The organism is Candidatus Saganbacteria bacterium (assembly GCA_016223245.1).
Lineage (GTDB): Bacteria > Margulisbacteria > WOR-1 > XYC2-FULL-46-14 > XYC2-FULL-37-10 > JACRPL01.
In genome coordinates, this window is the sequence record JACRPL010000005.1 from 1 (window position 1) to 57,671 (window position 57,671).

Sequence of the window (57,671 nt, forward strand, 5' to 3'; positions counted from 1 at the left end):
AGCTAAAAACCCAGAATTGAGCACGAAGAAGAAGGTGCGTACGCATTGATTTTTTGGACAAAAAACTCAAAAAGATATTTTTATTGTATTGTAAGACAGGCTGGCATGCTGTAAGAGGCGATAAAAATCGAGCTTGAGGTCGGGGGGCTTGACAAGTTATAATGGCATTAGCGAAGGAAGTTGGGAATTTCCCAAATTTAGGTCCGAGGGCACTGTTCCTAACTAGTCTCAACATGATATCTCTCTAATTACCATCAATTTGGCAATTATACTTGACATATTTAGTCTAATATGGTAACCTTATTATATGTTTAAAAGATATTACTCAGAAAAGCTCTTGGATTTGCTGGAACCAAACAAGGTGCTAGTCCTCTACGGCCCCAGAAGAGTTGGAAAAACAACTCTAATCGAGGAGTTTATCAAAGGATACAATGGCAAGGTTTTTTTAGGTTTTGGAGATGACGCCAAGACTAAAGATATTCTAAAAACCCAAGAGATCGAAAAGATCCGAAATTACTTTGGCGGCTATCATGTGATCATCATTGATGAAGCTCAAAAAATTCCCGACATTGGTCTGTCCCTCAAGCTGATTGTTGATCATCTCCCCAACATCAAAGTGATCGCCACCGGCTCTTCTTCTTTTGACCTGGCAAATAAAATTGGCGAGCCGTTAACAGGCCGACAAAGGATCATAAGATTGTTCCCCCTATCCTCGATGGAACTGAAAGAACAGTTTGGAGCAGTTGATGCAGAGAAACGCCTCGATGACCTATTGATCTATGGATCTTACCCAGAATTGCTGCTGAAGGCAAATTACAACAACAAAATGGAATATCTATCTTCATTGCGCGATTCGTATCTGTATAAGGATATTTTGGAATTGGAAAATCTTAGGAATTCCGACAAAATAGCCGATCTATTAAGATTGATCGGTTTTCAGATCGGCAACGAGGTATCGCTCAATGAATTGGGGAACGCGCTTGATCTAAGCAAGCAAACTGTCGAGAAATATCTCGATTTGCTGGAAAAAGCCTTTGTCATCATCAAGGTCAGGGGGTTTTCCCGGAATTTACGAAAAGAGATCTCGAAGACTGCCAGATATTATTTTTGGGACAATGGAGTGCGAAATTCCATCATCAATAATTTTAACAGCCTTGCCGCCCGCAATGATGTCGGACAGCTCTGGGAGAACTTTTTGTTCATTGAGCGGTTCAAGAAGAGAAGCTATCAAAACATTCTTTCCAATGTTTATTTTTGGCGGACCTACGACCAAAAAGAAGTCGATCTGGTTGAGGAACGGGAAGGAAAATTATTTGGCTATGAATTCAAGTGGGGCGATAAAAAGGCAAGGAAGCCAAAACTCTGGCTTCAAACCTATACAAACGCTACATATGAAGTGATAAACCGTGATAATTATTTGGGATTTATTGCTTAATAAATTAGGAGAAAACAATGTTTGACGGAAAACTTGGCGCGACGGTAATACATGACCCAAAAAATCCCCTATCGGGGATAGTTTCGGGCGCCGAACTTTTTTTAGACGGAACTCTAGGTGGATTGTCGCCCGATCAAAAGAAGATCATGGAAAATATCCAATTAAGCGCGAGATTTCTTGCCGACCAGTTGAGCGATCTTTCAAAAATAATAGAACTGAAAGAAGGGAATACAAAGATCGATAAGACGCAAAATACGGTGAGCGACTTGATGGCAAAACTTGCATGGCTTGACGGCTTCGCAGCCAAAGTCGGTTTCATTTTTGATTCGCCCACCAATGATGAATTGATATTTCTCTTTGGAAAGATTATCCAGATTCTTTTTGGAAAGCATCGCCGCATCGGCAATCACTGTTGGCTTGCTAAATCCATATTTTTTTTGTATGCCTTCCAGAACGGGCAAGAGAGTATGGCCCTCAAAAGTATTCCCTTCGAAAATATTGTAGCCAATGGGATAGCCATTCTGTCCAACCAGCAACCCCAGCATAATTTGAGGATTCTGGAATTTGCCGTCTTTAGAAAACCCTATTTTTCTTAAGTCGTCCTCATCTTCCGCCTCAAAATACAGAGTAGTCATATAAAGGCCACGCGCTCAACTGTTTCTTTGTTTTTATCACATAACTTATCCAGAAAACGATAAATCGCTTCTACTTGCACCTCGCTCGATGAAATATTAAGATCCGGCGGCAATTTTGAAACGGATATCGCGCATGATGGCGAAGAGGCCCTAAATAAGATCAAAAACAACCTCTACGACCTGGTACTCCTCGATATAGAAATGCCAAAACACGATGGGTACGAAATACTGAAAATTTCAAGGGAACTTTTCCCCCACCTCCCTGTTGTATTTGTTACAGGCAAAGGCAAACCAAACAAAATTTCCGAAAGCATAGCAAAGCACGGGCTTACGGCTGTCATTGAAAAGCCTTTTAAGCCAAAAGAGGTACTGGATATAGTTGCAAGATCGTTAAAACTAAAAAATTGATCCGTGTAAGCTGTGATTGTCAAATAATCGTACAAAAAATTAAAGGAGACGATGAGAACATGAACAACAAAAAATGCTTGCTGGCGATAGTGTTATTACTGCTTGGAGCCTGCCTTTCTTTTGCCTCTGTCCCCGCAAAAATGTCGTATGAAGGAAGGTTAACGGATAGCTCCGGCACTGCCGTTACAACCTCAAAAACGATCGATATCAGGATATACGACGCCTCAACTGCTGGAAATGTGGTTTGGGGGCCGGAAAGTTTCACTATAACACCGGACAGCCAAGGCGTATTCAGCTTAGTGCTTGGCAGCACCTCCCCTATTTCACCGGAAGTCTTCAGTAATTCTTCAAGATATCTTGATCTGACAGTCGCCGGAGAGAACATGTCCCCAAGGACGCAGATCGTATCGGCCGGTTATTCAAATATGTCGGCGGTAGCCCAAAGTGTTGAAGACGGTTCTATTTCTAACGCAAAAATAGCCAACAGCACAATTACAAACACAAAAGTTACCGCAAACCAATTCGTAAAAAATATCGTCGCCGGTTCCGGCGTCTCGGTTTCAGGCGATGAAGGATCGGGAACCGGGCAAGTAACATTAACAGTAACAAGCGTCAGCACAAGCGGCGGGACTGTAACACAAGTTAATTCAGGTGCTGGCTTAACTGGTGGATCAATAACGGTTTCCGGAACAATCTCGCTTGAAGTCCCGGTTTCAGCAATAAATGGCGGGACGGGCCAATCCACATATGCTACAGGAGATATCCTTTACGCTTCAGGCGCTAACACTTTATCCAAACTCCCTGCGGGATCGAACGGAAAAGTATTGAAATTGACGGCCGGTATCCCATCATGGGAATCTGCGGAAGGTACAGGAACTGTAACTCAAGTTGATACGGGAAATGGATTATCGGGCGGCACCGGCTGGAAGCGGGACCGTTACGTCGGTCCAAGCAGGGACAGGTCTTTCTGCAACGCCAAATCCGATCATTTCAACCGGAATAGTTTCAATAGATTCGACTGTAGTTGCTACTTTATCAGATATTCAGACTTTGACGAATAAGACATTAGGCGCAACAAACTCAATTACAGCCGAAGCGATCACTGGCGGAAAAATTGCCGCAGCAAGGCTTCCTGCCGGGACCATAATCTTGATCAATACCGATGAAACAGACACTAATGGAACAACAGCAACAAATCCAATAAAATCCTATGTCGTCGCGGCAAACAGCTATAGCAATATCTTGGTTGAAGCCGAGATCGGATTGGTACAAAGCGGCAATAACGATGGGAACTGGAATTTTATTATCGATTACGCTGGGACAGCAAAAGAAACCATCCCGATCAGAGGAAAAGGCAATAACGCAGGGGATTCCCATTCATTGTCAGGTTCCATAAAATACTCAGAAGCTTTAACGGGCGGCGGCACAGTTAAAATATATAACACTGCGACAACAGCTAACGGGACCTGGCATGTTAGGTCTTTTAGGGTGTATGGAATAATTTAATAAATAGTTTCATAAAAAATATAATGAACAATAAAGAATTAAATTTTATCTCACAGGAAGGTGAAGGGCTCAAAATTGAGTTCAAGGAAAATATTAATAATATCGACAAAGACATGGTTGCTTTCGCAAATACCGAAGGCGGCAGGCTTTTTGTCGGAATTAACGATAAAAAACATATAATAGGCATAAATACAACAAGAGGAATTAGCTAAAGCGATAGGCATTACTACGGATGGGATAAAATATAATTTGGCAATTCTTAGAAAAAAAGGCATTATAAAACGGATCGGCCCCGACAAGGGCGGTTATTGGGAAATTAAATGAAAAACCTTGGAATTATACTACTCATAATATTCATTCATTTGTCATTTGACATCTGTCATTTGACATTTGCTTCATCAAGCACAAGCTATAAGATAGCATCGGAAGTTATAGATTTTGAAAATGCGGCGTCAACTTCAACTTCATTTCGATTATTAGGAAAACTTCGCCACAATGAATTAACGGCACGCTCAAGTACAAGTTTCATACTAGGCGATGGATTTTTGAGAAGCGCATACACTCGAGCAATTCCAGCCCCTACTTTCGCTCCAATTGTCACTTCAATAATTCCGGCTACGGGCGTAAATAGCGGATCTGTCAGTATTACAAATTTAGCGGGCGCAAATTTCCAATCGGGAGCGACCGTAAAGCTTTTAAAAACAGGCCAAGCAGATATTGTTGCTGCAAGCGTCGTAGTTGTAAGCGGGACTCAGATCACATGTTCTTTCGATATTACCGGAAAAGCAGGCGGATTTTGGGATGTAACTGTTGCAAATACTGACGGCAAATCGGGAACTCTCCCATCGGCATTTACGATAACATATCCAGCCCCCACTGTCACATCAATTACACCGGCAAAAGGCGTGAACAACAGCACGGTAAGCATTACGGACCTTGCGGGAACAAACTTCAGGTCGGGTGCAAATGTTAAACTTTCAAAAGCAGGAGAAACTGATATAATTGCAACAAATATCGTGGTAGATTCAGCAACAAAGATCACTTGTCAACTTAATCTGTCCGGAAAAACTGTAGGGCCATGGGATGTAATTGTCACAAACGACGATAATTTATCAGCCACCCTAACGTCAGGATTTAAGATAGAAGCGCCAACGGTTTCGGTCGTAGGTCCGGTAATTAGTACGCAAAATCCATTCAATCCATCTGTCGGCGCAACATCGATCAATTACACATTGAGCAAAGATACCGATATTTATCTGACAATATTCAATATCCGAGGCGAAAAAGTTTGGGAAAGGTTCTACCCTGCGGGGACAACAGGCTCTACTGCCGGATCAAATTCGATCACTTGGGACGGAATGACAGACTTTAGATCGGTCGCAAGCTTCGGCGTGTATATTGTGATCGTTAACTCAAAAACCGGCGGCACTGTTACTCAACTCGCTCGTACAACGATCGCAATTACAAAATGAAGAAACTAATATCAATTATATATTTATTAATGCTCGCATTTACGGCAAACGCAGCCATTATAGGAAGCACGGACGACGCGATGACGGTCGGCGGTGGCGCGCGCCCTATCGGCATGGGGAAGGCTTTTGTCGCGGTGTCCGATGACGCCGACGCGCCATTTATCAATCCTGCGGGTTTAGCCAGCCTCAAGGGGCCGCAAGCCATGTCGATGTTCACAAACTTATTGAACGAAGTATATTACATGGAATATTCGGGAGCAGTGCCAACGCCTTATGGAACAATAGGCGCCGGATACATAACAACCGGCGTTAATAATATTCCTACAACGCCGCCGACCGACTATTATGATTCACTGTTCCTCGTAAGCTACAGTACTCCTCTCGGACGATTTTTCAGGTATGGAAAAAATATCTTTGTCGGCGCAAACCGGACGGCCTGTAACGCTTCATTTCGGGGCCGAATGGAAGCCTGTTGAAATGCTGGCATTCCGCGCAGGCCTTGACCAAAGCGTTAACCCCCTGACCGCGACCCAGACAAGCTGGAACCCGACATTCGGGACCTCATTTTCATATCTAGGATTTCGCGTTGACTATGCACTGCATCCTTATTATAATGACCCTAGCCTTGCGACAAGATACGTTTCATTTTCATATACGGCCGAACCCTGGTTCGCCTTAAGAGGAAGGACAGATTAATTGATAATAAATAAAAAATGGCTTTTTATAATAATAATATTTATTATTTGTTTTTTCCAGATATCTTTTGCCCAAACGCTGACAGTTTCCCGCGATGATGCTTCAAAAGAATACCTTCCGGGCGATTTTGTCCATATAGTTGTTGATGCCCCTGCGGATACCGCACAAATTACGGCGGTAACACCCGACGGCAGCATAATAAGCCTCGTCCAAGAAAGAAGATCGACTGTCTGGCGCGGCATTTGGCAGGTACCGATCAATTTTAGGAGCGGCAAATTTACCGCAAAACTTACAGCCGTCGATGTAGCTGGAAATATTTTTGAAGGGCAAACCGATTCGTTCTCTATAAAACAACTTGCCGTTATTTCGCTTGTAAGCAAGGGAACAAGGGAAGCAGCCGCGTACTTTAAAGTCGTCCTTTATCTCGCGCCCGACAACAAGGAAGCAAGCGCGTATCTCGCGGAAGCTTCGCACAATTTAGAACTTATGGAAAAAGCCGCAAGGCAGAGGAATTTAACGGCTCTTTCAGTTTTATTTGTATTTTTAATTATCATCTTTTTAATAGTTTATTTGTTTGTTCGCCTACTGTTAGGCCGTCGTCCAGCCTCTCCGATCGGGACCGCCTTAAAGATCATGCCGGAAATAAAGCTCACAGATAAAGAAAAGTCCGCAACATGGCATAAGAAGCTCAATTGGAGGACAAATCCTTTCGCCCAAGATGTCATCAAATCTTTATTTGCGAACAACAGCATATTGAATGCGGACGGCCTCAAATCCTTTTTACGGGTAAAAATACAATCGGTTGGCGGATCGGAACTCCTTCCGTTCACCGATTCGGCTATCGACGAAATATATGCCCTTTCAAAAGGCAAGCCAAAGAAAGCTATACAGATATGCGATTGGGCAATATCACAAGCCATCGACCAAAACCTGGATAAAATAAGCGCGGAATTGATCAAAGGCTACGAAAAGCTGTCGCTAATGAATATTTTGATCGCCGATGATGAGGAGATCGTCCGAACAAGCCTTGAGATGATCTTGCGGTGCGGCGGCGGCTACCAGACAGATTTCGCTCTCGACGGCGAAGAGGCATTAAAGAAAATAAAAGAAAATACTTATGGCGCGGTCTTGCTCGATATCGAAATGCCAAAGATCAACGGATATGAAGTCTTAAAGCAAGCACGGGCGCTCTACCCTTCGCTTCCGATAATTTTTGTAACCGGAAAAGGCCAGCCCGAAAAAACCATCGAAAGCTTGTCGAATTACGGATTGACAGGTTATATCGAAAAGCCATTCACTCCTGAAAAAGTTCTTGATGTGGTAGCTTCGGTATTAAAATCGGCGTAGCCCTCACTCATCATTTTCTTTTTGACATCTTATCCTAATTCACTCTCTCCCATGGGGAGAGAGATCAACGGCTTTAAACACCTAAAACAAACAATTACCAATCAATCCCTCTCCCTCTGGGAGAGGGTGAGCCAGATTATGTTTTCAATTATGATTTTGACGGGTGAGGGGTTTGGAAAATTCCTACCTCTTCGAATCGATCAATTCTTCAAGCTTTTTGGAATCCAATTCTTTCTTATATAACGGCGACACTGCATGGATAAAATGATTGCCGCCTTCACCGTAAGTATCGCCATCCCCGCTCTCGCAGATGACGGTAAAATCAGGGTTTGCGGCCTTAATTGCAGTTGCAGGAGGAATAGCCCTACCCGTTAAAGAAGTTGCACTTTAAATAATGAGGAATTTTTGCGGCTTGGCCTATACCCGACACCATGACCAAATTTTCAGGCTTGATCTCAAGCTCTTCCAAAGCTTGTTTTAAGATATTAAGTATCCCGAAATTACCGCATCCCGGGCACCAGGCTATATCTATTGGCCCCATATCGAATTTATTCGAGCTCATCGATCAACTCCTCGACAGAAAACGGCATTCCGTTGTATTTTAGTACCTCCTTATCAAATTCGTGCCCGGTTTCAAGTTTGATCAATTTTGCAAATTGCGCGGTAGCGTTATTTTCGACAATTATTGTCGTTTTTGCCTTCTTTAGATATTTTATTGCGTCTTTATGTAAGAGGAATACTTGTTTGAAATATAAGAAAGATATATTATTATTATTTATTTTCTCGAGTGCTTCAACTATCGCGCTATAAGTCGATCCCCATGCGACAATTAAAGTCTTGTAAGTTTTTTTTCCTGTCAATTCGGGGGGGGGTATTATCTCTTTTTTTATTTGTTCGAATTTTCTTAATCGTTTATCTGCCATCTTGGAACTTAAATCCGGATCTTCATTGATGTGCCCAAGCTCATCATGGTCGTCGCTATCGACTAATACAAGTCCGCGTAGCCAAACCCTGGAATGCCCCTCGGTGAAATTCCGCTCTTTGTGATCGCGTATCTTTTATAATCGGCATTTGTTTCGACTATGGCATGGTCGATCTTCAATTTGTCGAGTTTGAACGGAGAGATATTGTTGTATGAATCGGCCAAATTCTGGTCGGACATGATAAATACGGGCACTTGGAACTTGTCCGCCAAATTAAAAGCTTGTTGAGTTAAATAGAACGCGTCTTCCAAAGTCCCCGGAGCCAAAATTATCCTTGGGAACTCTCCATGGCCGGAATATAGCGCCATTTCAAGATCTCCCTGCGCTGTTCGCGTAGGAAGACCCGTTGAGGGCCCTGGTCTTTGCGCAAGATTTATCACAACAGGCGATTCTATCATTCCAGCAAGGCTTAACCCTTCGGTCATCAAGTCGAATCCTCCGCCTGAAGTATTGACTAACGCTCTCGCTCCCATATACCAAGCTCCAAGAGCCATGTTCATGACGGAGATTTCATCTTCCGCCTGTTCGGATATTATCCTAAATTCTTTTGCGTGTTGTGATAAAAAAGTAAACACTCCGGTCGATGGGGTCATAGGATAGGCTGAAATAAAATTGCATCCGCCCGCGATCGCCCCTAGAGCTATCGCTTCCGCGCCGCTTAGGATTATTTCATTTTTGATAGCCCTGCTTGGCTCGATATCAAAACTTATTTTGCGGCTATCGCAGATGCTTTTCCCGATCTCATATCCCACACGCGAGGCTTCAAGATTATTATTAACTATTTCATCGCCTTTAGAGGAAAAAGTAGTTTTGAGATAATTATTTATCGGTCCAATATCAATATTGAAGATCCCAAAGAGAATTGATCCGGCTATAATGTTTGAATAGATAGCCCCGCCTATCTTTTGCGAAAGAGTGTTTAAGGGAACATCAATAATATTGCGATCCGTCTTCAAAATTTCCATGTCGCCAATTATTATTGTCTTTTTTGAAATCCTATTACCAAGATAAAGTATCGCATCTTTATCTAGCGGCAGGAGAAAATCGATTTTTTCAACGTAAGCTGAAACTTTTTTTGATGAAACCCTAATTTCTGTGGAATTTGATCCGCCGCGGACTCGCGACATATATTCTTTTGTAGCATATACATTGAAATTGGCGGACTTGAGGACTTTAACAAGAAAAGATTCGACAGTTTGGATGCCCTGCCCGGCTTCGCCGCATATTACAATTGATATTTCGTCTTTCATAAAGATCTTTTATTGTCATTCCCGCGGAAGCGGGAATCCATTCCTAACGTAATTATATCATTTACTGTACAAATTCAAACTTCTTAATTATGACCTCGGATCCAAGGCTGTCGGATGGCGCAAGACCTTGATTAAGCCAATAATTCAGCCTGATATTCTCATTTCCATGCGGAGGGATATTTGCTCCAATGTAATTCCAGGAATCAATAAGGTTAGCGCTCGTTGCGCTTGAACCCTGATAGCTTTCAAATGAGATATCCGAAAGTTTCCAGTTAAATAGATGTACCGAATCAGCGCTTAAAAGAGCTGTATTATATTTATGGGTACTTTCTGCAGTCGAAGGCTGGACTGTATACTGCGCGTATGGATATGAAATGTCGCTCCACCTTGAAAACTCGATATCAATTTCCCGATTAGCGTAAGCATTGCTCGTGTCATCCCAAGTAAATAGCCCAAGCACGATATTTTTATCTATCTGGTCGACACGGCTCCCCAAAGTAAATTTATATGTACCATAGCCGAAACTATTTTCGGATGCGATCTCGGCGCAATACCACTTGCCGGAGCTGTTCGTGATCTTTAAGTGAAGATATCCATCAGCATCAACTGTCACATTGTTTGTGCTGTTTGAAAAATAATTCGGCCCGGGGCCAACAGTTGAAGCCGCAGAATCCTTGATATCCCAATAATATCCCGAGAAATAGACCATATGCCTTCTTGCTTCAACGCTTCCTATGCTATTCCCGTTCAACCCAGACGGCAAATTTTTCTCGCCACTCGCCTGCGGCAGAGTATATGAAGCTGGTACGAGGAAAGCCGCAATCCTTGTCGCATTTTTGTCGCTTACGGCAGTATTAATATCGCATTCCCAAGTCCCGTTACTGTAAATCGAAGTTGAGGAACTTCCCCAGGAAGGTTTGTTATACCAGCCCGAAACATAGATATAAATGGCTGCTTTATAATTGGATACGGTAATATTATTAACTTTTCCCTGAAGAGCTTCAACTCTACCATAATCCGGCACATGGGTAAATTGGATATAAGGAAGGGTTGTTGTTGTAGATGTAGATGTGGTGGTGGTGGTTGTTGTGGTGGTTGTGGTGGTGGTGGTTGTGGTGGTGGTGGTTGTTGTGGTGGTGATCGTTGTGGTCGAAGTTATACTTTGCCCGCATCCGGCTACAAGCAAGGCTATGCCTAGTATCATACTTCCCACACCATGCCTGCCGGCAGGCAGGTCTCGCATTACTTTCAATTCTTCTGCCATTTTGATATTATACCATTTATGAAAATAGATTTAATATTCTTCGACTTTGACGGGACGCTGGCGGATTCGATTCCCGCGGCCGTTGGCTCGATACAATATATGCTGAACAAATTGGGTCTGCCATATAGAACAGCCGAAGAGATAAATAGGCATGTTGGATTTGGAGAGGAACCACTCGTATCCGGCTCAATAGGCACAAAAGATCTTTCGATCATTAAAAAAGCTATGGATATATATTTTGAAAATTACGAAAAAGAGGGTTTCAACAAGGTCAGCTTATATCTTCATGTAAAAGAATGCTTGGAGGCTTTGAAAGGCAAGAAAATGATAATTGTTTCCAACAAAAAACATTCTTTTATCGGACATCTGCTTAAGAAATTCGGTCTGGAGGAATATTTTTCGGAATTTTTGGGCGGTGACACGGTCCCATGCCTCAAGCCCGACCCATGCGCGATAAACGATCTAATAAAAAAATACAATATCCCAAAAGACAGGGTTCTTTTTGTCGGAGATATGACGGTTGACGTTGAAACCGGTAAAAATGCGGGTATTCATACTTGCGCCGTGACTTACGGCTTTGACCCTGTAGAAAAATTAAAGTCCGCAAAGCCCGATTTCCTGATCGATGACATTCTTAAACTAAAAGATATCGTAGATTAACCTAGCAATTGCTCTTGTCGACCAAAAAAGTCGTGAATTGCCAAACATCCTCGTCTTTCGGGCGAGGCGAATCAAAAGAAGTGAATTTTGTGTTCAAATTCTTAAGAGGCGTCCAATCTACCGCTTTTGAATGGAATGGCTTGATATAAGGCATAGAAATTCCCAATATTTCTTCGTGATCAAGATCATCCGGAAGACAGAAGCCTCTCTTTGGGTTCTTTATCATCCAAATTGAAGCCGCGACAACAGATATCGCGACCTGAAGAGTTGTTGCTTGCTGCCCGGGAACCAGTTTTCTCGCGGTATGGATATCAAGCAGGCTGCCTGTCCACCACGAATTGAAGTCATGGCCCATCAGAAGCACACCAAGCTGATCTTCACCGTCAATTATCTCGTCGTTCATGATCCTCAATTTTTCCTGCATGTGATATTGGCGCATTTCAAGCTCATGAAGAGAATTTATAGCGGAATCCGTCGGACAATACGCGTAATGAACCGTCGGCCTGTAGACCGCTTTGTCATTTTCCCAAACTGTAAGCCTATCGGAAATACTGAAAGCCTCGCCGTGGCGAATGACCATGCCTGTAATCTCGCCACAAGGCACCCATGACCTTACCCAAGTCTTCATACCGATCGTTGCAAGGCATATCTGGTTTCTAGGCCCTATCTCATGGAAGAAAGCATTTTTTGGGACATATTTTTCGTGCGTTCCCCACCCTAGTTCCGCGGGAGCAACACCTTCCTCAAAAAACCCTTCAATACTCCATGTATTTACGAATTCGTTGACTTGTTTTGGCTTATTTGTGATCTGCGTATCGCGTTCGGATATATGGATGACCTTTACGCCTGTGAGCTGCGCTAATCTCGAAAAGTCCTTACCCTTGATATATGTTTTTAACTTTTCAACTCTTTTATCCTTTGGCTTCTCGTGGATTATTTTCTCCGCTATCTGTATAAGGGCATGCTTTGTAAAATGCGAGACAAGCCCGGGGTTTGCGCCATGGTCAACGACTGCGGTCGGGCCATTGTTTGCGCCCCACTTTCCTATTTCTTTCCTAAGGTCCATATGCCTAGCATATAATGTATATTTGGTCGGATCATTGCGTCTGCCGTCTTTATATGGGTCCCATTCCTCGACGGAAGTGTTCACATAAAGTATATTATTATCCCTGCAATAGTTAAGCATCGCTGCACATTCGATATTCCAAGCCAAGTCGATAATAAGGTCGCCGGAACCAACAAACTTAGAAAGAAGAGCTTTGTAATTTTCTTTTGTTACCCTGTTCTTTACATATTTTACGCCCTTTTTTATGCTATCTTTGACCCTTTTGCGGTTATCAACATAATCCATGATCGTTACATTTTTCGGGGGAACATTTATCAACTTAATAACAAGGGGGATAGCACACTGTGAGACAGATCCGCATCCGATGATCAAGATCTTTTCGTTGAACTTAATTTTTTTATTCATATATTTTATATTTTACCAGGGAAAATAATTATTTCAAAGTAGAATTTTCTCCTCAACACTCGACCTCCTCTGTCCCTCGACAGAGCTCGGGACATCTCCCCCTTGATAAGGGGGAGAAAGAGAGGGGGTGCGGAAAAGGAGAAAGGTGAGGTATGATATAATAAATATATGAGTAAGATATTGAACATTGCGATAATAGCCCACGTTGACCATGGAAAAACGACTTTAACGGACCATCTTTTAAGGCAAGGAGGGGCTTTTTCAGATAGGGAAGAAGTAACCGAACTTGTAATGGACTCAAATGACCTTGAAAAAGAGCGAGGGATCACGATATTTTCCAAAAATTGTTCTATCCACTATAAAGACACGAAGATAAATATCGTGGACACCCCTGGCCATGCCGATTTTGGATCGGAAGTCGAACGGGTGCTTAAAATGGTGGATAGCGTGCTCCTATTGGTTGACGCAAAAGAAGGGCCAATGCCCCAAACAAAGTTCGTTCTCTCAAAATCGCTAAAGCTAGGCCTTCGGCCTATAGTCATAATCAACAAGATCGATAAGACCGGACAGCGGGCCCATGCCGTCATCGATATGATCTTTGACCTATTTGTTAGGCTTGACGCAACTGATGCACAGCTTGATTTCCCGATCGTTTATACGATCTCAAGGGAAGGCGTCGCAAAATATAATCTTGAAGACGAAGGAAAAGACCTGACGCCGCTTTTTGAAACAATCCTTAAGCATGTAAAACCATACCCGGATAAGAGCTCGGACCCGCTTCAAGTGCAGGTCACAAATTTGGCATACGACGATTATGTCGGCCGCATAGCGATCGGACGGGTTTCATCTGGAAAGCTCGAAAAAAGCATGAATATTGCCGTAAGCAAACGTGATGGTTCTCTTGTCCCAGGAAAGATAGTTAAACTTTCAAATTTTGAGGGTTTAAAAAAAGTGGAGATTCAAGCCGCCGAATGCGGGGATATCGTATCGATCGCAGGTATCCCAGATATCACAATTGGTGAGACCATAACTACGGCAGAAAACCCCGCACCCCTGCCCTTGCTAGAAATAGATGAACCCACCCTTAATATGGAATTTTTGGTCAATGACTCTCCATTTGCCGGACGCGAAGGCAAATTTGTCACAAATAGGCATATAAGGGAAAGATTGGAACTCGAACTCCAAACAAATGTCGGATTGCGGGTAGAAGAGATCGGCGGCGCCGATGGTTTCAAAGTTTCAGGCCGCGGGGAACTCCACATCTCGATCCTGTTGGAAGAGATGCGGAGGGAAGGGTACGAAGTGCAGGTTTCACAGCCTAAAGTAATATTTAAGACCGTGAACAATGAGAAGATGGAGCCTATTGAACAAGCAATAATCCAGATCCCTGAAGAATTTGCAGGTACAGTCATCGAAAAGCTTGGAAAACGCCGTGGTGAAATGCAGGATATGAACAACAAGAACGGAACAACAACCCTTAACTACCTTATCCCGACGAGGGGTCTTTTGGGATTTCGTTCCGCATTCATAATGGATACAAAGGGCGAAGGATTGCTTAACCACGCATTTTTCAGGTATGAGAGATATAAAGGTGAGATATCAAAAAGGCAAAATGGCGTATTGATCTCCGGCACTAACGGCAAAACGGCCTCGTATGCCCTAAACAACATCCAGGAAAGAGGGACATTATTTGTGGAACCCGGTGTACAAGTATACGAAGGAATGATAGTCGGTGAGAACGCCCGCGACCAGGACATGACAGTTAACGCATGCAAAGAAAAAAAACAGACAAATATCCGCGCCTCAAGCGCTGACATTGCCGTAAAGCTTACGCCACCGATAAAGCTTACGCTCGAACAGGCTTTGGAATTCATTGATAACGACGAACTTGTAGAAATCACTCCCAAAAGCGTCAGGCTCCGCAAAAAATACCTGACCGAGAACGAAAGAGCCAGGAAGAAATAACTCACCCCCTACCTCACTTTGTTCGGGTTTCCCCCTCTCTTATTAAGAGAGGGGGATTAAGGGGGTGAGTTAGCAACTTTTATGAAATATATAGACGAAAAAAGGATCGGTACGCTTCTTAATGCCGCATCTTCTGCTGGAGCAGATAAGATCGATGGGATACTAAGTAAAAGTAAGTCGCTTCAAAGGCTAACGCTTTCCGAATCCGCGATCCTGCTGGCAGAAAAGAACTCATCGCAAATAAAAAAGATATTGGATGCTGCGCACTATGTCAAAGACAAGATATACGGCAAAAGGGTAGTAATTTTTGCCCCTCTATATATAAGCAATCTCTGCAAAAACAATTGCCTCTATTGTTCTTTCAGGTCGGATAATAGCAAAATTGACAGGAAGGCCCTAACAACGGATGAAATAAAAGAGCAAGTTGCCTATCTTTTAAGCCGTGGGCACAAAAGGATCCTTGCAGTCGCCGGCGAAGCCGCGCCAAAAGGCAAGTCAAATATAGATTTCTATGTCGAATCGATCGAAGCGATATATTCCGTTAAACAAAGCGGCAACAGCATTAGGCGCGTGAACATCAATTGCGCTCCGCTAAATATCGAAGAATTTAAAAAGCTGAAATCCGCAGGTATCGGGACCTTTCAGCTCTTCCAAGAGACCTATCACGAGGGAACATACAAGAAAGTCCATCCGAGCGGCCCTAAAAGCGATCCGGAAAACAGGTTGGACGCGATCGAACGCGCGATAAAAGCGGGGATCGACGATGTAGGTATCGGGGTTCTTTATGGATTATATGATCATAAGTTCGAGACGCTCGCGATACTTTGCCACATCGAAGCCCTTGAAAAAAAGTTCAATTTTGGCCCCCATACGATCTCTGTCCCAAGGATCGAGCCTGCGATAGGATCCGACTTTAGCGTTAATGTCCCATATAAAGTTTTAGACGACGATTTTAAAAAGATCGTGGCTGTTTTAAGATTGTCCGTCCCGTATACAGGCATAATATTGTCGACCAGAGAAACTGCTTCCTTGCGGGATGAACTATTTTCACTTGGCATATCGCAGATCAGCGCCGAGTCAAAGACATCTCCAGGCGGATATTCGGATAGCGAAGAAAAAAACACCCAATTTTCGACAAATGACAAAAGATGTTTGGATGAAGTCATGGGATCGCTATTGGAGAAAGGATTTATCCCAAGCTTCTGCGCGGCCTGCTACAGGAAGGAAAGGACCGGCAAGAAATTCATGAGCCTGGCAAAACCAGGCCTTATCGCCCATCAATGCAGTATCAACGCGCTTGTGACCCTCAAAGAATATCTTGATGATTTTGCGTCCGACAATGTCAGGCGCGAAGGATATAAGCTCATCGATAAACAAAAAGAAGGACTCGACGACAAAAGCTTAAAACAATTATCGGAGATCTTCTCGAGGATCGATTCGGGAAAGAGGGATGAATATATTTAACTCACCCCCTTAATCCCCCTCTCTTAATAAGAGAGGGGGAAACCCGAACAAAGTGAGGGAGGGGGTGAGTTAGCCCCTACTTCTTCATCGGCATCTTATCTTTCATCACCGGACAGCCTTTCATATCTTTACCCATCATTCCATCCATCTTCATTCCATCATGCTTCATCATTCCGCCCATTCCCATATCGCATTTATACCTCATCGCACCCTTATTCATTCCACCGTAAACAAGCAGAACTATGGCCAAGATGGCTATTATCGCGGCAAGGATAGTTCCGATCAATTTAATTGATCCGGATTCTTTGCTTGCAAATGTATATAGAATATAAGCAAAACCAAGTATTGAGATCAATATTAAAGTCGAACCTAAGCACATCATCATGTCATTTCACCTCCTTATTTAATTTTCCTTAAATAGGCGAAATATTCGCCGTCTTTTTCCGAAACGCCCAAAAATTCCTGACCGGTAACTTTACACCAAGCGGGCATGTCGGTTTTTAAGCCTTCATCGGTCGATGCGACCTCTAATATCTGCCCTATCCTGATTTCTTTGACCTTATTAGCCGTTTCAATTATAGGCATTGGGCATAAAAGCCCGAAACAATCCAATTTTACATCAGCTTCCATGATAAATCCTCCGTTAAATAAAGTAGCTTATCTTGCCTTCGATCGCATCCGAAAGATATGTCGCGGCCCCGGAAAACGAATCCAGCTCTTCGACAAAGTCATCTTTATCGAATCCCATGAAGCTGAAAGTCGTCGTACAGGCGACCATTTTAATGCCCATCTTTTTTGACATTTTTACGAATTCATCAATGCTAGGCACTTTAGATTGCTTCATCATGATCTTCATCATGGCAGGCCCCATCCCCATCATGTTGAATTTGGATAAAGGAAGCCTATCTGATCCACCCTTGTTCAAGAAATTCATCATTTTTTGGAGGATATTCTTGCCGCTGGTAAGTTTTTTCTTTCTTAATACGTTCAGTCCCCAGAAAGTGAAGAACATTTTAACTTCCATTCCCATAGAAGCTGCTGTTGTTGCTAAAATAAACGCAGCCAATACTTTGTCCATATCACCGGAGAATACTATGATATTAAATTTATTCTTTTCCATTATTTGCTCCCTTTTCTGTATAACGGAGACATTTCCCGCAACCTATTCACGATCGGAGGCAGCTTTTCCAATACATAATCAACGTCCTCGGGTATATTATCATTACCGAACGAAAAAACAAGCGACCCGTGGATATTTTCGGGATTGACCCCAATAGCTAACAATACATGAGAAGATTTTAGGGTTTTTGACATGCAGGCGGACCCCGTTGCTACCGCAATCCCATCCATATTAAGGAACATTGACATAGATTCTCCCTCGATAAATTTGACACACCCGCTCACATGCCCCGGCAGCCTATTGGTCCTATGTCCTGTAATAAAAAAGTCCTCGAGTTTTTCAAGCAATCCGGCAAAAAGCCTATCTCGCATCGGAATAAGCTTTTTTCCCCTATCCACCATTTCCAAAACAGCAAGCTCGCACGCTTTTCCCATGCCGATAATCCCAGGGATATTGTTAGTCCCCGAACGCTTTCCTTCTTCCTGCGTGCCGCCTCTAAGTTGAGGGACGATCCTTGTGCCTTTCCTCAAATATAGAGCCGCTATCCCTGTTGGCCCGTAAAATTGATTTGGTGAAATTGTTAATGCGTCAACTCCAAGTTCATTTACATTCACGGGAATCGTTCCCGCGGTCTGCACGGCATCGATATGAAATATAACACCCTGCCCCTTGACCCTGCTCGACTCCGCTCGCCGCAAGCTTGCCCCTATTTCTTTAATGGGCTCGATAGTCCCGATCTCATTGCTTGCATGCGTAAGCGTTATTAAAGTCGTTTGAGAAGTAATTGCTTTTGATACAGAGTCAGGATCTATCATCCCATCTTTATCCACAGGAAGATATGTGACGCTAAATCCTTCTTTCTCCAATTCCTGCAGGACGTATAGAACAGAAAAATGCTCTATTTGAGATGAAATGATATGCTTGCCTTTTTTTTCGTAAGCTTTTGCAATTCCTCTTACTGCAAGATTATTTGACTCTGTCCCGCATGAAGTGAAGATCATTTCTTTTGGGATCGCCCCGATCATGTTTGCGGCCTTTGAACGGGCTTCTTCTATCGCATCCGCGGTTTTCCCTCCAAAATCATGGACATTTAGAGGATTGCCGTATGTTTCCCTAAGATGCGGCATCATCGCGTCAACGACACGCGCATCCACAGGAGTATTGGCCATGTGATCTAGATAAATGGATCTCTTTGTATTCATCATTCTACGATCACCGTTCCGGTCATTGTCGTATGGATATTGCATCGATAGCTATATGTGCCGACAGTTGTGAATTTATGCGAGTATGTCCCGCCATTTGATATATTTCCAGAATCAAAACTTGCCGGTCCGTTTGTGCTGGTCGCCGTGTGGACAGCTGCATCGTTATTCGTCCAAATAACAGTTGTTTCAGCGGTTATTGTAAGCGAGCCTGGGCTGAATGCCGACCCCGCAATATTAATAGATGCTGTTGCGCCTGTCTGTAGTGTAGTAGTTGCCGCAGCAGCCGACGTGGTCGTAGTTGTTTCCGTGTTATATGCACTGGTGTTTTGGCATGAAATGACAATAAGAGAACAAAATACAAGAAGAACTGCAACAGTCAAAGCTATCCTCATTGAGCCCTCCGGATATTATGAGACTAGTTAGGAACCTGCGAGTGAACCCTGCCTGCCAGTAGGCACGGCTCGCGGCTCCTAAAATCTACGAGGAAACCGCGACGCTTGTCCCGATTCCCACATCGGGATTTAGTCGCTGGTTTTCGAGTTGCTAACCAGTCTCATTATATTTTGGAGCAAATAATAGGTGCAGTCAAGCCTTATTTATCTCCTCAACTCACCCCTAAATCCCCTCTCTTAAGAAGAGATGGGACTGCCCAAATTCTTCAGATATTAATTTTTATTTCTGAGAGGACTTTCTCAATATTTTTTCCAACCAGATCATTGGTAAAACGAATGACACTCAATCCTAAACTTTTCAAAACATCCTCTCTTGTTTCGTCATATTCTTTTTGCTTTTCATGTATTGACCCATCTATTTCGATAATAAGCCTTGCTTCGTGGCAATAAAAATCCGCTATCAAAAACCTATTTTTCCCATTATATTTAAAAATTATTGGGTGCTGGCGTAAAAACTTCTTACCGATTACTTTTCTATTCTTCAATAATTTCCAAAGCTTTGTCTCACACTCGGTTTGATTTCTTCTAAGCCTTCGAATCGTTTCTTTAATTAGATCATCTAATCTTCTGCGCATTATTATTCTCAATACCCCCTCTCTTTCTAAGAGAGGGGGAAGGGGGTGAGTTAATGGCTAACTTATATAATTCCATCACCCATAAAGGCATAGAGGATATCAATATAACCAAACCCCAATCATTAAGGCCTAAATATTCGGTCTTAAAGACCGATTGGAAAAAAGGCATATAGATTATCGAAACCTGAAGGGATAAAGAAACAATGAATGCATAGATCAAGTTCATATTTGAAAATATACCAAGCTTAAATACCGACAGCTTGTTGCTCCTACAATTGAAAGAATGGAATAATTGGCTGATCGCAAGCACCATAAATGCGCATGTCCTCGCGCGGCCAAGGCCTTCTTTTTCAATAAATAATACGAATGCGAACGCCGACAAACTGCATAATGCGATTATAGCGCCTTGTATCAACATCAATATTCCAAGCTCTTTTGTAATAACTCCTTCATCTCGTGGACGCGGAGGCTTTTGCATAACGTCCGGTAATAATGGATCAACACCCAAAGCAAGCGCCGGCAAGCCGTCCGTCACAATATTTACCCACAATATTTGGATCGGTATCAGAGGTATAGGCCAGCCTATAAGCGAAGCGCAAAACATTACCATTATCTCGCCAATGTTGCAGGACAATAGATAGTGTATAAATTTCTTGATATTATCGAAGATCCCTCTTCCCTCTTTTACGGCGGTTACTATAGAAGCAAAATTATCGTCGGTTATGACCATATCCGCGACTTCTTTTGTTACATCGGTGCTTGTGATCCCCATCGCTATTCCAATATCCGATTCTTTTAGGGCTGGGGCGTCATTTACACCATCCCCCGTCATTGCAACTATCTCTCCTCGTTTATGGAGATCGCGGATAATATTCAGCTTATCTTCAGGCGATACTCGGGCATAAACTTCGGTTATGCCAAGCTCGCGGCCAATGGCAACTGCTGTGTTCTTATGATCGCCGGTTATCATAATAGTGCTGATCCCGGCGGTTCTGCATTCTTTAATCGCGGCCTTAACTTCGGGACGCGGAGGATCTATCATCGCGATCAATCCCAGGAACTCAAGATCCCGCTCGACAATTTCGGCTTCGTTCATAGTCGGCAACACATCAAATGTTTTATAAGCTACACCCAAAACCCTCATAGCGTTGTTCGCAAAATCAATGTTCGCGTTTAGTATTTTTGCTTTGGCTTGTGCGTCCAATGCGCAAATATCGACAAGCATATCCGGTGCGCCTTTTACAAACGCAATATACTTGCCCCCTTCCCTGCGTATAATTGTCATCCTTTTTCTTACTGGATCAAAAGGGATCTCTGCAACAAATGGATATTCAAGTTCCAGCGCCCCTTTGCTTATCCCTTTTTTTTCGGCATAAACAAGGATCGCGCCCTCCGTCGGGTCTCCAACGATTTTTCCCGAAACCAATTGCGCGCCATTGCATAGGACGCCGCAATTTAGAGCTTTTATTTCGTCATCGGAATATACCTCCTGGACCGTCATTTCATTCTTTGTTAGCGTCCCCGTTTTATCAGAGCAGATAACCGTTGTCGATCCCAGCGTTTCAACAGACGGCAGCTTTCTTATAAGCACATGCCGTGAAACCAAGCGAGAAACCCCTAGGGCAAGAGAAATAGTAACAACCGCCGGAAGGCCTTCGGGGATAGCGGCCACGGCAAGGCTTACAGCCGTTAGAAATATCGGAAGTATCTCCCCTCCGCGCCAAAACTCCATAAGAAAGATTATTGCTACAAGTATAAAGCATGCATAGACGATAAATTTTCCGAAGCTCTCCAGTCTTTTTTGTAATGGGGTTAGTTCTTTTTTAATATTTTGGATCATTCCGGCTATTCGGCCGAGTTCTGTGTGCATTCCTGTCCTGCAAATAATAGCTCTGCCGCGCCCGGCCGCGACTGATGTCCCCATATAAACCATATTTGTCCGCTCTGCCAAAGGAACAGCTTCGCCTTTAAGATCGAGTATTGTCTTATCAACCGGCGTCGACTCGCCTGTAAGGCTCGCTTCGGAAGTTTTAAAATTAAGGCTTATATACGAAAGCCTTGCATCAGCCGGAATATTATCCCCGGCATCAAGCTCGATCAAGTCTCCCTGTACAAGGTCCGATGAGTTAATGGCCAAATGTTGGCCGCTGCGAATTACTTTCGAAGTTGGACTTGATAATTTTTTTAGCGCGGCAAGCGACTTTTCGGCTCGATATTCCTGGAAAAATCCCAAGAATGCGTTTAGAACGACTATTACAATAATTGCAATCGCGTCGACCCATTCATTCAAGATCCCGGAAACTGCCGCTGCTGCAACAAGAACCCATATGATAAAATCGCTGAATTGCCTTATAAAAATGGCAAAGGGATTTATTTGTTCTTTCTCTTCAAGTTCGTTCGGGCCAAATTCCAAGAGCCGCTTCTTTGCTTCAACATCCGCAAGACCTCTCTTAGAGCTTGTATGCAGTTTTTTTTCTATATCCGGGATAGCCAGATTGTGATATCTTGCCATACTTTAGTTATTATACACGAGGAAAAATGTATTTAGATAGATATCTTTACTGCCGCAAGCACTTTAGCGATATCTTGATCACTGTGCGCCAAAGATAAGAACCAAGCTTCATATTGCGACGGCGGTAAATATATCCCATTATTAAGCATTGACCAGAAGAATTTTTTAAATTTTCCCGCATCTGACTTTGACGCACTTTGATAATCGACGACCGGCTTTTCAGTAAAAAATAAAGTCAGAAGCGACCCTACCCTATTTATTGTGTACTTTTCCCCGGACTCGATCAGTATCTTCTTAAGGCCCGTTTCCAATTTTTGACCGGATCTTTCAAGTTTTTTATATATTTTTTTGTTTTTTAATTGCTTCAGCATTTCAATTCCAGCCGCCATTGCAATAGGATTACCCGATAATGTCCCGGCTTGATAAACTCCGCCAAGAGGCGCCAAATTTTCCATAATTTCTTTTTCCCCGCCAAAAGCGCCGACCGGGAATCCCCCGCCGATGATTTTTCCAAGACATGTAAGATCAGCTTTAATTCCATATAATTCCTGCGCACCGCCAAATGCCGCCCTAAAGCCTGTTATAACTTCATCAAAAATAAGAACGATCCCATACTTTGTAGTTAGATCCCTTAATCCTTGGAGATATCCTGCCCTTGGGAGCACAACGCCCATATTCCCCGGGATCGGCTCAATTATCAGAGCCGCGATATCATTTCCGATCTCTTTAAGAGCCTTTTCAACTGCTTCAAGATCGTTGAATGGCAAGACTATAGTATCCGCTGCCGTGCCTTTTGTGATCCCAAGACTATTTGGCTGGCCAAAGGTCGCAAGACCGGATCCGGCTTTAACAAGCATAGAGTCCGTGTGCCCGTGGTAACACCCTTCAAATTTGATGATCTTATCCCGCTTCGTATATCCTCTTGCCGATCGAATAGCGCTCATGACGGCTTCGGTCCCTGAATTTACCATGCGTACCAATTCAATTGACGGAAAGGCTTCTTTAATGAGTTTAGCCAACGATATTTCAGACTCACACGGGGCGCCAAAACTTGTGCCGTCGGACAAAACCTTTTTTACGACCGATAATATCTTAGGATGAGAGTGGCCTAAAATAAGCGGGCCCCATGACCCGACACAATCTATATATTTGTTGCCGTCCACATCAAATATCTTTGAGCCTTTTCCCTTTGTTATGAACAATGGCGAGCCGCCAACGGATTTGAACGCGCGGACGGGACTGTCCACTCCACCCGGCAAGTATCTCTCGGCTTCCTTAAATAATTCTTCCGATCTTTTTGTTCTCATGAAAATTTAGGACTCGATTTTTTATATTCTTTTATGCTCCAGAGTATATTAAACCCTGGAATCCCAATATTTTCCGATATTTTTTTGACAGAATCCATAAGTTCACCTTTGCTTTTGCCATGGGTCATCGCATACAGATTATAATTGAACCCCGGGAATCTTGGCCGCTCATAACAGTGTGAGACTTCTTTAAAGGATGAGAGCTTTTTACCAAGCTCATCCACTTTTTCGTCGGGCACATCAAAAACCACCATCGCATTGCTCGAAAATCCGGCCTTCTGATGCTTAAGTATAGCTCCAAATTTCCTGATAGTCCCGCAGTTTTTTAGATCTTTGATATTTGCCAATAGTTCGCTTTCTGGTATACCTGAAGCCTTTGCCATCGCCTTAAATGGTTTTGAAATTATAGGAAAGTCGTTCTGTAATATTTTTATCAGATTCACAGCTCAAACCTCGCGTTGATCTTGAATTTTTTTGTAGCGGGAAGCAGAAACACACAAATATCGCCATATTTCTTTTCGATTTGAGCTATTATCTCATCCATGCGTTCGACACTCTTGCAAGTTAATGTGAACCAAAGATTAAATTCGTGATCTCTTGAATAATCGTGGGTCACTTCTTCAAATCCCGCGACATATTGCCCTATCTCATCCAATTTATCTTCAGGCGCCTTGGCCGCAACAAGAGCATTCACATATCCAAGTTTGCTTCCTTCAAAAGTAGGACCGATTCTTCTTATAATATAATCTTTTTTTAGATCGGAAACTCTTGTGAGAACTTCATCTTCGGATATCCCGATGCGATCGGCTATTTCTTTAAAAGGTTTTTCCACGATGGGGAAATTAAACTGAAGCTCGTTTAAAATGTTTTTGTCTATTTGATCGATCATACTTTTAATTTGGGAATATATGTACAGAAAGGTTCTTCTTCCAAATAATCGCCGCAAGCGGCGTAAGCTCTCGCTCGGCACCCTTCGCATATCACTTTATATTCGCAATCGCCGCATTTGCCCTTGAGCAAATTCGGGTCGCGAAGGTCTGCAAACAATTTCGATCTGTCCCAAATATCTTTAAAGTTTTCTTTGAGAACATTGCCGGCTTTGACTGGTAAATACCCGCAAGGCTGAACGTCGCCTTTGTGCGACACAAAACAAACGGCGGATCCGGCAAGACAGCCGCGGCTTGGATGTAGAGTTTTTTCCGCAGCTTTTGCCTTTTGAAGCCTTATCCTGTAATAATGAGGAGCGCAGGTCGCTTTTAACTCGATCTTTCCTTCTTCTTCCCTCTCATAGAACCAATTTAGTATTTCTTCGTATTCGGTAGGTGATATCTCTTTTTCTTTTGCGATAGTGAGGCCGCATCCAACCGGGACCAAAAGAAACAGATGGAAAGCAACAGCGCCGAGCTTGAGAGCTAAATTGTAGATATCGGGGATTTCTGAAAGATTATGGTTTGTAACTGTGGTATTTATTTGCACCGGCACGCCAACTTTCTGTAAATTTTTCATACCCTGGATCGCGAGATCAAAAGCACCATCCTGCATCCTGAAGCTGTCATGTGTTCTTGCGTTCGATCCATCAAGGCTAATTGACACTCGAGTAACACCGGCATCTTTAATTTTTTGTGCAACAGATTTATCAACCATCGTACCATTCGTTGCAAGAGCTGCAATGCATCCCGATTTTACAGTATGGGAAATGATCTCATAAATATCCGGCCTATAAAGAGGTTCGCCGCCGGTTAAAACAAAAATTGGCTTGGCGAAAGCCGCCACATCATCGATGAATTTAAAAACTTGTTTTGTTGTCATTTCATCGGGCGATGCCGTTTTTAAAGCTGACGCCCTGCAATGGATACAAGATAAATTGCAGCGATTTGTCAATTCAAAGAATATTAATCTTGGAGTAAAATTATGCAATGCCGATCTCCTCATCAGTTAGATAACATCCTGGATCTTCCGCCCATGGATTGTGGTACACAAGGTCGGCCCTAACTCTCAGAGCTCCTCCGCAAGCTTCCTGCCATTTGCATTTACCACAACGGCCTTCAAGAAGTGGAAGCCTATCTTTAAGCCCTGCCATCAATGGATCGCTTGTATCCATCCAAATATCTGAAAATTTTCTCTTTTTAACGTTTCCAAAAGAATAGTGGGACCAAAATTGGTCTGCATGAACATCACCTTTAAAATCTATATCACCAATGCCAACTCCCGAGCTCCATCGGCCTCCCCCGTTCCATTTGAGGAGCTTCATGACTTTCTCTGCACGATATGGGTCATCTTCAAGAAGTTTAAGATATAGATAAATTCCGTCCGCATGGTTATCCACGGTCAATACATCCAAAGGAATTCCGCGCTGATAAAATTCTTTTGTCCTCTTCATTATAGTATCAAGCGCTTTTCTGGAATCTTTATGGCTTAGATCATCATCGGATATCCCGCGCCCTCGGCCCGAATATACCAAATGATAAAAACATACCCTGTCAATTTCTTCTTTCTTGATAAAATCAAAAATTCGATCAAGGTCCTTTGTATTATGTTTGGTCAGGGTCATTCGAAGGCCGACTTTTTGGCCAACTTCTTTTAAATTGCGGAAGCCTTGGAGGGAGCGGGCAAAGGCGCCTTTGACTCCCCTAAATTTATCGTTCACTTCTTCAAGCCCATCCAAAGAAATTCCAACATAGGTAAAGCCGGAATCTTTTATTTTCTTGGCCATTTCATTGTTTATTAAATTCCCGTTGGTCGAAAGTGTTGGACGAATGCCTTTGTCCCTGGCATATTGTGCAAGCTCTAAAACATCCGCACGGACAAGAGGTTCTCCGCCGGAAAAAAGCAAAGCTGGAATTTTAAATTCAGAAAGATCATCGATCATGGCCTTGGCTTCCGAGGTAGTGAGTTCATCAGAATATTTTTTATTCTCGGAATCCGTATAGCAGTGGATGCATCGAAGATTGCAAGACCTTGTCGAATTCCAAACAACAACAGGTCGTCGCTCCAAAGCGGTCTTTGTAGCACCTTTTCCCTCTCCATATCTTAGGGCGTCGTTCTCCGTTTCTCTGTCGCAGTATAATTTTGTGATATCTATCATGATATTGACCTAATTAACCCGTCTATCGTAAAAACTTTCGCCTGAACCCCCACTTTTAATCCCTTCGATCGTATGGTTTTTGAAGTAATTGGCCCGATCGATGCCAATTTGACCTTTTTTACTTTTCTTTTATCAATGATCTTAAAAAAATTATCGACAGTCGATGAACTTGTAAAAGTAATGATGTCGATCTTTTCATCTTTTAGCATTTGCTCTACCATAAATGGCGTCCAAGCTTTAGGTTTTGCGGAAACTGTCCTATAAACCGGAACAATATCGACTTTTGCTCCTTTTTTTTCCATCGAAACTTCGATAACATCGCGAGCAACTTGGGCTCTCGGTATCAACACATTTTTGTTTTTCAAAGATCCAGGAAATCCGGCGACAACGCCTTCTCCGACAAATACTTTCGGCACATAATCGGCCTTAATATTATATCGGCTCAATTGCTTAGAAGTTGCAGGTCCGATGGCGCCAATTTTTATATGGGCCAAAACTTTTGCATCTAGCTTTTTTTCAATTATTCTCTTGAAGAAATGGTCGACCCCGTTTGTAGAGGTAAAGATCAGCCAATCGTAAGATTTAAGATCACTGATCGCTTGATCAAGCTTTGATAGATCTTTAATAGGCTTGATATCAATTGTCGGGAATTCGACAACATAAGCACCAAGATTAAGTAATTTTGATGAAAGAGATCCGGCTTGTGCTGAAGTCCTTGTTACTAGGACCGTCTTGCCGAAAAGCGGTTTCTTTTCAAACCAATTCAATTCTTTTCGAAGATTTATTACGTTGCCCACGACGATCAATGCAGGTGCTTCGACTTTCGCCTTTTTGGCTTTGTTTACGATGTCTCTAATATCGCCAACGATCGTTCGCTGTTTACCGAATGTTACCCACTCGACAAGAGCGACTTTGGTATTTTTATCAATTCCATTTTCAACAAGCTTTGCAATTATCTTGGAAAGATTTTCAACTCCCATATAGAAAACCAAAGTGCCCATATAAGATAAATTCTTCCAATCGATCGATGTAATTTCCTTGGTTGGGTCTTCGTGCCCTGTTATAAGACTAACTGATGACGCATACTTTCTGTGCGTTAAAGGGAATCCAGCGTATGCGAGTCCCATTGCCGCGGTTATTCCCGGCACAATTTCGAATTGGATCTTATTTTTAACACAGAGCTCGGCTTCTTCCCCGCCCCGGCCAAAAACAAAAGGGTCTCCGCTCTTGAGCCGTGCGACATTCTTTCCTTGTTTAGCAAAACGAATTATAAGATCGTTAATAGTGTTTTGATTAATTATAAAACCGTCTTTTGTCCTGGTTCCTTTTTTATCCCCGCAGATCAATTCGGCATCATCTTTTACATATCTTAATAGAGATGGGTTGACAAGATAGTCGTATATCACGACATCACACTTACCAAGCGCTTCAATTCCTTTAACAGTAAACAATCCGGGATCACCGGGGCCTGCTCCTATAAGATAGACTTTGCCCTTCATCAACAATCTCCTTTTAGTCAAATCTGAGAATAAATTCTCGGTTTGGACTGAAAAACAGCAGAATTAATTCTGCTGTTTTTTTAATGGGAACCGCGAATTCATTCGCAGGTTCCCAAAATCTTATTAGCTCCCATTTTAATTAGCTTTGCAGCTAGTCTTGTCCCGATCTTTTCAGGATCATTCTTTGGTCCGGACAACTTAGCTCGAATAACTTTCTTACCATCTGTTTTTGCAACAACACCATCCAAGATTATTTTATTGCCTCGAACAACAGCGAATGCGCCAATTGGAACCTGGCATCCGCCGCCTAGTGCAAAAAGCAACGCGCGTTCTGCGCGAGTGGTTATTTCAGTTAACGGATGATTCAGTTTCTTAAGCAATCCGATCGTTTCCTCGTCATCGCTTCTGCACTCTATTGCAACGGCTCCCTGTCCAGAAGCAGGTAACATCCACGAAAACGGAATTTTCGCAATTCGAAACTTCCAACTTCCAACTTCCAATTTTAATCTTTTAATTCCAGCATACGCTACAACGATCGCATCAAGACCAAGCTCGTCCATCTTTCTTATTCTTGTATCAAGATTGCCTCTGATATCTACAACATCCAGATCCGGCCATTTGGCAAGCAGTTGCGCTTTTCTTCGCAAACTGCTTGTTCCGATTTTTTTGATCCTTGCCCCTTGCCCCGTGCCCCTCGAAATAATAACGTCCCTAGGATCCTCTCTCTTAGTCACCGCCGCGATCATAAGTTTTTTCGGCGTATCTGTTGGAAGATCTTTCAAACTATGAACTGCAAGATCGATCTTATGCTTCAATAAAGCCTGTTCGATCTCTTTCACGAATAATCCCTTTCCTCCGATCTTTGACAGAGGCACATTAAGGATCATATCCCCTTTAGTCTTAATAATCTTAAGCTCAAATTTGATATACTTGAATTTTTTGGATAGTTCATCAGCAACGATGCTCGATTGAGCTATTGCAAGACGGCTTCCGCGTGTTCCGATCGAGATCTTTTTTGCCATTTTATTACGTTCTCTTTTTCTTCTGAAATTATCATTTCGACTTTCGGTATCTCGGATTGGCGCGCCCTAAGGTTTTCGGCGGCGATAGAATTCAAATCATCAATATCATACAGATACACGGAAGACAACTCCCCTATTTGCGGATCTATATCTCGTGGTACCGCGATATCAATTAAAAACAAAGGATTGTTCCCTCTTTTATGCAATACATTTTGGATTCGCGTCCTGTTTATTATGTAATGGGATGAACCGGTTGAAGAAATGACGATATCGCATGTCTCCAAATATTTATCTAGTTCGTCGAATTTTACCGCATTGCCGCCGATCTTTTTTGCCAATTCTTCCGCCCTAGAATATGTCCTGTTGGCCACAAAAACGACTTTAGATTTCAGAAGCGATGCCGCTACCTCGCTCATCTTCCCTGCGCCGATAATCAGTACCTGTCTTAATTCCAAGTCTCCAAATATCTTGCGGGCAAGCTCAACCGCCGCGGACCCGACCGATACGGCGCCTCTTGTGATCTGTGTTTCTGTGCGGCTCCGTTTCCCTGAATTTATCGCGCGATTAAAGACGGTGCTTAAAAGAGAATTAGTAGTTTTTAGCTCCAATGCCGCTTGATACGAATCTTTCACTTGGCCCAAGACCTGGCCCTCGCCAACTATCATTGAATCAAGTCCCGATGCGACGCGCATTAAATGTTCTATCGCCTTTGGCCCCGAATATTTATAAATATATTTTTCGATCTCCGAAAACCATATCTTAAAATAATTTTCGATAAATACTATCAAAGCATCAAAATCATGCCCCACAGAGTAGAGCTCCGTCCTATTGCAGGTGGAAATTATGACAATTCCATTTCCTTTGACCTCGGCGGCATTTTGAAAATAAGTCATCGCTTCTTTCAAGCGGTTTGAAGGTATTGCGATTTTTTCGCGTACTTCTACGGGAGCTGTCTTGTGGTTCAAACCGACAACCCTAAGCTGCACGTTTTTTTCTCCTTAAATTCCCGAGTTCTTCTGTTAATTTAGCGAACTGTGGAGGGATAATATCCTCTAATTTAATTCTCAAAGCTTTCGCAAAAGCAGGTGCCTGCCCTGATGTGGAAATTGATACGACCAAAGACCCTCTCTTGACGATAGCGGGAGCAATAAATGAACAAAGCTTTGGGTTATCGACGATATTAACTAATATATGGGCTTTTGTTGCATCCTTGTAAATAGCACGATTCAATTTTCGGTTATTTGTCGCGGCAATTACAAGTATCGCGCCTTTTATGCCGCCCTTATTATATTTTTGTTTAATAAGTTTAATTTTTTTAGCTTTGGACAGAAGCATAAGGCCCGGCATGAATCTCGGAGAAATAACTGAAACTTTGCCTCCAAATTGAAGCAGGGTTTTGACTTTGCGTTCGGCGACATCGCCTCCCCCAATGACAACACACAACTTATTTTCAATATCCAAGTTGATGGGATAGTAGCTTTTAGGCATAAGAAGATGTAATTATACCATATTTTAGAGACTAATTATTTCTTCAGCGCGCCATTGCTTTATTGAGCAGCTCGATCCCCTTTTTTGCTTCCTCAACTGACTTGGTCAGCGAAGCTTTAGCTTGATCAGGATTGTGGAAGCCGTCAGAATTCTCGGCTGTCCACCATTCCCAAAGGATGTGGGCTTTCTGGTGCTGCTCCTGCGCTTTGGCGATCGTTTCAGCGTCGACATTTATCTTCTTTGCTTCAACAATCTTATCGATCAAATTTCCCAGCCAGAACTCGGCTTTACGCATTTTTCCTCTGACATGATTTTTGATCGAATCAATGGCATAGACTGCTTCCTGCGGCGTCCACTCCGAATGGCATTTCAAACAGGTTTCTTTAATGTAATTGCGCGGGCTGGTCTGCCAGTGTGAAGTGAATTCCTGGCCGTTTTTCCCTTTAACCCGCGGCATATGGCAATCATTACAATTGACACCGGCTTTGTCATGCCGGGAATTCCAGAAAACTTCCGTCTCCGGATGTTGCGCCTTGAACAAAAGCCCGCCGGTCAAAGTATGCATAAAATCACGGAACCCAAGTTTATTATAATGTTCGTAGATATTGAAGACATCCTTGAGCGGAAAATGGTTCGTACGGATATCTTCAAAACCGACTTTCCCACCGCTTTTAAGATCGATCCCGGGATTGCAGTTATATTCCACGTGGCACTGCCCGCATTGCAGTTTTGCGTCGTATTTATCCAGGATGGCTATCTTTCTGAAATCACGGAAATCGACGACTTTTATTCCCGTTTTCCCCTCATCTTTATGCCAGAGAGTATCCTTCTCTTTTCTGGTCAACGCCTGGATCAAGGCATCGCGGACGATCCGCGGCTTGGTCGCGTGGGGATCGTGGCACTGAATGCAGCCGACCACATTTTGCAGATCCTGCGCGTACTCAACAACATTCGACGTTCGATCCCATTTTGCCCGCGGGTCTTTCTCTCCCATATATTTCCATTTCAAAATGCTGTCCGAAGTTTTGCACTGCAAACAGGTTGGGTTGGCCGCAGGCGCTGTTTCCGGCAAGAAGGCTTTATTCTCGCTGGTGCCGGGATACTTATTTTCGAGCAGGTCCCAGGTCTTGACCGGCGTTTTGGCCGTCACATATTGAAAACCATCCTTTGGCTGGAACCGCCCTCCATAAGACCTGTCTACAACCAGGTGGTCTATCAGCATGTACGCATGGCTGCGCGGCGAATTATGCTCTTTGGTAAAGCCATGCCCCATCATCAATTTATCCCAAAATGGATTAGGCGCCCGCCCGGTCAGCTGAGACTTTTCATCACGCGCTGTTTTTTTTAGATTGACCTTAAAGAAACTCTCAAACTGGTTGGCATGGCAGCGGCCGCAATTGTTCGGATCAAGTTTTGTCTCCGGCTTGTTCCCGGACGCGACCAGATGCTTTTGTAAATTACCATGGCAGTCGGCACAGGGAAGCCCGGCAGTTTTATGTTTCCCTTGGCTCCATAGATTTTTGATTTCGCTGTGGCAGGTAAAACAACTTTTCTGATCGATCGCCTCCTGGCTCAACGCCGGAAAACAAAATGCCGCCAAAACGAGAATAACTACCGAGAATATTTTTCTCATTTCCTCCCCCATTAGAATTTCACTTGCAGATGAGCATTGACGCTTGTGCTGTTCCCCGCTCCGCTCTCTGTCCGATAGCGGTCAATATCAAAGAGTATCAGCGTCCCTTTGGCCAGCTCATAAGCCACCCCGGCAATGTAGCGGGTTCCGGCATCGCCGCCCGCTGATGTGTCCGGATCATATTGGTCAAGCCGGACGATCAGCGCGTAACCTTTTGGTAAATCGGAAAATAGCTCCGATTTTAAAGAGCCAAAGATCGAGTAGCCGATGCCGTTCTTGCCGGCGGCAGAAGATCCGGCAGCGATCAGGTAGTCTCCTGCCACACTGATATTTTGATCTCTATAAGCCAGCTGGGCAATATAGCGATCCCGCGGTTTGTCAGGGGAATCGCTCCAATAATCTTTGGAAACAAAACCCGAAACCATCACATTATTATCAGGCTTACCCGTCAGCCTGACCTCCAGGCGCTTCGACTCGTCTGTCTCCGCGCTCTTAAAGCCGGCGCCGTTTACAATTACCCCGTGATACTCGAGTTGCTCTCCGATCTTGCCGTCAAGGCTAAGCCCAAAATCGGCGGAGCTTAATGCCCCGATCCGGTCGATAAAGCTTGAACCCTGAACCCGATACCTCCAAACCCCGTCTTCAAAACCGATCCAGGGCGTGGGGACCAAGCCCATTCTTAGCCGCCCGCCTAAAAGGCCATCTGACATCTCCAAAAAAGCAAACTTTGCAAAAAAATCGAGCCGCCCGCCGGTTGTCGCCGTATCGCGGATTAGATCTGATGTGTATTGAAATTTAAGATCGTTATTTAATTTAGCGGCATAAGTAAGGTAGAGCCTGGTAATGTCAAAAGCGCTGGCGCCTGATGCCGGGATGTTCATATATTGCGCGAGCATGATACCATCAAATTTCCCATCCATAGCAAGAATGCGACTGGCAGCCAATGATACAAAAAGCAATATTGAGGCAAATATTTTGTATTTCATAAGTAAATAATATTATTTCAGCAAGTTTTATGCCACAGCTATTTACTCATAAAAGATCATTTAAACAACACAAATTTATACAATATTGTATAAGATTATACAATATTGTAATATTAATACATGTATTGGAATTCGGAAACGATCTTGGTAGTTGGCGCCGAGCCAATTGTTTGGGTTACAAGCCCTTCAAGCGCTATTCTTCCGGCTTTCATTGGTTCAACGGAAAGCCCCGCGGCAACCTGCCTGGTTTCATCGTTTGAAATATTGGTATTCCCATCCCAATTGTCAAACCTTCCGAATAAAGCCGCTTTTTCCGCAATAGCCAGATCGGCTTCAACATAATAGCCTAAATTGCTAATTGATGTCCCGCCAACGGGTGAATTTTGGCCGACAAGCGCTCCGCCGACAAAACTTACGATAGAATTTGTATAATTGCCGATCAACCCCAATTGGGTGAAATTTGTTTCAGATGTTGAAAGATATGTTGTTGCAATGCCAAGCGCCGCGGCATCTGTCGGATTTAGGGACCAAACGCCGTTATATCCATAAAGGCCTATGCTGCTTCCGTTATCATCAAAAGCCTTCTCAACTGTCAAATAAATATCCTTTGCACCATTCGTGTCTCCGGCGGGATTGATATTTTTATGGCCGGTACCATTTACGATCCCCAAAGCGCCAAACATATCTCCCCTGTTTGCTGCAAATTCAATTCCATACTGCCTGGCTCTTGGAGCATATGGATTATTTGCCGCAAAGCTTGCCGACTCTAAGACATATGGGCGGCTTATAGGAAGCCTTCCGCCTGTTCCGGCAAGGTGAAGCATTGATGGAGAAACTTGGCCTATCCTGAAAGTATTATAATCTTTATCGTCGCCAAAAGTTCCCATTAAGTACGCTTCCGCGAGCTTCTCCCTATCCGCTCCGCTCTTGTTATTTTCATGCAAATACTGCTCATAGAAGAAAGAGTAGGTTTTATCAAGCGGTCCGCCCGCATATAATGAAAGGGCTTCAACATAAAATCCAGGCCTGTTTGATGCAGTATTTTCGTATTGCGCGCGTATTTTTTGGGTTACAGAAACATAATCGCTTAAGTTTGCCCAAGCCCCGTCTTTTGTTTTAGAATCTTCGCCGGCAAGCCTATGTCCGCGCCTTAAGAAATCTTTACCGGTCGAATTAAGCTTATTCTGTTTCCAGTGGCACATCGAACAATCGGTGCCATACTTTCTAGACCAAGCGGAAATGGCGTTTACCTCGGACAACAAGACAAGCGAAAACACAAAAACAAAAAACAAGACCGCAATTTTTTTCATATAAGCCCCCTTCATAAAGCTTGCTTTAATATTAAACTAACAGAAAAATTTGTCAAGAGGAATTTTTCGTGTAAGCTAAATCAACCGAATTTATAAGCGATCCCGAAGCCGCCGCGAGGGTATTTCCACTCCAAATTTTCACTGCAAATAATGCGGCATGTCCCGCATTCGAGGCACCCTTCGTATGATACGGAAACTTTTCCTTCTTCAAGCTTATAAACCTGCGCGGGGCAAGTGTAGAGGCAAGCTTTCTTTTCGCACATCGTGCATTTTGAAGGATCCTTTATTTTCAAATGCGGATTTTTATCAACTACGTACCTGTCTAAGAATAATTTATCTTCGAGATTCATTCGTTCCTCCTTTAAACTATCTTCATCCGTACGATATTTTCGTACGCTTCATTAACGCTTCATTAACGCTTCAAACGATGATATGTCCATCTACCCGTTCGCCCGATCATCTCTACCAATCCTTTGTCCGCCGGGGCTGCTATATTCGATCCGACCCTTGAACATCTTGATGATTATCCTGCTGCCGGAAATAAAATAATCCCGATGCGCGACCGCATTGACTATTAGTTCGCGGATGGCGTAAAAAGGGTATTCGGGGATCTCTTCGCGAGGGATCTGCCCAGGGACAAGGTGGGAAGATATCTGAATATGTTCCTTGATATAGTCATCGGCTTTATCTATCAGATCGAATAAATTGCCGTAAAAGTCCTTGATATCGAGGTAACGATCTGAAACATTTTCCCCCGGGTATCTGACAATCGTAATCTGATTCTGGGAAATAAATTTATCGGGTTGTTTGCCGAATAATAACATTCCCCCGTTTAGCACTCGATTATTTTTAACGCAACCCAGACCCTCCAGCAGTTTTTGATCGGAGGATGAAACGGACTTCCCGGAAAAATTCTTATAAACGGATTTAAACCATTTAACCTTAAGCCAATCGATATCATTCAATTTAGCGCCGGCACACTCTTCCCTATCGTATTGAACATCGATCCGGCTCCTTTTGATCAATAACCGCTCATACTCATTGCGGCTCATCGGTTTGGCGTTCTTACCGAGGCGGATAAACGCCCGCCCCTGAAAGAGATGAGGCTTGTCATGGCTTTCATTGACTTTAATAGCAATGATATGCTTGGCTCCGATAACTATCGGGGTTACTTCGGGATATATTTTAGGGTCAGAGTTATCAACAATAACATCGACTGTCCGTTCAACGGTTTGCCTCCCCACATCAATCCCAACGATTTGCCTGTCATCAGAAACGCCGATTAAAATGACGCCCCCCTTGGAATTAGCGAAAGAACAAGCGATTTCCCCCAACCTATCAAGATTAGCTAAGGACGACTTGAATTCTACTCTTGAACTTTCACCGGACTTAATAATTGCCAATAATTCTTTCTTATGCATTTTAATTGGTTTTATCTCACAGAATTTTCTTCTTACCCAAAAGCCCTCCATGCGGAAAATGCGTCTTTCATCAAGCCAAGCAAGCTTCTCTTTTTCAGGGTCGAAGCGAATATTTTCTTCTGTTTTTTCCATTTCGATACGCCGTCGACAGTTAAAAATTCGGTCGCGGCATCATTTATGATCTCGGGATAAGTCGTTAAAAGCTGCCGGTTTCCTTCAAGATATGCGTAACTATTGCGATATTTTTTTAGATCGGCCATAACATAGCTATTATCCAAAGATCTTTTATAGGAAGAAAGCTGTCTCGCCGAAAAGTCGCCTTTTTTATGGGCTTCAATAATAGCCTTTGCAGCGAGACGCCCGGAAGTCATCGCCAAATTCGATCCTTCTTGGTGAAGGCCGTTAACCATCATACCGGCATCGCCAACAACAAGAAAGCCATCGCTATATAATGGAGGAATAGCGTTAAAACCGCCTTCCGGGATCAAATGCGCCAAGTATTCCCGAATCTGCCCTCCGGAAACCAGGGGTTTTACAACAGGATGGTGCTTCATCTCTTCGATCAAGTCATAAGGACTTATTTTGTAATTAACCCAGTCGGAAACTATACACCCGACACCTACCGAAATCGTATTTTTATTTGTGTAGATAAAACCAACACCAACCATTCCTTTGGTTATAGCTCCTGCGATCTCGATCGTAAGACCTTGATCGCCTTCAAGATCAAAAAGATCTTTAATGCGTGTTTCCGGCATTGCAATAATTTCTTTAACAGCCAAAGCCACATTTTCTGGCCCAATTTCGCGGTGGAATCCGGCCGCTTTTGACAAAAGTGAATTCACACCGTCAGCAGCGACTACGACTGGCGCAAAAAGATCTCCATCCGCCCTTCCGGTTTTCACACCAATTATCCTCTTCTTATCGTCTCTTATGGCATCTTCAACCAAAGTTTCAGGAATGTAAAAAACGCCTTTTCCGATCGCTTTCCCGACGAACCATTTGTCGAACTTGGCTCGCAATACAGTAAAACTATTGTAAGGCGCAACCCCGAACTTCGGATTTTTATGCGAGAACGATACTTTGGAATCTTTAGTCAAAAGCCAAATTCTTTTTTCGGTTATACATCGCTCTAACGGTGCATCTTTCCAGAATTCGGGGATAATTTCGTTGACCGTCCTGCTGTATATCTGCCCGCCCATAACATTTTTTGAACCCGGGAATTCCCCGCGCTCAATCAACGCGACCTTGAGCCCCGCGTCGGCCAATACTATCGCAGTAGACGTTCCCGCAGGCCCTGCCCCGACTATTATTGCGTCAAAATGATTAGTTTCCATATTTTTCCCAATAACTAACCAGCGAGTAAACCCTGCCTGCCGGTAGGCACGGCTCGCGGTTAGCATCCCCATAACCGCGACGTTTAGCCGCAGGTATTATATTCTTCACTTCAATCTCTCCTTGAACATTTTAGTGAACATCGGGACTACTTCGAACAAGTCGCCGACGATAGGATATGTCGCTATTTTATGGATCGGGGCGTCTTTGTCTTTATTTATCGAAACTATTACATCCGATGTCTGCATTCCGACAAGATGCTGAATAGCGCCCGATATGCCGCAAGCAAAATATATTTTAGGCCTTACAGTTTTACCGGTCTGCCCTACTTGCAAGCTCATTGGAACCCAGCCTGCATCCGCAGCTTTTCGAGATCCTGCAATTACTCCGCCTAATAGATCGGCTAATTCCTTAAGAACTGCGAAGTTTTTAGAGCCGCCAACTCCCGCTCCACCCGAGACTATTATTTCCGCATCTTCGATCGGAGCTTCTGTTTTTACTTGGCAGGCAAAACTTACAACCCTTGCCAAAATATTTTCTATATTAACTTTTTCGGTTATTACTTGGCCTTTACGATCTTGATCTTTTTCGATCGCTCTCATGACCCTGGGCCTTACTGTCGACATTTGCGGCCGATTGTTCCGGGTCAAGATTGTAGCCATAATATTCCCGCCAAATGCGGGGCGTGTTTGTTTTAGGTTTCGGGATCCTTCTTCAATATCCAGGGCAGTACAGTCGGCTGTGAGCCCCGTTTTTAAATGCGTGGCAACTGCTCCGCCAAGATCTCTTCCCATAGTGGTCGCGCCCAAAAGCAATATTTCAGGTTTATATTTTTGAACCAATTGGAGAACCCCTTGCGCATAAGCTCCCGTCAAATAATCTTTAAGTTTTGGATCATTGACAACATAAACAATATCGGCGCCATGCGCAATAATATCTGTGGCTAAATTTAATACCTGATCACCGAGTAAATATCCATAAAGAGGAACGCCTAATTTATCGGCAAGCTTTCGTCCTTCTCCAAGAAGTTCAAATGCAACTGAAGCGATCTTTCCTTGCGATTGCTCGATAAATACGGATACTCCGCGATATTGGTCCAAGTCAGACATTGCACTTTATCCCTTCCGATTTTAGTATTGGCGCCAGCTCGTTCACGATTTTTCCGATTTGCTGTTCGTTTGCTTCGATCACATTTACTGATTTTTTTAGAGGCGGCGAGAAGATCTTTGCTACCCAAGTAGGAGATCCTTTGAGCCCTAACATGTTTTCATCAAGCCCCAAAATATTTTTGTCCCATGTTGTAATTTCATGGCTAATTGCCTTCATTAGATTGGGAAGCGAGGCATATCGGATCTCGTTTGATTCTTTAAGTATCGTAAGTAATGCGGGAAAAGGCGCCGCAACAACTTCTATGCCCTCTTCCAATTTTCTCTCAACAATTATTTCTTTCTTTTGAAGGTCAATACTGTCAACATGTAATACATAGGTAAGCTGGGTCATATTCAAACGAGTCGCGATCCCAGGCCCTACTTGGGCGGTATCTCCATCAATGGCCTGTTTTCCACAAAATACGAGGTCCGGCTTTATTTTATCTATTGCGCCGGAAAGCGCGTAGCTCGTGGCTAATGTATCAGCGCCGGCAAATTTTCTGTCCGTTAATAAAATCGCGTCATCTGCGCCGAGTGATAATGCTTTTTGCAAGACATCTTTTGCTTGCGGAGGGCCCATACAGATAGCAATTACGGAAGCTCCATATTTATCTTTTAATAAAAGAGCTTCTTCAAGGGCGTGGACATCGTATGGGTTAGCTATTGATGGGACACCTTCCCGGACCAGGGTATTTGTGGCCGGATCGATCTTGACATCGGTTGTATCGGGGACTTGTTTTATACATACAACAATTTTCATGGCAGGAAAATTATTATATCATTTTTATGCAAAGCGGGAAAGCCAAATGCTCGCCTCATACAGTATTATTAGAGGAAAAGCCATGAGGGATTGAATAAAAATATCGGGAGTCGGAGTAATAATGGCCGCCGCAATAAAAATAAATAGGACCGCGTGACGCCTGTATCTCTTTAATAATTCAGCGTTAACTATCTTCAATTTTGAAAGAAAGAATAATACGAGAGGAAGCTCGAACGTTGCGCCAAAGCCTAAAAGCAATAAAGATACAAAAGAAATATATTCATTAATTGTTATCATAGGGGTTGACCAAGATGCGCCAAAGTCGATCAAGAACTTGACCGCGGCAGGGATCGCCAAAAAGAACCCAAAACTCGAGCCAAAAAGAAATAATATAAAAGACGCCGGCGCAAAAATAAATATGTTCTTTTTCTCTTTATCCGATAGGCCAAGCGCAACATACTTCCAAACATTATAAATAATAACGGGAAGTGAAAGAAAGAATCCTGCCCACATGCAGACTTTAAAATATGTTATAAATGCCTCTGTCGGGTGTAAAAAGACCAATTTTCCTACGGGGCGCGAAACGAAGCTAATAATTTGTGGAACAAATTGCCAAGAAATTGCTGACGTTATACAAAATGAGATCAAGCAGTAGATAAGCCTTCCGCGAAGCTCCACAAAATGTTCGATTAGAGTAAATTTGGGGTCGTCCATTCAAATTTATGATTTCTTTTCTTCGTCGCCTTTGGTGGCTTTTTTGAATTCTTGAATAGCTTTTCCAAGGCTTCTTCCGGCTTCAGGAAGTTTTTCCGTACCGAACAGAAGAATAAAAATTATTACGATAAGTATCAATTCCGGCATTCCTAGTCCAAACATTGTTCCACCTCCAACGTGATAATTATATCACAACTCACCCCCTCCGACTTCGTCGGTTTCCCCCTCTCTTAATAAGAGAGGGGGATTAAGGGGGTGAGTTAATTATTAGCTTTTAACTTTGGCTTTCAGCTTTCTGCTTTCACATGGCACTTTGCGCAATTTGCGGCTACGGCAAATGCTTTCCCTTTTTCCTTATGGCATATTCCACAAAATTTGCCCTTACTTATGTCGGCCATTTTAATCTTGTTCGCGCCTGATTTCATCTTTGCAATGATCGCAGGATGGCAGGTTTTACAAGTCATCTTTGCGACAGCAAGGTGCTTTGCATGCGAGAATGTTACAGGAGACTGTGTCTTACCCGGAAAACTTACATCTTTTGGCGCAGCTATTGCAACCAATTGCAATGCGAAAATCGCTAATAGGACCAATGCGGATTTCTTCAATTCAACTCACCTCCTGCTTAATAAATTTTCTTAGCTCGCGTAACTGTGGAGCCCCGACAACAAAAGATTGACCCCAAGATAAGTAAATATTACCACAACAAATCCGATCAATGCAAACCAAATCGCGACTTTGCCCTTCCATCCCAAAATCAATCTGGCGTGAAGATATCCCAAGTAAACAAGCCATGTTATGAGAGACCAGGTTTCTTTGGGATCCCAGCTCCAATACGTTCCCCAAGATTGCTCCGCCCACACGGCACCGGTTATAATTACCAATGTCAGGAATGGGAATGCAAAAGCGATCAATTTGTAAGTCAGGTCATCAAGCATCTCTTTTTTAGGAAGCCATTTGAAATTGAAATATTCTTTTAACAAATAAAGACACGCGGTTGAAAAAGAAATAGCCAAAACTCCATAGGAGACGATCGCAACGCTTACATGCGCCAAAAGCCAATTGCTTTGAAGCGCGGGCATCAAGGTTTCGATCGATTTATTAAGTGTTGAAGCGTAAAGAGCCGCCAAAAAACCTATCGGCACGGCTATTATCCCTATAATTTTTAGTTTATACATAAATTCGATAACGAGATAGATCAAAATTATCCCCCAAGCAAAACTTGTCATGGATTCGTAAAGATTGGAGAATGGCAGGCGCCCTGATGAGATCGTCCTCGCAATTATCGAGACTGTGTGAAGGATAAAACCTAGAGATAAAATAAGCGTCGCGAACGATCCGACATTTTCTTTTTTAAAAGAAACATAAATGAAATATGAAACCATTGAGATCAAATACGATAAAATCGCATAAGATAAAAAATTCGATTCAACGCTTAACATATATCATAATCCCCACTCCTATTGTCAAAAATAGAAATCCTATAAAAACCGCGGGTATCCCCGGATCCATTTTCACCTGAAGCCCGGTAAATTCCGTGGCTCCGATCAATTTAAATGTATACCCTTGAACGGATATCGGTTTGTTTTTAACAAGCCAGCCAATTCCCGGAATAAAAGCGGCGGGAGTTGTCGCTTCGTAAGTATCAATAGCCGTCCCGTGAAGCAAATGCAAGTCAGGCATAATATCTTCGACTTGGAACATTTGATTTGTGGCTTTGTAAGTTGAAATGCTTCCTTTGTATATAGGTATGTTTTCCACAACTCCCCCGGGGCCCTTAACTTCAACAACACCTTTTAACCCGAAACTGGATTGATAGAATTTGACGCCCTTATATGCCAGAGGGTTATTGACAAAGATCGTTTTGCGCAGCACTTCTTTGCTCCCGTCAATAACGGAAAGATCGGAAGTAAAAGAGGTTGGCCTTCCGCTTGCGTCGAACTTGGCATTAAAATCATTAAGCTTAACGGAAAAATTCTTATGAGGCTCAAAATAGGAAGACCCCTTTTCAATATTGATGTTATCGGAAAATCCCGCTATTGCTCCGTAGATAGCTCCAAGATATATAATAAGAACGCTCACATGCGCAAAAAAAGAACCCCATTTGTAAATGCTCAATTGCCCGCGCAACGCGCTCGTTAGCCTCTTTAAGCTGCAGACAAAGATCGAACATCCAAGCAATATCAAGACTAGGTTGAAAACAAAAGAATAATAAAAATTTGTTAATCCCAAAAATACAAAGAGCCCGGCAAAGGCTTCGCCATAGAGTTTTAGATACAATTCGTAGGCTTCTCGTTGAGGGATGACGGTCCCGATAATCGAGATTAACACCAAAATAATTATCAGTATGACTGCAAAAACGTTTGAAGCGAAGAGATCCCATGCCTGCCGGCAGGCAGGCCAAATTCTTGACAAAAAATCTTTCACTAGCTATAATCCTCCAGTCTGCTTAAAATTTTATCACAAAGGGATATTGATGTCTAATTTCAAAAATTACGAGCACATTTTAAGGTTAGTCATCGCATTAGTTGTTTTAGTTGTCGTTTTCTTGGTCGTCAGGTCACAATTCATCCCGAAAGATTTTTGGAAATACGGACATTATAGAGGCGGCTCGGTAAAAGAGAACATGGACCGTCCGCGAAATTATGCCGGAAGCACAACCTGCAAAGATTGCCACGAAGACAAGGTCAATCTTTGGTCAAAAAATGCCCATAAAACTGTTATGTGCGAAAATTGCCATGGAGCGCTTCTCAAACATACAGAGGACCCAACTTCTCTAAAGCCTTCGATCCCCAAAAAAAGATCGCACTGCCTCCTTTGCCATTCGAGAAACATCTCAAAGCCAAAGTCCTTCCCGCAAATAGACAATAATGCGCATAATCCGGGCCAGAAATGCTTCGAGTGCCATAACCCGCACGATCCAATGGAAGGATTAAAATAATGAAATTATCAAGACGTGAATTTTTGGAGCTTTCCGGAAAATCAGTACTAGCGATGCTAGCCTTGAGCCTTCCAAAAAAATTACTAGCGATGCCCGAAGAAATGGCGAAATTCGATTGGGAAGATTATTATTGGGGATACGGGATCGACATTGAAAAATGCATTGGCTGCGGCAAATGCGTAAAAGCCTGCAAAGTTGAAAACAATGTACCGGATGAGCCCTTCTTCTTTAGGACTTGGATCGAGCGCTATGTCGAGAGAAAAGACGATAAGATCGAAGTTGATTCTCCAAACGGAGGCAAGGACGGGTTCCCCGAATTAAAAAACAAAAAAGACATTAAAAAATCGTTTTTTGTGCCAAAGATCTGCAACCATTGCGAGCATCCCCCATGCGTCCAGGTTTGTCCTGTCGGCGCTACATATAAGACAAAAGACGGGGTCGTGCTTGTTGATCCGGATTATTGTATTGGCTGCAGGTATTGCATCCAAGCCTGCCCTTACGGAGCGCGCTTCCTCCATCCCGAAAAAAGGGTCGCCGAAAAATGCACGCTTTGCTATCACAGGATAACAAAGGGATTGAGGCCAATGTGCGTCGAGGCCTGCCCTACCGGGACGAGGATCTTTGGGAATCTGAAAGACAATAACAGCATAATAAACAAATTCTTAAAAACAAAAAAGATAAATGTTCTAAAACAGCATCTGGGGACTAAGCCCAAAGCATATTACGCCGGAATGGACAAAGAGGTCAGATAATGAGCGAAATTTCACTAATGCTTTCAAAGATAATGCCCTTCATCCAGGGATTTATCTATCCAAACGACATCGAACTCCATTGGGGGATCTTGATCGTTCTTTATCCTTATATTACGGGCCTTGTTGCCGGCGCTTTTATTTTAGCCTCTCTCGCGCGCGTATTTAATGTTTCCGAAGTAAAAGCAACTTATAGGCTTTCACTCCTTACGGCTTTCGCATTTCTATCGACCGCGACACTGCCCCTCCTTGGGCATTTAGGACACCCCGAACGCGCACTCGAAATACTATTCACGCCAAAGCTTGAATCGGCAATGGCAATGTTCGGGTTTGTTTATGCCTGGTACCTCATGGCTGTTTTATGCCTTGAGATATGGTTCGATTATAGGAAAGATATCGTTCTGCGGTCAGCAAATGAAAAAGGCCTTAAAAAAATATTTTATACTGTATTGACCTTGGGTTCAAAGAATATATCAAGCGAAGCGCTTGCTTTGGACGAAAAGATCGGAAGGGTCATCACAATAATCGGCATCCCATCGGCTTTCATGCTGCATGGTTATGTCGGCTTTATCTTTGGGTCTGTTAAGGCCAATCCTTGGTGGAATACCACCTTAATGCCTATAATATTCTTGATGTCCGCCATGGTCTCGGGCATCGCCATGGTCATGCTTGTTTATATGGTTACGCAATGGTTAAGGAAAAAAGCCGTCGATATGCCTTGCGTTGATACGATCAGGCTCTATTTGTTCAATATTTTCCTGGTCGACTTTGCTCTTGAAATGCTTGATCTGATACATAGGATCTACGCGGCGGAAGAATCCTTCGATGTCTTGTCCATATTGATGAAGGGGAACCTCTTTTGGACGCAGTTCGTAGGCCAGATACTTGTCGGAACGATAGTTCCATTGGCGCTCCTCGCTCTCACCTTTCTATTTAAAACGAGCCCTTCTATCCGAAAATCATTCTATTTCGTATCGGCCATCCTCACTTTGGCGGGTATATTCTTCATGAGATGGAACGTCGTGATCGGCGGACAGCTTTTTTCAAAAAGTTTTTTGGGATTTACCACATATAAATTAAATCTTATAGGCATCGAAGCATATGCTGCCATAGCTATTGCTATCCTCCCATTCGTGATCCTTTCGGCCCTTATATACATATTGCCTCCCTGGGAAAAAGAATAAATGAAAGAAAAGCTCGATCGGCTGTTTCGCTCCCGCCTAGGAAAGATAGCCTTGATCCTTTTTGGATTATTTATTTTAGCCATACTTTCATTCGCACATTACAGCGAAAGCCCCTCCTTCTGCAACTCATGCCATATAATGAAACCCTATTATCAAGCGTGGAAAACATCCAAGCACAATTTCGTCAAATGCGTCGACTGCCATTACCCGGCTGACGCCTCCCCAAAACAATTCGCATGGAAAAAATTCCAATCGATGTCCCAGGTCGCGAAATATGTGACGCGCACTTATGGGACCAGGCCTTACGCAGAGATCGACGATTCGAGCTGCCTTCGCGGAGGTTGCCACGCGAAAAGGCTCCTGGAAGGCAAGGTTACATACAAAGAACATGTGGTTTTCGACCATGGCCCCCACCTGCTTAACCTTAGGCAAGGGAAGCAGCTGCGATGTACATCCTGCCATTCACAGATCGTTCAGGGGAGGCATATTGAAGTAACGGATTCAACTTGTTTTATCTGCCACTTCAAAAAAGACAAAAATGGAAAACGCCCATCGATCTCGAAATGTTCCACTTGCCACAAAATGCCCGAAAGACTGATCAAGCATGGAGGGTTCAGTTTCAGCCACAAGGACTTTGCCGGCGGAAAACAGCTTAACTGCGAAAAATGCCATTCTGATTCGATAATCGGAGAAGGGACAACATCAAAAGATAAATGCTTAGATTGCCACAACCAGCCCGACAGGATAGCCAAATACAATGACACGACATTTATCCACAAAAATCATGTTGCCGACCATAAGATCGAGTGCATTAGGTGCCATTCCGAGATAAAACATCAGCTTGGCCGTGTTATTTACCTTCTAGAAAGCCAATGTACGGTTTGCCATACAAAAAAACACGGCGGCGTACGGGAGATGTATATGGGAATAGGCGGCAAGGGCGTTTCTGATCAACCAAGCCCGATGTTCACCCACCAAGTGGACTGTGCCGGATGCCATATAACGCCGACTATTGCACCCGATGACGTATTATTTAAAGGGCAGACCTACAAGACCACGCAAAAAAGCTGCAGCGGATGCCATGCCGAAGCTTATGAGTCGGTACTTGACAGCTGGAAAGAACAAATGGACAAATCATTAAATGAGATAGAGTCAAAGCTTGCAAAAGCAAAGGACATTCTTGCCGCTTACGAAGAAAAACAAGATAAAAAGTACATAAAAAGCTTGACCCTATATAACGAAGCCAAATACAATTATTACTTCGTCAAAGATGCCAAAGGCGTCCATAATATTGATTATGCCGAAGCTCTGCTTAAAAAAGCAGGCGAGGATCTGGACTCTATTTTTTCTTATACCCTTCCATAACGTTCTTCAAGCCGTTCAATACCGATTCCGCGACCGATGGATGAAGTGCGACCTGAAATCCCACTGTATTATCTGGAATTACGGTTGTGCCACTTACAGATTTAACCATCTTAAAGTCAAAAATAACCTCGGTATTCGAAGATTTTAGCTCGACGAAATTTGAATAGAATATCTTATCTTTTGCCATTTATTTGCCTCCTTAACCGCGACGCTTGTCCCGATTCCCACATCGGGATTTAGCCGCTGGTCGCAAGCAAACCTGCGAGTGAACCCTGCCTGCCGGCAGGCACGGCTCGCGGTTTGTTAAATCGATTTTACCATAGAAAACATTCTAAAAACAGTGAAATTTTCCCCTGAATTTTAAGATATATATACGGCTCATAAAGGAAGCAATACATGGCTGATATGGATGCGGGAGCTGTAAGCTCAAAACCAATAACATTCTACTTTGAAGCTGGGACTTCTGTCGTAAAAGACGAAGTTTTGACCCCTGATTTTAAAGAAAAGACTTTAAACAGCGGAAAGACTGTTGAAAGCACGACATCGTTCAGGCTCCGCGGGACCTACGATAAATGGCAACTTAATATTAATGCCGATTATGCAAAGCACGTTTCAGGCGCTGTAAACCCATTTTATCCAGAAGGCTTTCGTCCTTATGAACTAAGTTTTGGCGCGCAGGACTTATCTGACGGCCATTTTGATTTTAAAGTTGGAAGATTCCCCGTGCTTGTCGGAAGAACTTATGGCATTGTCGATGGCGGACAAGCTACTGTCCACTCCCAATCGGGAGATCTATCGTTGACAGGATTTGGCGGATTTAAACCGGAAAAAACGACTTTGAAGATCGGCAAAAAATTGGCTTTTGGCGCGATAGCAACGGCAGATATCGGAAACACATTCTTGAACTTGAATTACCATGAAGTATTAGATGGCGACCGCGAACCTGAACGAAAGCGGCTTGGCTTCCAAGCAATGAATGAGAGCTTTGATTCACTTGAGATCAGGACTTCCAATGAATATGATCCGTTAAATAATACAGTTGTAAGACTACAGCTTGGGTCGGATTATCAATTAACCAAAGGTCTAAGGCTTGGGACAGAAGGCACAAAAGTTGATCCAACATTTGAACCCGGATCATTTTTTAACACTTTCCCGCACTTTCCCTACTACAAAATACTGGCCAGGGCACAATATAGGGCGGATAAACTTAAACTAGCTTTGAATTTCGGGCAGACAAGATTCGAATCCGATACCGTAAATACCGTAAGCGGCGACATAACTTTTCATGGTGCAAATATAGGCTCGATAGTTTCTCGCGGAAGCAGCGTTCCATACCTGAATTATACCGAAGCCCATGCAGGATATGACTTTAATATCAAAGATCGGTTAACAATAAGCGTGAACGGAAGCGCATATTTTTATGATGACGCGCAATTTAATGGTAACCGCGCCTATTATGCGGGCGGATCGGTTAGATGGGAATTCGCTTCTAATTTCGTCCTTAACGCCTCCGGAGCATTCAGGAAGAATGTTGACGGCGTTATTGACCCGTTGCTTCAAGCAGGGTTAACTTTTTATTACGCAAATATATTTTCGAAGGAGAAAAAATAATGGGCGACGGGCAGATATTCGAAATCTTCAATAAAATAGACCGTGCGCTCGCAATACAAAGATTCCCAAAACATAAAGGATACCTTAATGATGAAGACAAATGTTCCGCTTGCCACAAAACAACAAAGCCTCCTGAAAAAGGCCAGCCGCCGCTCGAACTATGGGTCCCTTTTTTCCCCCATGAAAAGCACGACACTTGTTCAGATTGCCATCCATCAAAAGACGGAAAAGAATTCTTGCCGAATAAGCAAAACTGCTTAGGCTGCCATGACGACGATATCCACCCTGAAACAGGGACCAGATGCACAAACTGCCACGCCCTGCCAGATGACCCAAAAACAGGGCACAAAGGCCAATTTCCGAAACATAATCCAAATGGAACCACTTGCGTTGAGTGTCACGAAATAAAAGATAAAAAAATGGCAAGAAGGCCACATCCAGAAAATTGGCCTCAAGACCACGGTAAGCCCGGTCCAATAAAGAAAGAACAATGCGGACAATGCCATGATTCAAGCCCAAAAGTTAAAGCATGTGCAACATGCCATGCAAAGCCAAGTTTGGCGCCTGAATCCCATTTAAAAACCGGAAGGCCCGATCCAAACTATAGATTATTTCTTCATATGCTCGATGCAAGGAAAAAAATGATCGACTGCACTTCTTGCCATGATACAAGGACATTTTGCGCAAGCTGCCATGCGAGTTATAAAAGAATGCCGAATGAGCACTTTGCGCCAAATTTTATGAGGGCTCACGGTCCGCAGGCAAAACAGGATCCCGAATATTGCTCGGCATGTCATGGAATAGGACAAAGATGCTTCCAGTGCCATCCCGGAGGAATAAATAAAAAATGATCATTGCCCAAAGAATTGGAAGAACGGGACTTAAGCTGGCATTAGCCGCATTAATGCACTTACCTGCAATAGGCTTTGTTTCGTGCGGTCCGCAAGGAGCAACATCGGTCAGCTTAACAAAAGTCCACAGCCAGATCGGATGGGCGGATCCAAAATCGCCTAACTTCCACGGAGAATATTTAAAAACAACGGATTTCAATCTCTTGTCCTGCGCGTCATGCCATGGCGCAGACCTGCGGGGGAAGAAAGACGTCGTTTCATGTTTTTCGTGCCACGATTTCCCGCATGCTAAAGATTTTGAAAAACTGCACAAAGTTGAGATATTAAAAAACAATGGGGTTGCTCAATGCATAAAATGCCATGAAGATTTAAAAGAAGTTAAAGATGGAAAACCTGGATGCAGATCATGCCATGATGGCGGGACATTTGGTTTTACGGACCACTCATCAATTGAAGAGGTGATCGGATCGCACGGCGATCAGGCAAAAACACGCGGCACCAAGCCTTGCCAAACATGCCATGCATTAGGCGATACGGAAAAGCCGCAAACAGTATTTTTTGACGCTGACGGAAAAGAAAGAAATCCTAATCTTTGCACCGAATGCCATACCGCCCCGATCCAAGTGGGAACGCTGATGCACTGGGGCATAGCAAATTGGAAGCTGACATCGAAAACAGATAGCGGATCTCATCCAGACTATCTTTTTACAAATAAATGCACACCTTGCCATGGAAAATATCCGGCGCTCGCAGGTAAAACACAAGGAGATGTTCAAGTTATAAAAGGATGTTCGTCCTGCCATGCTGGATTTTATGGAAAATTTGAACATAAAGATCCATTAGAAAAACATAAGGCTCACCTAACCGATGGAGCGAGTGAGCTTGGGGTTTCAAGATTGGATGTTGCAGGGAAAAGATGCGTAAAATGCCATGGATTTTCAAATGATAAAGATGTTCTGGACCAATATACCGGAAAACAAAAAACCATTCCTTCTTGCACAAAATGCCATAGCAATAGCCATTTACAGGACGATTGGACAAATGCGGACAATGGCGGGAAGCATAGGCTTGATGTTGGCCAGAACGGATTTAATGCCTGTAAACAATGCCATGGAGATAGCTTTGACGGAACGGCAATAATTCCCGGATGCGCGACATGCCACGCCGAAGGAAACAATTTCGGCAAAGTGCCCCACAACGGAAACGGATGGGCAGAAGACTCCGGTCACGGACTATATGTTAAAGCTAATGGAACGCCACGATGCGAAACTTGCCACAGCATCGGCGACAGCAATAAAAAGAAAACAAACTGGCCCGATGGGACCGAATTGCCCACATGTTTCAAGTGCCACGACGGCCCTACCGGAAAACCTGCCTCTCATGTGCCGGCATGGGCCGCATATTCTCCGATAAATCCGATAATGCATTCCGGTTTCTTACTAACAAAATATTATAATCCAGAAACTTGGGTCATGAAATTGGGTGCCGACGGCGGGAATTGCGAAAGCTGCCATTTTGACAAATCAAAAGCATGGACAACTTGTACCTCATGCCATGCCCCATACCCTGTACAGCATATTACATATAACCCAAAATGGTTATCACCGGGAGATAAAAATTTCCATGGAATATTACATAAAGATGATTTTAGCTCGTCATGCGCAACTTTTTGCCATGGAACAGATCTGAAGGGCGGATCATCACAAGTAGATTGCACAATATGCCACGACATCAAACCTAAGCCTTAGTTAAAGCCCTCCGGCTGTAATTGGATTTCCATGATGATGGCATGATGTGCAGCTGCTAAAACTATTTATATGAGCAACGCCTCCAGGGCCGCTTGTTTTTGAATGGCAGGCGGAGCATAGGCTGTTCAAATTATTGGCATCGCCTGCCGTATTTATCTTATTTGGATTGATCCTGACATTTTTTGAAACACCTATCGATTGGGTCGGCGCAATATAGGGCCAATTGTACGGCGGTCCCGACTGGGCTCCGTTGTCAGCATATTTTGTCCCATCAACGATATCAATAATGCTATACAAATTGCTGTCCCAGGTTTGGTCGTTATAATGTGATCCGTGCGGATTATGGCAATCGGTACATGCCATAGCCAAGACTGCAGTGGATGGATTATTTGCCGAAGGCCTCGCGGAACCATTCCCATGCCTGTCAGTCTGGTAGGACGTTCCAATATTTATCATTTGGCTTGAAGGAGCGATTGATTGGTTCGGATTTGAAACAGAATTTGGGAATGTGCCGCTATGGCACGACAGGCAAAAGTTTATTATCGATCCCCTATAGTCTGTTGCCCCGGCACCTGACCAAACGGTTGCGCGATCTTTAGGGTCGATCAAAGTCTCTATCATCCCGGCAGTGTTGGTCCTTTGTTTTGCCGCGTGCGAATTATGGCAGTTCCCGCATGCTAATTTCGAACCGCTGTAAGATTGGTCGGATGAAGATAGATCATGATGCGAGTTTACCGTCGTATAGCTTCCGGCGGACCCTGCCCCGATAAAGGTTGATGTCCCAAGCAATAGGGATTTGATATCGACAGGCCCAGGACCGCTTGAACTATGGCATGTATAACACAAATTAGTCTGGTTATTTTTTAACAAGGGCACAGCCGATGCCGCGTGCGGAGTATGGCAGCTGCTGCACCCGTTTGCGGCCATTGCGGGCGATGTCTTATGTATCGTCGAGTTCCACCCCGTTTTATCGTGGCATGTCATGCACAATGCGCCCGCAGAGTTTTGTTTCACCAGGAATTTGCCATTGGTATTATCGTGCGGATCATGGCAAGTGATGCATTGGAGTTTATAGTTTTTGTCCAGTTTTACTTGGCCTGTTAGATTTGAAGGATTTACAAGTTCCCCATTTAGGACGGCAAGATTATTATCGTATACAAATGAGACTGGATGGCTGCCCGAAAGATTTGTCCCGATATTTGCGGATCCTTGAATGTTTGCGGCTAACCCGGAAATAATGCCCATAGAGGTTGTTGAACCAACAGCAACGGTTCCATCGTGGCATCCAAGGCAAAGTTTTGAAGCGCCATCGGGCTGTCCGGGATTTGATTTGAGCGTTAAACTGACCGATTGGTTATACGGCGTAAAAGATTGGACAGTGGAGGCATGGTTCCACAGAGGATCCGCCGCGCTTGATCCGTGCGGGACATGGCAAAAAACGCAAATTTGTGTTTCGGCTGCCGCTTTGTATGTCCCGATACCCGACGCCGACAGGTCATGTTTTGTTCCTTTTATTTCTGCCATAACAGAACATGAGGAAAACACCAAGATTATAATTATTAATTCAACATTTTTTTTCATTTGATAAACCTAAATACCTGTACTCGATTGTTATATGAATCCGCGACATAGATATGATCTCTCTCGTCTATCGAAATTGCAGCTGGGACCCAAAATTCCCCTTCTTTATTGCCGGATTCGCCAAAGAACAGAAGCAGTCCGCCTTTTCCGTTAAAGATCTGCACATTATCGAAAGATGAATCGGTTACATAGATATTTTTATTGGAATCGATAGCTATCCCCTTAGGCAGTGAAAAAGATCCGGGAGCCCTCCCCATTTTTCCGAATTCGCTTTTCTTTTTCCCTTCCGGTGAGTATACTTGGACGCGAAAATTAAGCGAATCGACTACATAAATATTAGACTTTTGGTCAAGCACTATATACGTCGGATGATTAAGGCCTTCTTTTGTACTCGGAAAACTTGCCACAAAATCGTGGTCGCTGTTGAAGACATCGACAAGCCCCGAAATGGCATCTACGACATAAATTCGCTTCAGAACGCTGTCGATCGCTATACCGCATGGCCTGGAAAATATGCCGCGGCCTATTTCGCTTTTATAGTTCCCCGCGCCATCAAAGAGCAAAACCTTGTTCAATCCGGAATCGGCGACATAAATGTTCCCATTATCGTCCGACGCGGCGGAAACAGGGAGCTTAAGCTCGGTATTTCCGAATTTCTTGATCTTAAAATATTCTTTCTTCGACAGGTCGAATACATGGACAGCCCCAAGGCCGGTATCGGTAACATATATAATATTATTCTTGGCATATATCCCCTGCGGCCGGACGATATTATCGTTTTGCCCGCGCCCTAGCCCAAAAATAAAGTCAAACAATTTATCTTTGGATTTCTTTTCGATCTTTAAGTCTTCGGGCTTAGAGAAACTATAAAGATACTCGATCTTTGGCGTTTCGGGGGCGCGAGGCCAGACCAAGCCCGACAAGAAAAAAGACGCTGCAATAAAAAGTGCGAGCAGAAAGGCTTTATTAGAAATTCCTTTCAAAGGATGAGTACATTCTAGTATATGCACTTGAGTTTTGGTCCCTCCTTTCTGAATTAATGCTGAATTTGATCGTTGAATCGCCCAACCTATAGTTTACATCAGTTAAATTCCTAATTCCATATTGATCCGTGATCGCTGTATCGGTTGTCGTTTTACTGCGCACAAGCGATAATTGTTCGTTCAAGGTAAACCCATTTCTCGATAGATTGGCTTTGAACGAATCGATTGTATAATTCACGGTTTGCGTAATTTCATTGCCAAATTTCTCTTCATGGCGCAATTCAAGAACATTTTGCGGAACTGGAGCATAGCTTACAGCCGCGGCTACGCCCCTGTAATTGTAAGTATTGACCGTCGTGACAGATACGTCGCCTTCAATATACCAATTGTTAGCCAAATTGATGCCAACTATCCAATCATTCAAATCCTGGTTCTTGGCGCTGCTTGACGCAAGGGTAAAAACTTCTCCGCTAAACCTGTTCAGAGTCCTTTTGTATGTAAGCTTAATTCCTTCTTCTATAAGGTAACTCAAATACCCGTCAAGATACAAAGCTTTCCCGTTTGCGTTAGCGCCCGAATAGGTTTCGTCCCTGTAATCAGCGTTCAAATAAAGTTTTTTTGCAAAGTTAAAACTGACAGACGACCGCCTAGATACCAACCCCTGCGACCTATCGCTTGATTGGTCGGCCATGTTAACGCTGCCTGTACCGTAATTAAAAATAAATTCCAAGTAATTCACAGGCTGGATGCTTATTGACGCCCCTATTTTTTTTGACCTCTGGTAGTTCTTCTGCCCTGCGGGCATGTCATAATCGACCAAATTAACAGTATCCAAATATTCGGGGTTGATGTTAATATTAGGCGTCAGCTTAATAGTCGACGTTGCCGATAAATGCTCAAGTTTTTGGTTATAGATGGAGGAGCTTCCTACTTGGTTATATATCTGCTGGTTTGAATAGCTTCCGGTATAAGCGATCCGATCCCCTACCGCCCCTGATTGGTTGAAAGTCAAAAGATTGTCGCGATTTACAAGATTTGCTCCGGTCGAAAAGTATGTATCATCGTAAAGACTGCTCCGCACATATCGGGCGCTGAAGTTTTGCGAAAAGATAGAATAGCTTATGCCAAGCTCTCCTTTTTTATCGTTCTTGTTTATCCCTTCGCTTGTTGCAGCTCTTGCGCTTCCGATCTCAAAGCCTCCGGTCAATACGGGCAAGTTCGGCAAGTAATATGAGGCGAAAATCGATGTGCGGTTATCAGCTATCGGATTGTTGTCGTAGAGCAAATTGGCATAATCTTTCCTGTAAAATGAAGTTGATAAGCGCAGCGCGTCGCGAAAATTGAGCGAATTCGTAAACGTGAAGTTCTTTAATTCCGCGGCGCCGCGCTGATATTGGAACGAAAGCCCGTACGAGCCGATCCTGTCCTCAATGACATATCCCCTTAAATTTGCAAGATAATCCTGCGCAAATATCTGCTGGGTCAGGCTGGAATCAAGATAATTTGTTTCGTAGGAATATTTTACCTGCCCAGAAAGCCCTGCCTGCGATGCTGACTGCCAAATAAGCCATATCGCGGCGCAAATTACATAGAGGGATTTTGGCGCATATTGTGCCATTTCATTTTTGGTGGCAGGTTAAGCAAAGGTTGCTGTTCGTATTTTCGATGCGCAAAAACCCTCCGCTTGTGCCTTTTTCGTGCGGGTTATGGCAGGTAGCGCATTCGAGCCTGTCTTTGGCCGATCCTTCAAGCGGAAGAGAGCCGTAAGAGCCCGTGATCTTTCCGCCGACAGACGAATTGTATCCTTGTTTTGTAGGATAAGTGACGGAGAATGGATGGCTGTGGGAATAGTCTGTCGAATTTGACCCGACCGACGGCGCAAGCACCCCGTCATGACAGCTTAAGCAAATGGCCGACGAATTCGTCGGTTGGCCAACAGATCCGCCGTAAGTTGTGATATTCCCACCGGCGTAAACTTTGCCCGATGGGGCGAGATAAGTTGATGTAGCGCTTTGGTGCGGGACGTGGCAAACTTTGCAGGTTTCTTGGAGATTACCGAATGCGGCTTTCCCCTTAAGATCATGAACGGAGCCAATGATCCCGCCGAAAGATATTCCGGATAAGAAGAAAATGGCAATGAATAAAACAAGAACCAGCTTACGCATTAACTTATCTCCTCCATATATTTATCGAAACTTATAATGAAAAATTTCAGTTTATTCAAAAATTTATTTTAAACCCGACAAGCCGCTTGTTCTGCGAATCTGCAACAATAACTACACCCTTTGAATTAACAGCGATCCCCATTGGAGAATAGAGCGAAGTTTTCAAATTTGATTCCTTTCCAAGCAGCATCATTGCCTTATTATCTTTATCAAAAACAGAAACCACATTGAATATTGCATCCGCAACATAAATTCGGCCTCCTTTATCTATCGCAATGCCCTTTGGCCTCCCAAAAAATCCAAGCGCATCGCCATGGTCGCCGAACTTCGAAAGAAATTTTAATCTTTGGTCGAATATCTGGACCCTGCTGTTGATCGTATCGACAACATATGTCCGCCCATTAGGATCTTTCGCCAAAAATGTCGGATATTTGAATTCGGAATTCCCGCCGCCTTCATGCCCCAAAAAAGAAACAAATTCGCCGTTCGCGTCGAATATTTGGAGCCGATGGTTCCCGGTATCGGATACGATTATTCTTCCAGCTTTTTCGTCGACCAATATTCCCGACGGCCTTTGGAATTTGCCCGACTCTGTGCCAGATCCAGCAATAGATTTCACAAGATTGCCTTCAGGATCGAAAATGAATAATTCATTTAACATCGAATCGGTCACATATATCTTCTTTGAGCTATCAACCGCAATTCCGATCGGGTCTTTCAATATATTGCGCCCGATATCATTCGGTTTTGCGATCCTTTTTTCATTTAATACAACGATCCTGCCCTTTTCGGAATCGGCTAAATATATATTGTCGTCTTGATCGACCGCGACGCCTGTGACAGTTGAAAATCCGTCTTCGACGCCTTTTGATCCGAACAAGAAAAGCCCTACTTTTTCGAAGAACCCCTTGTCTTGTGAAAGCTGTTTTTTTCCGATCTCAAAAACTGCGCTGCTTTGGTCGGCGGCATATGCCGCACCTGAAAACAATATAAGAATCGTGAGCAAGACAATGCTGTAACCTACGAATGAATTCGCGGTTACAATATTTCTTCTAATTTTGCGAGGAACCGAGACTTCAGTCTCAGGTTCCGAGCACAAAAGACAATTCCATTTTTTTTTCAATAATAATCTTTGTGGCACTGGATGCATAGATCCTCCTTTTTGAATTTCAGGTAATATTCTTCGTTCGAATTGTGCATATGGCAGTTAGTGCAGCCAAGCTTTAGCATTTTGATTGTAGCCTTTGCCGAGAGAAAATGGTGAGGTTCCAGTTTGTGGCAAGCTTGGCAGAAATGTTCGCCTTCGGAATCTTTTTTCAGCAGCTTATCATAGATCGAGCCGTGCGGAGCGTGGCAATCCGAACATTGGACATTATTTTTTCCATGCGCTCGTTTTTCGTATACTTTCTTTCTATCATCATGGCATTGGTAGCAAACTTCTTTTGGGGCGGATTTTACAAGAAGTTTGGGGTTTTCGGCCTTATGGGGATCATGGCAATTAAGGCAGCTGAAACCCGATTGCGCATGGATCGATTTTCCCCATACCGACTGGTCTAGTTTTCCGCCTTTTGAAAAGTGGCATGCGCCGCAAAGCTTAATGACAGCGTCCGAATCCAAGTTGGCTGGATTTATTATTTTTGTTTTGTCCATTGTTTCTTGATGGGCGCCGCCGGGGCCATGGCATGCTTCGCAAGCGGATTTATTGGTTTTATTATTGTGCGGATTTTTAAGCCAAAGATCTTTCTTTTCATCGTGGCAGTCAAAGCACTTGTCCTGCCCTATAAAAGCCGCGGGCTCGGCAAAAGACCTCTCCGCCCAATAAGGCATCATTAAAAATATCGGGACTAACAATAGCGGGGAAAACAATTTCATAGTAGACCCCTTGATGTTAATAAATTCATCTCAAAGCCCCTAAATGAACCGTACTCGCGGATTTCCCGCACACGACTCTGCAATACACGATTTTCACCAAGTATTATATACAGCATAGATTAATTTCGGTTGCGGCAAAGGATGCCTGCCCACGTATTCCCAGAATGATGTCCAATTCCATGTCCGCTCTTGTCTTGTCCTCCGCCGTCTCCAGTCCAAACTTTCCCAGCCGTCCCTTCAAATCTCCCATAACTTTTTGGGCTTCTTCTTTGTGCTGCAGGCAAATGACAAAATCATCCGCATAGCGTATCAGATAATTTTTCCCCTTTCAGCCCCTTTCGCTCCGCCTTCTCATACCACAAATCCAATACATAATGCAGGTAGATATTCGCCAGCACCGGACTGATAATCCCGCCCTGTGGCGTCCCGGCCTCACTCGCTAGGTAGCGCCCGCCTTCCATAATGCCTGCCTTCAGCATTCTCTCTATCAGCTTCTTAA

General features: G+C 43.5%; 61 protein-coding genes and 2 pseudogenes (1 of these 63 running past the window's edge). 20 read left to right on the forward strand and 43 right to left on the reverse strand.

Going from position 1 to position 57,671, the window contains the following annotated elements:
• Positions 1-307: 307 nt before the first annotated feature.
• A complete protein-coding gene (locus HZC34_01295) occupies positions 308-1,435 on the forward strand; it encodes an ATP-binding protein (GenBank protein ID MBI5700465.1) in 1,128 nt (375 codons plus the stop codon).
• Between the two features lie 200 nt (positions 1,436-1,635).
• Here HZC34_01295 and HZC34_01300 read toward each other — a convergent pair whose 3' ends face one another.
• Complete coding sequence (locus tag HZC34_01300; GenBank protein ID MBI5700466.1) at positions 1,636-1,980, reverse strand: transposase; 345 nt, start codon at positions 1,978-1,980, stop codon at positions 1,636-1,638.
• 153 nt (positions 1,981-2,133) lie between these two features.
• On the opposite strand from HZC34_01300, the gene HZC34_01305 reads away from it, so the two are divergent.
• Genes HZC34_01305 through HZC34_01345 form a run of 9 tightly spaced genes read left to right on the forward strand, consistent with a single transcriptional unit; the run spans position 2,134 to position 7,499 of the window.
• Complete coding sequence (locus HZC34_01305) at positions 2,134-2,478, forward strand: response regulator (protein ID MBI5700467.1); 345 nt, start codon at positions 2,134-2,136, stop codon at positions 2,476-2,478.
• Positions 2,479-2,537: 59 nt separating this feature from the next.
• Complete coding sequence (locus HZC34_01310; protein MBI5700468.1) at positions 2,538-3,539, forward strand: hypothetical protein; 1,002 nt, start codon at positions 2,538-2,540, stop codon at positions 3,537-3,539.
• On the forward strand, positions 3,529-3,984 hold the full coding sequence (locus HZC34_01315; GenBank protein MBI5700469.1) for a hypothetical protein: 456 nt from the start codon (positions 3,529-3,531) through the stop codon (positions 3,982-3,984). Before HZC34_01310 ends, HZC34_01315 begins: the two co-directional genes overlap by 11 nt.
• A 23-nt stretch (positions 3,985-4,007) precedes the next feature.
• The gene (locus tag HZC34_01320; GenBank protein ID MBI5700470.1) at positions 4,008-4,196 is read left to right on the forward strand and encodes an ATP-binding protein; all 189 of its coding nucleotides are present in this window, start codon (positions 4,008-4,010) and stop codon (positions 4,194-4,196) included.
• Positions 4,174-4,308: a hypothetical protein gene (locus HZC34_01325; protein ID MBI5700471.1), complete on the forward strand. Its 135-nt coding sequence runs from the start codon at positions 4,174-4,176 to the stop codon at positions 4,306-4,308. The genes HZC34_01320 and HZC34_01325 overlap by 23 nt, the downstream gene beginning before the upstream one ends.
• On the forward strand, positions 4,305-5,456 hold the full coding sequence (locus HZC34_01330) for a hypothetical protein (protein MBI5700472.1): 1,152 nt from the start codon (positions 4,305-4,307) through the stop codon (positions 5,454-5,456). The genes HZC34_01325 and HZC34_01330 overlap by 4 nt, the downstream gene beginning before the upstream one ends.
• A complete protein-coding gene (locus tag HZC34_01335) occupies positions 5,453-5,932 on the forward strand; it encodes a hypothetical protein (protein MBI5700473.1) in 480 nt (159 codons plus the stop codon). Before HZC34_01330 ends, HZC34_01335 begins: the two co-directional genes overlap by 4 nt.
• Before the next feature lies 1 nt (position 5,933).
• Entirely contained in the window at positions 5,934-6,152 is a 219-nt protein-coding gene (locus tag HZC34_01340) for a hypothetical protein (protein ID MBI5700474.1), read from the forward strand.
• Complete coding sequence (locus HZC34_01345) at positions 6,153-7,499, forward strand: response regulator (protein MBI5700475.1); 1,347 nt, start codon at positions 6,153-6,155, stop codon at positions 7,497-7,499. It abuts the gene before it with no gap.
• Positions 7,500-7,682: 183 nt separating this feature from the next.
• Here the strand turns inward: HZC34_01345 and HZC34_01350 are convergent.
• From HZC34_01350 to HZC34_01360, 3 genes and pseudogenes are all read right to left on the reverse strand, one after another.
• Positions 7,683-8,061, reverse strand: a pseudogene (locus HZC34_01350) (hypothetical protein).
• Positions 8,048-9,732, reverse strand: a pseudogene (locus tag HZC34_01355) (2-oxoacid:acceptor oxidoreductase subunit alpha). Before HZC34_01355 ends, HZC34_01350 begins: the two co-directional pseudogenes overlap by 14 nt.
• A gap of 61 nt (positions 9,733-9,793) precedes the next feature.
• Complete coding sequence (locus HZC34_01360) at positions 9,794-10,996, reverse strand: hypothetical protein (GenBank protein MBI5700476.1); 1,203 nt, start codon at positions 10,994-10,996, stop codon at positions 9,794-9,796.
• Positions 10,997-11,014: 18 nt separating this feature from the next.
• Here HZC34_01360 and HZC34_01365 point away from each other — a divergent pair, with 18 nt between their 5' ends.
• A complete protein-coding gene (locus HZC34_01365; GenBank protein ID MBI5700477.1) occupies positions 11,015-11,656 on the forward strand; it encodes an HAD-IA family hydrolase in 642 nt (213 codons plus the stop codon).
• A gap of 1 nt (position 11,657) precedes the next feature.
• Here the strand turns inward: HZC34_01365 and HZC34_01370 are convergent, their stop codons facing one another.
• Positions 11,658-13,127, reverse strand: a complete 1,470-nt coding sequence (locus HZC34_01370; protein MBI5700478.1) for a homospermidine synthase — start codon at positions 13,125-13,127, stop codon at positions 11,658-11,660.
• Positions 13,128-13,295: 168 nt separating this feature from the next.
• Between HZC34_01370 and typA the strand changes: the two genes are divergently transcribed.
• Positions 13,296-15,092, forward strand: a complete 1,797-nt coding sequence (gene typA, locus HZC34_01375) for a translational GTPase TypA (GenBank protein MBI5700479.1) — start codon at positions 13,296-13,298, stop codon at positions 15,090-15,092.
• 81 nt (positions 15,093-15,173) lie between these two features.
• Positions 15,174-16,556, forward strand: a complete 1,383-nt coding sequence (gene hydG, locus HZC34_01380) for a [FeFe] hydrogenase H-cluster radical SAM maturase HydG (GenBank protein MBI5700480.1) — start codon at positions 15,174-15,176, stop codon at positions 16,554-16,556.
• A 76-nt stretch (positions 16,557-16,632) separates the two neighbouring features.
• Here hydG and HZC34_01385 read toward each other — a convergent pair whose 3' ends face one another.
• The 29 genes from HZC34_01385 to HZC34_01525 form a co-directional block, all read right to left on the reverse strand.
• On the reverse strand, positions 16,633-16,941 hold the full coding sequence (locus HZC34_01385; GenBank protein MBI5700481.1) for a hypothetical protein: 309 nt from the start codon (positions 16,939-16,941) through the stop codon (positions 16,633-16,635).
• 14 nt (positions 16,942-16,955) lie between these two features.
• Complete coding sequence (locus HZC34_01390; GenBank protein MBI5700482.1) at positions 16,956-17,186, reverse strand: sulfurtransferase TusA family protein; 231 nt, start codon at positions 17,184-17,186, stop codon at positions 16,956-16,958.
• A 13-nt stretch (positions 17,187-17,199) separates the two neighbouring features.
• A complete protein-coding gene (locus tag HZC34_01395; GenBank protein MBI5700483.1) occupies positions 17,200-17,676 on the reverse strand; it encodes a DsrE/DsrF/DrsH-like family protein in 477 nt (158 codons plus the stop codon).
• A complete protein-coding gene (locus HZC34_01400; protein ID MBI5700484.1) occupies positions 17,676-18,878 on the reverse strand; it encodes a cysteine desulfurase in 1,203 nt (400 codons plus the stop codon). The genes HZC34_01395 and HZC34_01400 overlap by 1 nt, the downstream gene beginning before the upstream one ends.
• On the reverse strand, positions 18,878-19,273 hold the full coding sequence (locus tag HZC34_01405) for a cupredoxin domain-containing protein (protein ID MBI5700485.1): 396 nt from the start codon (positions 19,271-19,273) through the stop codon (positions 18,878-18,880). The genes HZC34_01400 and HZC34_01405 overlap by 1 nt, the downstream gene beginning before the upstream one ends.
• Before the next feature lie 266 nt (positions 19,274-19,539).
• Positions 19,540-19,908 carry an endonuclease domain-containing protein gene (locus HZC34_01410; protein MBI5700486.1) on the reverse strand — a complete coding sequence of 123 codons (369 nt, stop codon included), beginning with the start codon at positions 19,906-19,908 and terminating at the stop codon, positions 19,540-19,542.
• On the reverse strand, positions 19,889-22,420 hold the full coding sequence (locus tag HZC34_01415) for a cation-translocating P-type ATPase (GenBank protein MBI5700487.1): 2,532 nt from the start codon (positions 22,418-22,420) through the stop codon (positions 19,889-19,891). The genes HZC34_01410 and HZC34_01415 overlap by 20 nt, the downstream gene beginning before the upstream one ends.
• A gap of 32 nt (positions 22,421-22,452) precedes the next feature.
• On the reverse strand, positions 22,453-23,727 hold the full coding sequence (gene hemL, locus HZC34_01420; GenBank protein ID MBI5700488.1) for a glutamate-1-semialdehyde 2,1-aminomutase: 1,275 nt from the start codon (positions 23,725-23,727) through the stop codon (positions 22,453-22,455).
• Positions 23,724-24,170 (reverse strand): Lrp/AsnC family transcriptional regulator, encoded by a 447-nt coding sequence (locus HZC34_01425; GenBank protein ID MBI5700489.1) that lies wholly within the window; start codon positions 24,168-24,170, stop codon positions 23,724-23,726. The genes hemL and HZC34_01425 overlap by 4 nt, the downstream gene beginning before the upstream one ends.
• Positions 24,167-24,616: an Lrp/AsnC family transcriptional regulator gene (locus tag HZC34_01430; GenBank protein ID MBI5700490.1), complete on the reverse strand. Its 450-nt coding sequence runs from the start codon at positions 24,614-24,616 to the stop codon at positions 24,167-24,169. Before HZC34_01430 ends, HZC34_01425 begins: the two co-directional genes overlap by 4 nt.
• Positions 24,613-25,659 (reverse strand): radical SAM protein, encoded by a 1,047-nt coding sequence (locus tag HZC34_01435; GenBank protein ID MBI5700491.1) that lies wholly within the window; start codon positions 25,657-25,659, stop codon positions 24,613-24,615. Before HZC34_01435 ends, HZC34_01430 begins: the two co-directional genes overlap by 4 nt.
• Positions 25,637-26,812: a radical SAM protein gene (locus HZC34_01440; protein ID MBI5700492.1), complete on the reverse strand. Its 1,176-nt coding sequence runs from the start codon at positions 26,810-26,812 to the stop codon at positions 25,637-25,639. Before HZC34_01440 ends, HZC34_01435 begins: the two co-directional genes overlap by 23 nt.
• The gene (gene cobA / locus HZC34_01445) at positions 26,809-28,314 is read right to left on the reverse strand and encodes a uroporphyrinogen-III C-methyltransferase (protein MBI5700493.1); all 1,506 of its coding nucleotides are present in this window, start codon (positions 28,312-28,314) and stop codon (positions 26,809-26,811) included. The genes HZC34_01440 and cobA overlap by 4 nt, the downstream gene beginning before the upstream one ends.
• A 95-nt stretch (positions 28,315-28,409) precedes the next feature.
• Positions 28,410-29,333, reverse strand: a complete 924-nt coding sequence (hemC, locus tag HZC34_01450; GenBank protein ID MBI5700494.1) for a hydroxymethylbilane synthase — start codon at positions 29,331-29,333, stop codon at positions 28,410-28,412.
• Complete coding sequence (locus HZC34_01455) at positions 29,285-30,319, reverse strand: glutamyl-tRNA reductase (GenBank protein ID MBI5700495.1); 1,035 nt, start codon at positions 30,317-30,319, stop codon at positions 29,285-29,287. Before HZC34_01455 ends, hemC begins: the two co-directional genes overlap by 49 nt.
• Positions 30,309-30,821 carry a bifunctional precorrin-2 dehydrogenase/sirohydrochlorin ferrochelatase gene (locus tag HZC34_01460; GenBank protein ID MBI5700496.1) on the reverse strand — a complete coding sequence of 171 codons (513 nt, stop codon included), beginning with the start codon at positions 30,819-30,821 and terminating at the stop codon, positions 30,309-30,311. Before HZC34_01460 ends, HZC34_01455 begins: the two co-directional genes overlap by 11 nt.
• Positions 30,822-30,864: 43 nt before the next feature.
• Positions 30,865-32,454 carry an ammonia-forming cytochrome c nitrite reductase subunit c552 gene (locus HZC34_01465; protein MBI5700497.1) on the reverse strand — a complete coding sequence of 530 codons (1,590 nt, stop codon included), beginning with the start codon at positions 32,452-32,454 and terminating at the stop codon, positions 30,865-30,867.
• Between the two features lie 11 nt (positions 32,455-32,465).
• Positions 32,466-33,440 carry a hypothetical protein gene (locus HZC34_01470; GenBank protein MBI5700498.1) on the reverse strand — a complete coding sequence of 325 codons (975 nt, stop codon included), beginning with the start codon at positions 33,438-33,440 and terminating at the stop codon, positions 32,466-32,468.
• 113 nt (positions 33,441-33,553) lie between these two features.
• On the reverse strand, positions 33,554-34,750 hold the full coding sequence (locus HZC34_01475) for a hypothetical protein (protein ID MBI5700499.1): 1,197 nt from the start codon (positions 34,748-34,750) through the stop codon (positions 33,554-33,556).
• A gap of 80 nt (positions 34,751-34,830) precedes the next feature.
• Positions 34,831-35,100 carry a ferredoxin family protein gene (locus HZC34_01480; GenBank protein ID MBI5700500.1) on the reverse strand — a complete coding sequence of 90 codons (270 nt, stop codon included), beginning with the start codon at positions 35,098-35,100 and terminating at the stop codon, positions 34,831-34,833.
• A gap of 90 nt (positions 35,101-35,190) precedes the next feature.
• Complete coding sequence (locus HZC34_01485) at positions 35,191-36,303, reverse strand: putative DNA binding domain-containing protein (GenBank protein ID MBI5700501.1); 1,113 nt, start codon at positions 36,301-36,303, stop codon at positions 35,191-35,193.
• Positions 36,204-37,505, reverse strand: a complete 1,302-nt coding sequence (locus HZC34_01490) for an FAD-dependent monooxygenase (protein ID MBI5700502.1) — start codon at positions 37,503-37,505, stop codon at positions 36,204-36,206. The genes HZC34_01485 and HZC34_01490 overlap by 100 nt, the downstream gene beginning before the upstream one ends.
• 105 nt (positions 37,506-37,610) lie before the next feature.
• The gene (locus HZC34_01495) at positions 37,611-38,612 is read right to left on the reverse strand and encodes an electron transfer flavoprotein subunit alpha/FixB family protein (protein ID MBI5700503.1); all 1,002 of its coding nucleotides are present in this window, start codon (positions 38,610-38,612) and stop codon (positions 37,611-37,613) included.
• Positions 38,605-39,411: an electron transfer flavoprotein subunit beta/FixA family protein gene (locus HZC34_01500; GenBank protein ID MBI5700504.1), complete on the reverse strand. Its 807-nt coding sequence runs from the start codon at positions 39,409-39,411 to the stop codon at positions 38,605-38,607. Before HZC34_01500 ends, HZC34_01495 begins: the two co-directional genes overlap by 8 nt.
• A 24-nt stretch (positions 39,412-39,435) precedes the next feature.
• Positions 39,436-40,125 carry a twin-arginine translocase subunit TatC gene (gene tatC, locus HZC34_01505; protein ID MBI5700505.1) on the reverse strand — a complete coding sequence of 230 codons (690 nt, stop codon included), beginning with the start codon at positions 40,123-40,125 and terminating at the stop codon, positions 39,436-39,438.
• Positions 40,126-40,131: 6 nt separating this feature from the next.
• Positions 40,132-40,287, reverse strand: coding sequence for a twin-arginine translocase TatA/TatE family subunit (locus tag HZC34_01510; GenBank protein ID MBI5700506.1), 156 nt, complete (start codon positions 40,285-40,287; stop codon positions 40,132-40,134).
• A gap of 125 nt (positions 40,288-40,412) precedes the next feature.
• Complete coding sequence (locus tag HZC34_01515) at positions 40,413-40,730, reverse strand: cytochrome C (protein MBI5700507.1); 318 nt, start codon at positions 40,728-40,730, stop codon at positions 40,413-40,415.
• A 30-nt stretch (positions 40,731-40,760) separates the two neighbouring features.
• On the reverse strand, positions 40,761-41,564 hold the full coding sequence (gene ccsB, locus HZC34_01520) for a c-type cytochrome biogenesis protein CcsB (GenBank protein MBI5700508.1): 804 nt from the start codon (positions 41,562-41,564) through the stop codon (positions 40,761-40,763).
• Positions 41,551-42,453, reverse strand: a complete 903-nt coding sequence (locus tag HZC34_01525; protein ID MBI5700509.1) for a cytochrome c biogenesis protein ResB — start codon at positions 42,451-42,453, stop codon at positions 41,551-41,553. The genes ccsB and HZC34_01525 overlap by 14 nt, the downstream gene beginning before the upstream one ends.
• A gap of 16 nt (positions 42,454-42,469) precedes the next feature.
• On the opposite strand from HZC34_01525, the gene HZC34_01530 reads away from it, so the two are divergent.
• From HZC34_01530 to HZC34_01545, 4 genes are read left to right on the forward strand one after another with little or no spacing between them, the layout of a single operon-like run.
• The gene (locus tag HZC34_01530) at positions 42,470-43,063 is read left to right on the forward strand and encodes a hypothetical protein (protein ID MBI5700510.1); all 594 of its coding nucleotides are present in this window, start codon (positions 42,470-42,472) and stop codon (positions 43,061-43,063) included.
• Positions 43,063-43,815: a 4Fe-4S dicluster domain-containing protein gene (locus HZC34_01535; GenBank protein MBI5700511.1), complete on the forward strand. Its 753-nt coding sequence runs from the start codon at positions 43,063-43,065 to the stop codon at positions 43,813-43,815. The genes HZC34_01530 and HZC34_01535 overlap by 1 nt, the downstream gene beginning before the upstream one ends.
• Positions 43,815-44,996, forward strand: a complete 1,182-nt coding sequence (nrfD, locus tag HZC34_01540; protein ID MBI5700512.1) for a polysulfide reductase NrfD — start codon at positions 43,815-43,817, stop codon at positions 44,994-44,996. The genes HZC34_01535 and nrfD overlap by 1 nt, the downstream gene beginning before the upstream one ends.
• Positions 44,997-46,361 carry a cytochrome c3 family protein gene (locus HZC34_01545; protein ID MBI5700513.1) on the forward strand — a complete coding sequence of 455 codons (1,365 nt, stop codon included), beginning with the start codon at positions 44,997-44,999 and terminating at the stop codon, positions 46,359-46,361.
• Here HZC34_01545 and HZC34_01550 read toward each other — a convergent pair.
• Entirely contained in the window at positions 46,336-46,548 is a 213-nt protein-coding gene (locus HZC34_01550; GenBank protein ID MBI5700514.1) for a hypothetical protein, read from the reverse strand. The genes HZC34_01545 and HZC34_01550 overlap by 26 nt on opposite strands.
• A 209-nt stretch (positions 46,549-46,757) precedes the next feature.
• Here HZC34_01550 and HZC34_01555 point away from each other — a divergent pair, with 209 nt between their 5' ends.
• From HZC34_01555 to HZC34_01565, 3 genes are read left to right on the forward strand one after another with little or no spacing between them, the layout of a single operon-like run.
• Positions 46,758-47,972, forward strand: coding sequence for a hypothetical protein (locus HZC34_01555; GenBank protein ID MBI5700515.1), 1,215 nt, complete (start codon positions 46,758-46,760; stop codon positions 47,970-47,972).
• Positions 47,972-48,823, forward strand: a complete 852-nt coding sequence (locus HZC34_01560; protein MBI5700516.1) for a cytochrome c3 family protein — start codon at positions 47,972-47,974, stop codon at positions 48,821-48,823. Before HZC34_01555 ends, HZC34_01560 begins: the two co-directional genes overlap by 1 nt.
• Positions 48,820-50,571 carry a hypothetical protein gene (locus HZC34_01565; GenBank protein MBI5700517.1) on the forward strand — a complete coding sequence of 584 codons (1,752 nt, stop codon included), beginning with the start codon at positions 48,820-48,822 and terminating at the stop codon, positions 50,569-50,571. Before HZC34_01560 ends, HZC34_01565 begins: the two co-directional genes overlap by 4 nt.
• Here HZC34_01565 and HZC34_01570 read toward each other — a convergent pair whose 3' ends face one another.
• The 8 genes from HZC34_01570 to HZC34_01605 form a co-directional block, all read right to left on the reverse strand.
• Positions 50,572-52,152 carry a hypothetical protein gene (locus HZC34_01570; protein ID MBI5700518.1) on the reverse strand — a complete coding sequence of 527 codons (1,581 nt, stop codon included), beginning with the start codon at positions 52,150-52,152 and terminating at the stop codon, positions 50,572-50,574.
• Complete coding sequence (locus HZC34_01575; GenBank protein ID MBI5700519.1) at positions 52,149-53,162, reverse strand: 6-bladed beta-propeller; 1,014 nt, start codon at positions 53,160-53,162, stop codon at positions 52,149-52,151. The genes HZC34_01570 and HZC34_01575 overlap by 4 nt, the downstream gene beginning before the upstream one ends.
• Complete coding sequence (locus HZC34_01580; protein ID MBI5700520.1) at positions 53,119-54,753, reverse strand: hypothetical protein; 1,635 nt, start codon at positions 54,751-54,753, stop codon at positions 53,119-53,121. Before HZC34_01580 ends, HZC34_01575 begins: the two co-directional genes overlap by 44 nt.
• A gap of 1 nt (position 54,754) precedes the next feature.
• Positions 54,755-55,300, reverse strand: a complete 546-nt coding sequence (locus tag HZC34_01585; protein ID MBI5700521.1) for a hypothetical protein — start codon at positions 55,298-55,300, stop codon at positions 54,755-54,757.
• Between the two features lie 55 nt (positions 55,301-55,355).
• Entirely contained in the window at positions 55,356-56,450 is a 1,095-nt protein-coding gene (locus HZC34_01590; GenBank protein MBI5700522.1) for an NHL repeat-containing protein, read from the reverse strand.
• Positions 56,420-57,172, reverse strand: a complete 753-nt coding sequence (locus HZC34_01595; protein MBI5700523.1) for a cytochrome c3 family protein — start codon at positions 57,170-57,172, stop codon at positions 56,420-56,422. Before HZC34_01595 ends, HZC34_01590 begins: the two co-directional genes overlap by 31 nt.
• A gap of 103 nt (positions 57,173-57,275) precedes the next feature.
• Entirely contained in the window at positions 57,276-57,485 is a 210-nt protein-coding gene (locus HZC34_01600; protein MBI5700524.1) for a hypothetical protein, read from the reverse strand.
• Positions 57,466-57,671, reverse strand: partial view of a hypothetical protein gene (locus HZC34_01605; protein MBI5700525.1) — the final stretch only. The gene runs 271 nt beyond the window's last position; 206 of the gene's 477 nt are visible here — the last part of the coding sequence; its start codon lies off the right edge, out of view; the stop codon is at positions 57,466-57,468. The genes HZC34_01600 and HZC34_01605 overlap by 20 nt, the downstream gene beginning before the upstream one ends.

Excerpts from the sequence above, each read along its gene's own strand:
- HZC34_01535 (MBI5700511.1), top strand. The coding sequence starts at position 43,063 with ATGAAATTATCAAGACGTGAATTTTTGGAGCTTTCCGGAAAATCAGTA.
- HZC34_01480 (MBI5700500.1), bottom strand. The coding sequence starts at position 35,100 with ATGAATCTCGAAGATAAATTATTCTTAGACAGGTACGTAGTTGATAAA.
- HZC34_01555 (MBI5700515.1), top strand. The coding sequence starts at position 46,758 with ATGGCTGATATGGATGCGGGAGCTGTAAGCTCAAAACCAATAACATTC.
- HZC34_01570 (MBI5700518.1), bottom strand. The coding sequence starts at position 52,152 with ATGAAAAAAAATGTTGAATTAATAATTATAATCTTGGTGTTTTCCTCA.
- HZC34_01365 (MBI5700477.1), top strand. The coding sequence starts at position 11,015 with ATGAAAATAGATTTAATATTCTTCGACTTTGACGGGACGCTGGCGGAT.
- HZC34_01440 (MBI5700492.1), bottom strand. The coding sequence starts at position 26,812 with ATGATAGATATCACAAAATTATACTGCGACAGAGAAACGGAGAACGAC.
- hemL (MBI5700488.1), bottom strand. The coding sequence starts at position 23,727 with ATGAGAACAAAAAGATCGGAAGAATTATTTAAGGAAGCCGAGAGATAC.
- nrfD (MBI5700512.1), top strand. The coding sequence starts at position 43,815 with ATGAGCGAAATTTCACTAATGCTTTCAAAGATAATGCCCTTCATCCAG.
- HZC34_01310 (MBI5700468.1), top strand. The coding sequence starts at position 2,538 with ATGAACAACAAAAAATGCTTGCTGGCGATAGTGTTATTACTGCTTGGA.
- HZC34_01385 (MBI5700481.1), bottom strand. The coding sequence starts at position 16,941 with ATGATGATGTGCTTAGGTTCGACTTTAATATTGATCTCAATACTTGGT.
- hemC (MBI5700494.1), bottom strand. The coding sequence starts at position 29,333 with ATGGCAAAAAAGATCTCGATCGGAACACGCGGAAGCCGTCTTGCAATA.
- HZC34_01565 (MBI5700517.1), top strand. The coding sequence starts at position 48,820 with ATGATCATTGCCCAAAGAATTGGAAGAACGGGACTTAAGCTGGCATTA.
- HZC34_01430 (MBI5700490.1), bottom strand. The coding sequence starts at position 24,616 with ATGATCGATCAAATAGACAAAAACATTTTAAACGAGCTTCAGTTTAAT.
- HZC34_01340 (MBI5700474.1), top strand. The coding sequence starts at position 5,934 with ATGCTGGCATTCCGCGCAGGCCTTGACCAAAGCGTTAACCCCCTGACC.
- HZC34_01490 (MBI5700502.1), bottom strand. The coding sequence starts at position 37,505 with ATGGAAACTAATCATTTTGACGCAATAATAGTCGGGGCAGGGCCTGCG.
- ccsB (MBI5700508.1), bottom strand. The coding sequence starts at position 41,564 with ATGTTAAGCGTTGAATCGAATTTTTTATCTTATGCGATTTTATCGTAT.
- HZC34_01295 (MBI5700465.1), top strand. The coding sequence starts at position 308 with ATGTTTAAAAGATATTACTCAGAAAAGCTCTTGGATTTGCTGGAACCA.
- HZC34_01560 (MBI5700516.1), top strand. The coding sequence starts at position 47,972 with ATGGGCGACGGGCAGATATTCGAAATCTTCAATAAAATAGACCGTGCG.
- HZC34_01415 (MBI5700487.1), bottom strand. The coding sequence starts at position 22,420 with ATGGCAAGATATCACAATCTGGCTATCCCGGATATAGAAAAAAAACTG.
- HZC34_01400 (MBI5700484.1), bottom strand. The coding sequence starts at position 18,878 with ATGAATACAAAGAGATCCATTTATCTAGATCACATGGCCAATACTCCT.
- HZC34_01500 (MBI5700504.1), bottom strand. The coding sequence starts at position 39,411 with ATGAAAATTGTTGTATGTATAAAACAAGTCCCCGATACAACCGATGTC.
- HZC34_01530 (MBI5700510.1), top strand. The coding sequence starts at position 42,470 with ATGACTGCAAAAACGTTTGAAGCGAAGAGATCCCATGCCTGCCGGCAG.
- HZC34_01435 (MBI5700491.1), bottom strand. The coding sequence starts at position 25,659 with ATGAGGAGATCGGCATTGCATAATTTTACTCCAAGATTAATATTCTTT.
- HZC34_01300 (MBI5700466.1), bottom strand. The coding sequence starts at position 1,980 with ATGCTGGGGTTGCTGGTTGGACAGAATGGCTATCCCATTGGCTACAAT.
- HZC34_01390 (MBI5700482.1), bottom strand. The coding sequence starts at position 17,186 with ATGGAAGCTGATGTAAAATTGGATTGTTTCGGGCTTTTATGCCCAATG.
- HZC34_01405 (MBI5700485.1), bottom strand. The coding sequence starts at position 19,273 with ATGAGGATAGCTTTGACTGTTGCAGTTCTTCTTGTATTTTGTTCTCTT.
- tatC (MBI5700505.1), bottom strand. The coding sequence starts at position 40,125 with ATGGACGACCCCAAATTTACTCTAATCGAACATTTTGTGGAGCTTCGC.
- hydG (MBI5700480.1), top strand. The coding sequence starts at position 15,174 with ATGAAATATATAGACGAAAAAAGGATCGGTACGCTTCTTAATGCCGCA.
- HZC34_01580 (MBI5700520.1), bottom strand. The coding sequence starts at position 54,753 with ATGGCACAATATGCGCCAAAATCCCTCTATGTAATTTGCGCCGCGATA.
- HZC34_01330 (MBI5700472.1), top strand. The coding sequence starts at position 4,305 with ATGAAAAACCTTGGAATTATACTACTCATAATATTCATTCATTTGTCA.
- HZC34_01460 (MBI5700496.1), bottom strand. The coding sequence starts at position 30,821 with ATGCCTAAAAGCTACTATCCCATCAACTTGGATATTGAAAATAAGTTG.
- HZC34_01320 (MBI5700470.1), top strand. The coding sequence starts at position 4,008 with ATGAACAATAAAGAATTAAATTTTATCTCACAGGAAGGTGAAGGGCTC.
- HZC34_01335 (MBI5700473.1), top strand. The coding sequence starts at position 5,453 with ATGAAGAAACTAATATCAATTATATATTTATTAATGCTCGCATTTACG.
- HZC34_01475 (MBI5700499.1), bottom strand. The coding sequence starts at position 34,750 with ATGAAAAAAATTGCGGTCTTGTTTTTTGTTTTTGTGTTTTCGCTTGTC.
- HZC34_01590 (MBI5700522.1), bottom strand. The coding sequence starts at position 56,450 with ATGCATCCAGTGCCACAAAGATTATTATTGAAAAAAAAATGGAATTGT.
- HZC34_01550 (MBI5700514.1), bottom strand. The coding sequence starts at position 46,548 with ATGGCAAAAGATAAGATATTCTATTCAAATTTCGTCGAGCTAAAATCT.
- HZC34_01485 (MBI5700501.1), bottom strand. The coding sequence starts at position 36,303 with ATGGAAAAAACAGAAGAAAATATTCGCTTCGACCCTGAAAAAGAGAAG.
- HZC34_01595 (MBI5700523.1), bottom strand. The coding sequence starts at position 57,172 with ATGAAATTGTTTTCCCCGCTATTGTTAGTCCCGATATTTTTAATGATG.
- HZC34_01585 (MBI5700521.1), bottom strand. The coding sequence starts at position 55,300 with ATGCGTAAGCTGGTTCTTGTTTTATTCATTGCCATTTTCTTCTTATCC.
- HZC34_01495 (MBI5700503.1), bottom strand. The coding sequence starts at position 38,612 with ATGTCTGACTTGGACCAATATCGCGGAGTATCCGTATTTATCGAGCAA.
- HZC34_01360 (MBI5700476.1), bottom strand. The coding sequence starts at position 10,996 with ATGGCAGAAGAATTGAAAGTAATGCGAGACCTGCCTGCCGGCAGGCAT.
- HZC34_01470 (MBI5700498.1), bottom strand. The coding sequence starts at position 33,440 with ATGAAATACAAAATATTTGCCTCAATATTGCTTTTTGTATCATTGGCT.
- HZC34_01410 (MBI5700486.1), bottom strand. The coding sequence starts at position 19,908 with ATGCGCAGAAGATTAGATGATCTAATTAAAGAAACGATTCGAAGGCTT.
- HZC34_01545 (MBI5700513.1), top strand. The coding sequence starts at position 44,997 with ATGAAAGAAAAGCTCGATCGGCTGTTTCGCTCCCGCCTAGGAAAGATA.
- HZC34_01465 (MBI5700497.1), bottom strand. The coding sequence starts at position 32,454 with ATGAGAAAAATATTCTCGGTAGTTATTCTCGTTTTGGCGGCATTTTGT.
- HZC34_01395 (MBI5700483.1), bottom strand. The coding sequence starts at position 17,676 with ATGGAAAAGAATAAATTTAATATCATAGTATTCTCCGGTGATATGGAC.
- HZC34_01510 (MBI5700506.1), bottom strand. The coding sequence starts at position 40,287 with ATGTTTGGACTAGGAATGCCGGAATTGATACTTATCGTAATAATTTTT.
- HZC34_01370 (MBI5700478.1), bottom strand. The coding sequence starts at position 13,127 with ATGAATAAAAAAATTAAGTTCAACGAAAAGATCTTGATCATCGGATGC.
- typA (MBI5700479.1), top strand. The coding sequence starts at position 13,296 with ATGAGTAAGATATTGAACATTGCGATAATAGCCCACGTTGACCATGGA.